The sequence below is a fragment of the bacterium genome (assembly GCA_023382385.1).
Lineage (GTDB): Bacteria > Electryoneota > RPQS01 > RPQS01 > RPQS01 > JABWCQ01.
Genome location: JAHDVH010000001.1, coordinates 115,344 through 173,014, shown reverse-complemented (window position 1 = coordinate 173,014; position 57,671 = coordinate 115,344). Strand labels below are relative to the sequence as shown.

General features: G+C 50.5%; 54 protein-coding genes, 1 tRNA gene and 1 pseudogene (2 of these 56 cut by a window edge). 15 read left to right on the top strand and 41 right to left on the bottom strand.

Annotated features, from left to right (window positions below):
• Positions 1–285 carry the start of a peptidylprolyl isomerase gene (locus KJZ99_00755; GenBank protein MCL4304427.1) on the bottom strand. It extends 1,545 nt beyond the left edge of the window, so the window shows 285 of its 1,830 coding nt (coding positions 1–285); it begins with the start codon at positions 283–285; the stop codon falls past the left edge of the window.
• Positions 286–491: 206 nt separating this feature from the next.
• On the opposite strand from KJZ99_00755, the gene uvrB reads away from it, so the two are divergent.
• The 11 genes from uvrB (at position 492) to KJZ99_00700 (ending at position 11,186) form a co-directional block, all read left to right on the top strand.
• Positions 492–2,477: an excinuclease ABC subunit UvrB gene (uvrB, locus tag KJZ99_00750; protein ID MCL4304426.1), complete on the top strand. Its 1,986-nt coding sequence runs from the start codon at positions 492–494 to the stop codon at positions 2,475–2,477.
• On the top strand, positions 2,474–3,196 hold the full coding sequence (locus KJZ99_00745) for a hypothetical protein (protein ID MCL4304425.1): 723 nt from the start codon (positions 2,474–2,476) through the stop codon (positions 3,194–3,196). Before uvrB ends, KJZ99_00745 begins: the two co-directional genes overlap by 4 nt.
• 1 nt (position 3,197) lies before the next feature.
• On the top strand, positions 3,198–4,463 hold the full coding sequence (purD, locus tag KJZ99_00740; GenBank protein MCL4304424.1) for a phosphoribosylamine--glycine ligase: 1,266 nt from the start codon (positions 3,198–3,200) through the stop codon (positions 4,461–4,463).
• Entirely contained in the window at positions 4,460–5,536 is a 1,077-nt protein-coding gene (locus KJZ99_00735; GenBank protein MCL4304423.1) for a sigma-54 dependent transcriptional regulator, read from the top strand. Before purD ends, KJZ99_00735 begins: the two co-directional genes overlap by 4 nt.
• Complete coding sequence (locus KJZ99_00730) at positions 5,529–6,011, top strand: hypothetical protein (protein MCL4304422.1); 483 nt, start codon at positions 5,529–5,531, stop codon at positions 6,009–6,011. Before KJZ99_00735 ends, KJZ99_00730 begins: the two co-directional genes overlap by 8 nt.
• Positions 6,011–6,646, top strand: coding sequence for a threonylcarbamoyl-AMP synthase (locus KJZ99_00725; GenBank protein ID MCL4304421.1), 636 nt, complete (start codon positions 6,011–6,013; stop codon positions 6,644–6,646). The genes KJZ99_00730 and KJZ99_00725 overlap by 1 nt, the downstream gene beginning before the upstream one ends.
• Positions 6,647–6,659: 13 nt before the next feature.
• On the top strand, positions 6,660–7,559 hold the full coding sequence (locus KJZ99_00720; protein ID MCL4304420.1) for a DUF3108 domain-containing protein: 900 nt from the start codon (positions 6,660–6,662) through the stop codon (positions 7,557–7,559).
• Between the two features lie 235 nt (positions 7,560–7,794).
• Positions 7,795–9,036 (top strand): fibronectin type III domain-containing protein, encoded by a 1,242-nt coding sequence (locus tag KJZ99_00715; GenBank protein ID MCL4304419.1) that lies wholly within the window; start codon positions 7,795–7,797, stop codon positions 9,034–9,036.
• 17 nt (positions 9,037–9,053) lie between these two features.
• A complete protein-coding gene (locus tag KJZ99_00710) occupies positions 9,054–9,677 on the top strand; it encodes a hypothetical protein (GenBank protein MCL4304418.1) in 624 nt (207 codons plus the stop codon).
• Between the two features lie 9 nt (positions 9,678–9,686).
• Positions 9,687–10,526, top strand: coding sequence for a hypothetical protein (locus KJZ99_00705; GenBank protein MCL4304417.1), 840 nt, complete (start codon positions 9,687–9,689; stop codon positions 10,524–10,526).
• A 3-nt stretch (positions 10,527–10,529) separates the two neighbouring features.
• Positions 10,530–11,186, top strand: a complete 657-nt coding sequence (locus KJZ99_00700; GenBank protein MCL4304416.1) for a hypothetical protein — start codon at positions 10,530–10,532, stop codon at positions 11,184–11,186.
• Between the two features lie 85 nt (positions 11,187–11,271).
• Here KJZ99_00700 and lepB read toward each other — a convergent pair whose 3' ends face one another.
• The 32 genes and pseudogenes from lepB to KJZ99_00540 form a co-directional block, all read right to left on the bottom strand.
• A complete protein-coding gene (gene lepB / locus KJZ99_00695; GenBank protein MCL4304415.1) occupies positions 11,272–12,024 on the bottom strand; it encodes a signal peptidase I in 753 nt (250 codons plus the stop codon).
• A 57-nt stretch (positions 12,025–12,081) separates the two neighbouring features.
• Positions 12,082–13,878, bottom strand: coding sequence for a translation elongation factor 4 (gene lepA, locus KJZ99_00690; GenBank protein MCL4304414.1), 1,797 nt, complete (start codon positions 13,876–13,878; stop codon positions 12,082–12,084).
• A gap of 11 nt (positions 13,879–13,889) precedes the next feature.
• The gene (locus KJZ99_00685; GenBank protein MCL4304413.1) at positions 13,890–14,120 is read right to left on the bottom strand and encodes a PspC domain-containing protein; all 231 of its coding nucleotides are present in this window, start codon (positions 14,118–14,120) and stop codon (positions 13,890–13,892) included.
• A gap of 237 nt (positions 14,121–14,357) precedes the next feature.
• Positions 14,358–14,555 (bottom strand): annotated as a pseudogene (locus KJZ99_00680) (PspC domain-containing protein).
• 19 nt (positions 14,556–14,574) lie between these two features.
• Complete coding sequence (gene greA, locus KJZ99_00675; protein ID MCL4304412.1) at positions 14,575–15,051, bottom strand: transcription elongation factor GreA; 477 nt, start codon at positions 15,049–15,051, stop codon at positions 14,575–14,577.
• A gap of 3 nt (positions 15,052–15,054) precedes the next feature.
• Positions 15,055–16,476: an N-acetylmuramoyl-L-alanine amidase gene (locus KJZ99_00670; GenBank protein ID MCL4304411.1), complete on the bottom strand. Its 1,422-nt coding sequence runs from the start codon at positions 16,474–16,476 to the stop codon at positions 15,055–15,057.
• Between the two features lie 41 nt (positions 16,477–16,517).
• The gene (locus KJZ99_00665) at positions 16,518–17,285 is read right to left on the bottom strand and encodes a type III pantothenate kinase (GenBank protein MCL4304410.1); all 768 of its coding nucleotides are present in this window, start codon (positions 17,283–17,285) and stop codon (positions 16,518–16,520) included.
• The gene (locus KJZ99_00660; GenBank protein ID MCL4304409.1) at positions 17,282–18,064 is read right to left on the bottom strand and encodes a biotin--[acetyl-CoA-carboxylase] ligase; all 783 of its coding nucleotides are present in this window, start codon (positions 18,062–18,064) and stop codon (positions 17,282–17,284) included. Before KJZ99_00660 ends, KJZ99_00665 begins: the two co-directional genes overlap by 4 nt.
• The gene (locus tag KJZ99_00655) at positions 18,064–19,710 is read right to left on the bottom strand and encodes a methylmalonyl-CoA mutase (GenBank protein ID MCL4304408.1); all 1,647 of its coding nucleotides are present in this window, start codon (positions 19,708–19,710) and stop codon (positions 18,064–18,066) included. The genes KJZ99_00660 and KJZ99_00655 overlap by 1 nt, the downstream gene beginning before the upstream one ends.
• A gap of 8 nt (positions 19,711–19,718) precedes the next feature.
• Positions 19,719–20,132: an acetyl-CoA carboxylase biotin carboxyl carrier protein subunit gene (locus tag KJZ99_00650; protein MCL4304407.1), complete on the bottom strand. Its 414-nt coding sequence runs from the start codon at positions 20,130–20,132 to the stop codon at positions 19,719–19,721.
• An 86-nt stretch (positions 20,133–20,218) separates the two neighbouring features.
• Entirely contained in the window at positions 20,219–21,736 is a 1,518-nt protein-coding gene (locus KJZ99_00645; protein MCL4304406.1) for an acetyl-CoA carboxylase biotin carboxylase subunit, read from the bottom strand.
• A complete protein-coding gene (locus KJZ99_00640) occupies positions 21,733–24,660 on the bottom strand; it encodes a DEAD/DEAH box helicase (protein ID MCL4304405.1) in 2,928 nt (975 codons plus the stop codon). The genes KJZ99_00645 and KJZ99_00640 overlap by 4 nt, the downstream gene beginning before the upstream one ends.
• Positions 24,661–24,807: 147 nt before the next feature.
• The gene (locus KJZ99_00635; GenBank protein MCL4304404.1) at positions 24,808–25,791 is read right to left on the bottom strand and encodes an NAD-dependent epimerase/dehydratase family protein; all 984 of its coding nucleotides are present in this window, start codon (positions 25,789–25,791) and stop codon (positions 24,808–24,810) included.
• Positions 25,788–26,159, bottom strand: coding sequence for an acyl-CoA thioesterase (locus KJZ99_00630; GenBank protein MCL4304403.1), 372 nt, complete (start codon positions 26,157–26,159; stop codon positions 25,788–25,790). The genes KJZ99_00635 and KJZ99_00630 overlap by 4 nt, the downstream gene beginning before the upstream one ends.
• 34 nt (positions 26,160–26,193) lie before the next feature.
• On the bottom strand, positions 26,194–27,192 hold the full coding sequence (locus tag KJZ99_00625) for an acetyl-CoA carboxylase carboxyltransferase subunit alpha (protein MCL4304402.1): 999 nt from the start codon (positions 27,190–27,192) through the stop codon (positions 26,194–26,196).
• 87 nt (positions 27,193–27,279) lie between these two features.
• A complete protein-coding gene (locus tag KJZ99_00620) occupies positions 27,280–28,140 on the bottom strand; it encodes a glycosyltransferase family 2 protein (protein ID MCL4304401.1) in 861 nt (286 codons plus the stop codon).
• A complete protein-coding gene (locus KJZ99_00615; protein ID MCL4304400.1) occupies positions 28,141–28,854 on the bottom strand; it encodes a polyprenol monophosphomannose synthase in 714 nt (237 codons plus the stop codon).
• Entirely contained in the window at positions 28,851–29,315 is a 465-nt protein-coding gene (purE, locus tag KJZ99_00610) for a 5-(carboxyamino)imidazole ribonucleotide mutase (GenBank protein MCL4304399.1), read from the bottom strand. Before purE ends, KJZ99_00615 begins: the two co-directional genes overlap by 4 nt.
• A gap of 88 nt (positions 29,316–29,403) precedes the next feature.
• On the bottom strand, positions 29,404–30,153 hold the full coding sequence (locus tag KJZ99_00605) for a hypothetical protein (GenBank protein MCL4304398.1): 750 nt from the start codon (positions 30,151–30,153) through the stop codon (positions 29,404–29,406).
• A gap of 29 nt (positions 30,154–30,182) precedes the next feature.
• Positions 30,183–33,110, bottom strand: a complete 2,928-nt coding sequence (locus KJZ99_00600; GenBank protein MCL4304397.1) for a DUF2723 domain-containing protein — start codon at positions 33,108–33,110, stop codon at positions 30,183–30,185.
• Entirely contained in the window at positions 33,107–34,150 is a 1,044-nt protein-coding gene (locus KJZ99_00595; GenBank protein ID MCL4304396.1) for a glycosyltransferase family 2 protein, read from the bottom strand. The genes KJZ99_00600 and KJZ99_00595 overlap by 4 nt, the downstream gene beginning before the upstream one ends.
• An 84-nt stretch (positions 34,151–34,234) precedes the next feature.
• A complete protein-coding gene (locus KJZ99_00590; GenBank protein ID MCL4304395.1) occupies positions 34,235–34,765 on the bottom strand; it encodes an SPOR domain-containing protein in 531 nt (176 codons plus the stop codon).
• A gap of 22 nt (positions 34,766–34,787) precedes the next feature.
• A complete protein-coding gene (locus KJZ99_00585) occupies positions 34,788–35,531 on the bottom strand; it encodes a tetratricopeptide repeat protein (GenBank protein ID MCL4304394.1) in 744 nt (247 codons plus the stop codon).
• Positions 35,528–37,294, bottom strand: coding sequence for a BatD family protein (locus KJZ99_00580; GenBank protein ID MCL4304393.1), 1,767 nt, complete (start codon positions 37,292–37,294; stop codon positions 35,528–35,530). Before KJZ99_00580 ends, KJZ99_00585 begins: the two co-directional genes overlap by 4 nt.
• Complete coding sequence (locus KJZ99_00575; protein ID MCL4304392.1) at positions 37,294–38,052, bottom strand: hypothetical protein; 759 nt, start codon at positions 38,050–38,052, stop codon at positions 37,294–37,296. Before KJZ99_00575 ends, KJZ99_00580 begins: the two co-directional genes overlap by 1 nt.
• Positions 38,049–39,092, bottom strand: a complete 1,044-nt coding sequence (locus tag KJZ99_00570) for a VWA domain-containing protein (GenBank protein ID MCL4304391.1) — start codon at positions 39,090–39,092, stop codon at positions 38,049–38,051. Before KJZ99_00570 ends, KJZ99_00575 begins: the two co-directional genes overlap by 4 nt.
• Positions 39,089–40,072, bottom strand: coding sequence for a VWA domain-containing protein (locus tag KJZ99_00565; protein ID MCL4304390.1), 984 nt, complete (start codon positions 40,070–40,072; stop codon positions 39,089–39,091). Before KJZ99_00565 ends, KJZ99_00570 begins: the two co-directional genes overlap by 4 nt.
• Positions 40,069–40,971, bottom strand: coding sequence for a hypothetical protein (locus KJZ99_00560; protein MCL4304389.1), 903 nt, complete (start codon positions 40,969–40,971; stop codon positions 40,069–40,071). The genes KJZ99_00565 and KJZ99_00560 overlap by 4 nt, the downstream gene beginning before the upstream one ends.
• The gene (locus KJZ99_00555) at positions 40,968–41,771 is read right to left on the bottom strand and encodes a DUF58 domain-containing protein (GenBank protein MCL4304388.1); all 804 of its coding nucleotides are present in this window, start codon (positions 41,769–41,771) and stop codon (positions 40,968–40,970) included. The genes KJZ99_00560 and KJZ99_00555 overlap by 4 nt, the downstream gene beginning before the upstream one ends.
• Before the next feature lie 78 nt (positions 41,772–41,849).
• Positions 41,850–42,839, bottom strand: coding sequence for a MoxR family ATPase (locus KJZ99_00550; protein MCL4304387.1), 990 nt, complete (start codon positions 42,837–42,839; stop codon positions 41,850–41,852).
• A gap of 150 nt (positions 42,840–42,989) precedes the next feature.
• The gene (locus KJZ99_00545) at positions 42,990–43,406 is read right to left on the bottom strand and encodes a tetratricopeptide repeat protein (GenBank protein MCL4304386.1); all 417 of its coding nucleotides are present in this window, start codon (positions 43,404–43,406) and stop codon (positions 42,990–42,992) included.
• 34 nt (positions 43,407–43,440) lie between these two features.
• Positions 43,441–43,785, bottom strand: coding sequence for a histidine triad nucleotide-binding protein (locus KJZ99_00540; protein ID MCL4304385.1), 345 nt, complete (start codon positions 43,783–43,785; stop codon positions 43,441–43,443).
• Positions 43,786–44,035: 250 nt separating this feature from the next.
• Between KJZ99_00540 and KJZ99_00535 the strand changes: the two genes are divergently transcribed.
• The 4 genes from KJZ99_00535 (at position 44,036) to KJZ99_00520 (ending at position 49,204) form a co-directional block, all read left to right on the top strand.
• Positions 44,036–44,107 (top strand) — tRNA-Asn (locus tag KJZ99_00535).
• 294 nt (positions 44,108–44,401) lie between these two features.
• On the top strand, positions 44,402–46,300 hold the full coding sequence (glgB, locus tag KJZ99_00530) for a 1,4-alpha-glucan branching protein GlgB (protein ID MCL4304384.1): 1,899 nt from the start codon (positions 44,402–44,404) through the stop codon (positions 46,298–46,300).
• A gap of 12 nt (positions 46,301–46,312) precedes the next feature.
• On the top strand, positions 46,313–47,971 hold the full coding sequence (locus KJZ99_00525; GenBank protein MCL4304383.1) for an MFS transporter: 1,659 nt from the start codon (positions 46,313–46,315) through the stop codon (positions 47,969–47,971).
• Between the two features lie 30 nt (positions 47,972–48,001).
• Entirely contained in the window at positions 48,002–49,204 is a 1,203-nt protein-coding gene (locus KJZ99_00520; GenBank protein MCL4304382.1) for an aminotransferase class I/II-fold pyridoxal phosphate-dependent enzyme, read from the top strand.
• Positions 49,205–49,275: 71 nt separating this feature from the next.
• Here the strand turns inward: KJZ99_00520 and KJZ99_00515 are convergent, their stop codons facing one another.
• From KJZ99_00515 to KJZ99_00480, 8 genes are all read right to left on the bottom strand, one after another.
• On the bottom strand, positions 49,276–50,697 hold the full coding sequence (locus KJZ99_00515; GenBank protein MCL4304381.1) for an NADH-quinone oxidoreductase subunit N: 1,422 nt from the start codon (positions 50,695–50,697) through the stop codon (positions 49,276–49,278).
• A gap of 5 nt (positions 50,698–50,702) precedes the next feature.
• A complete protein-coding gene (locus KJZ99_00510) occupies positions 50,703–52,214 on the bottom strand; it encodes an NADH-quinone oxidoreductase subunit M (GenBank protein ID MCL4304380.1) in 1,512 nt (503 codons plus the stop codon).
• A 7-nt stretch (positions 52,215–52,221) separates the two neighbouring features.
• Positions 52,222–54,141, bottom strand: a complete 1,920-nt coding sequence (gene nuoL / locus KJZ99_00505; GenBank protein ID MCL4304379.1) for an NADH-quinone oxidoreductase subunit L — start codon at positions 54,139–54,141, stop codon at positions 52,222–52,224.
• Positions 54,142–54,447 (bottom strand): NADH-quinone oxidoreductase subunit NuoK, encoded by a 306-nt coding sequence (gene nuoK, locus KJZ99_00500; protein ID MCL4304378.1) that lies wholly within the window; start codon positions 54,445–54,447, stop codon positions 54,142–54,144.
• Positions 54,437–54,958 carry an NADH-quinone oxidoreductase subunit J gene (locus tag KJZ99_00495; GenBank protein ID MCL4304377.1) on the bottom strand — a complete coding sequence of 174 codons (522 nt, stop codon included), beginning with the start codon at positions 54,956–54,958 and terminating at the stop codon, positions 54,437–54,439. The genes nuoK and KJZ99_00495 overlap by 11 nt, the downstream gene beginning before the upstream one ends.
• 159 nt (positions 54,959–55,117) lie before the next feature.
• Positions 55,118–56,119 carry a tetraacyldisaccharide 4'-kinase gene (gene lpxK / locus KJZ99_00490; GenBank protein MCL4304376.1) on the bottom strand — a complete coding sequence of 334 codons (1,002 nt, stop codon included), beginning with the start codon at positions 56,117–56,119 and terminating at the stop codon, positions 55,118–55,120.
• Between the two features lie 112 nt (positions 56,120–56,231).
• Complete coding sequence (gene nrdR, locus KJZ99_00485) at positions 56,232–56,690, bottom strand: transcriptional regulator NrdR (GenBank protein ID MCL4304375.1); 459 nt, start codon at positions 56,688–56,690, stop codon at positions 56,232–56,234.
• Between the two features lie 8 nt (positions 56,691–56,698).
• On the bottom strand, positions 56,699–57,671 hold the 3' portion of the coding sequence (locus KJZ99_00480; protein ID MCL4304374.1) for a serine hydroxymethyltransferase. It continues 341 nt past the right edge of the window; only the last 973 of its 1,314 coding nucleotides appear in the window; its start codon lies beyond the right edge, outside the window — the gene reads right to left on this strand; it ends in the stop codon at positions 56,699–56,701.

Sequence of the window (57,671 nt, the reverse complement as noted above, 5' to 3'; positions counted from 1 at the left end):
CCGTACGATGTCATCCCACACCTGCTGGCGAGCCTGCTTAATCTGCGCCTCGGTAATCTCTTGATCCGGTCGATCACCTCGCTGCTGTGCCAAGCGATCCTGAACCGCTCTGTTATAACGATCATACAGGATCTCTGTGCTGCCAACTTTTCCAACGACGCCATCCAAAGCGCCTGAAGTACCCTCAAATCCTCCCATACCCCAGCTAAAGATAATGGTGGCCACGAACGCGCCGACCAAAATCCACATTACCAGGGGCATGTTATCACGCATCGACTGAAGCATTGACTCGCCTTACCGTTTCATCATGTTGGTTTTTAGAAACTAAAATATACGAAGCTCTCCTTTTATTCGCAAGTCCTGCACCTGCAACCCGAATGAGGCAATAGAATTTCGGACTTTTTAATAAGATGCATATAAACAATAATTTATCATCGCAAAACTCTGCCATTCCTATTGCAATTTTGGCAGATTGTCCATATCTTCCAACCATGCGGCCGTTTGAAATCATATCAGACCTCAGACCTCAAGGTGATCAGGGCGAAGCCATTCGTCAGCTTGTTGACGGACTTCGTCGAGGGGAGAAGTACCAGACTCTACTGGGTGTAACAGGCTCGGGCAAGACATTCACCATGGCGAATGTGATACAAGCTGCCCAGCGTCCAACTCTGATCATGAGTCACAACAAGACATTGGCAGCCCAGCTTTACGGTGAATTCAAGTCGTTCTTCCCAAATAACGCAGTTGAGTTCTTCATTTCCTACTACGACTACTATCAACCGGAAGCCTATATTCCCAGCTCTGACACGTACATCGAAAAAGATACACAGATAAACGAGGAGATCGACCGCCTGCGCCTGCGTGCAACGTCCTCCCTGCTCGAACGCCGTGACGTCATTATTGTCGCATCTGTCTCAAGTATTTATGGGCTTGGCTCGCCGAAGGATTACAAAGACCTTTTGCTGCTTCTCAAGATTGGCACGGACTATGACCGTCGAAGCATTCTTGCGCACTTGGTAGAAATGCACTACACACGTAATGACGTGGAGTTTCCACGAGGTACTTTTCGCGTCAAAGGTGACGTGATTGAGATTCATCCAGCCTATGAGGAGACTGCATTCCGTCTGGACTTTTTCGGGGATACGCTGGAATCCATCACTCATTTCAAGATACTGACCGGCGAGAAGTTAGGTCAGCAGGAAGCTCTTGCAATTTACCCGGCCAAGCACTTCGTCACTTCCTCCCCGAACCTCGCCCGCGCGATGAAAAGCATTCAGCAAGAGCTTGAAGAGCGAATTGAAGAGCTGCGGAGCATGAATAAGCTGATTGAAGCCCAGCGAATTGAACAGCGGACGCGCTATGACCTCGAGATGCTTCGTGAAGTCGGTTTCTGTTCCGGTATCGAGAACTACTCTCGGCATCTTTCAGACCGAAAACCGGGAGAGCGTCCCGATACGCTGTTTGACTATTTCCCGAGCGACTTCCTGTTGTTTGTCGATGAATCGCATGTCACAGTCCCCCAAATCAGAGGCATGTATCGGGGAGACCGAGCGCGAAAAGTGAACCTCGTCGAGTTCGGATTTCGCCTGCCTTCCGCATTTGACAACCGGCCAATGTATTTTGAAGAATGGGAGTCTACGATTGACCAGTGTATCTTCGTGAGCGCTACACCCAGCGATTACGAAATCGAGCGCAGCAAGGGTGTGCTCGTGGAGCAGATTATCAGACCCACCGGTCTGCTGGATCCCGAGATCGAAGTACGTGCTTCAAAGGGCCAAGTCGATGATTTGCTCGGCGAAATCAGGGAGACGGTGGCTCGCGGCGAACGAGTTCTCGTGCTCACATTGACGAAGCGGATGTCAGAGCACCTTGCGGAGTACCTCGAACAAATGTCGTTGCGAGTCAAATACCTGCACAGCGAAATCGAGTCCCTCGAGCGTGTAGAAATTCTTCGCGATCTTCGGCTAAAGCGTTTCGATGTGCTCGTCGGAATCAACCTCTTGCGCGAAGGCCTTGATCTCCCCGAAGTTTCTTTAGTGGCCATACTTGATGCTGACAAGGAGGGTTTCTTGCGGAGCGAGAGGAGTCTTCTGCAAATTGCGGGTCGAGCAGCCCGGAATGTCAACGGGCGGGTACTCTTTTACGCTGACAAGATCACTGAATCCATGAAGAAGGTCATTGACGAGACTGAGCGTAGACGCACTCTGCAGCGCGAGTTTAACGAAGCTCATGGAATAACACCTGCGTCAATCGTGAAGTCCATTGAGGAAGTCCTGATTTCGACAACTGTCGCTGATGCAAAGATTCATGAAATTGTCAGCCACGCGAAGGATGACTTTCTTTCGACTTTTGATCTGGAAGACCTTATCGCTCGGCTGGAAAAAGAAATGAAGAGGTTTGCGCGCGAACAGAATTACGAAAAGGCAGCTGAATTGCGCGATGAGATAATGAGACTCAGAGAGCAGATTAGGGGATGAAAAAGTCGACAGTTCTCATCTTATCTGTTTTGCTGATTACAACCGTCAGTTGCAAGAAGTCGCCGACCAATTCTACTCCTATTGCGATCGCTGAAGTTGAAGGCACGTATGTCGGCTGGGGGAGGCCTGAAAGCATCGGACAAAACGTGCGATTGACATTCATAGAAAGTGACTCGGGATTGTGGCAGGGAAGCATTCGATATGACGGCACCACCCTTCCAGTCACCGTGACTTATGTCTCTATGGAAAGTGACAGTGTGATGTTCGAGTTTTCGAGGTTTAACACTTATAGGATGCTTGGCCTGGTGGCCGATGTAGCAATCAGGTTGAATGTGCTTGAACCTCAGGGACAACCCACTTATACCTTGAATCGCGTAATTAACGGATTCAATCTGAGCGGTGAGTGGAGAGGTATGTTATTCAGTGACCTGCTTCAGGATGATGCCGAGTCAATGCTTTACTTGGATCAGCAAGGGGTGTTGTTCGACGGCGACATTCGAGCCACCTTCCCATTCAGCACCTTGTCAGGCAGAATCGATGAGGGAGGCATTCTGGGATCAAGTTTCTTTTTTGGTGGCAATACAGACGGGTCGCAGAGTGGATTCCCCTTTCGATTTGACGGGCAATTTGTGAATCCTGATAGCATGGCAGGGTCGTGGCAAGTATCGGGTAATAATATCTTTGGTTCGGGAACTTTTCTGTTCCGGCGGAGATTCTAAAATGAGAATTGTCGTCATTGGAAGTGGTGGTCGCGAGCACGCATTGCTTTGGAAGTTTCAACAGAGCCCGATTGCTCCAAAATTGTTTGCTTTACCCGGGAACGCAGGAATGGCAGGGCTCTGCGAGCTTGTTCCTACAAGCATGGAGGTTGACGATCTGATCTCCCGAATTGCCGAAATAGGTCCAGATCTCGTGGTAGTTGGCCCCGAACAGCCGCTTGCTATGGGGCTTACGGATCGGGTTGAGAGCCTCGGTTTCCGTTGTTTTGGACCCTCTGCAAGTGCTGCACGGCTGGAGTCGTCGAAGATCTTTGCCAAGCGCCTGATGCGTTCTCAGAACATTCCTACCGCCGACTTTGAGGTTTTTGACGACTTTTATGAACTTTCAGATTACATTCAAGCGCATCCGAAGTCGGATGGCCGCGTCGTCAAAGCGGACGGACTTGCGGCAGGCAAAGGTGCCTTCGTTTGCGCTTCCGATCAAGAAGCTTTGGAGATCGCCCACCAGCTTTTGGTTGACAAAGTGCTTGGGGAGCCGGGGTTAAGGGTTGTTGTAGAGGAGAAACTGTACGGGCGCGAGGCATCTCTTCAGTTCCTATGCGACGGCGAAAGGTTTGTTGCCCTACCTCCTGTGCAGGATTACAAGCGCGCCTTCGACAATGATGAAGGTCCCAATACCGGTGGAATGGGAACGTTCTGCCCTGCGACACACATAACAGAGGAGATCCTTTATGATGTAGAACGGCGTGTTGTCAGTCCTGTTCTCCGTGCGATGGCCGCTCAGGGAACGCCGTATCGGGGCCTCTTGTACGTTGGACTTATGCTTACGGAACTTGGTGCCCAGGTGATAGAGTTCAATTGCAGGTTCGGCGATCCTGAAACTCAAGTTCTATTACCCTGCTTGGAGTTTGACCTCGTTAGCGCGATTGTGTCATGTGTTGATGGAACCTTGCGGCCGCAGGATTATACACACGTGGCAAAGAATGCGGCTGTATGTGTTGTGATTTGCGCGAATGGTTATCCGGGCGAGTACTCGCGGAAAATACCTTTGAAGAGACCCGTACTGAACGAAGGTCAAGTCTTACTTTCTGCAGGTACGGCATTGGACGATGGGCGTTGGATTTCCAGCGGCGGCCGTGTTTTAAATGCCTTAGGAACGGGCGCAACAATAGCGGACGCGCGGTTTAATGCTTATGAGCTTGCCGAGCGTGCCTGCGTTCCCGGACTTCGCTATAGGCGCGACATCGCACTTGTGGAGGCAGTATGAGTGCACTCGACCAGCTCGTTGGGCAAAGTGCCTCTTTACGCGCCGTGAAGTCACTTGTGCTACAGGCTGCACCAACTGATATTTCTGTGCTCATAATTGGCGAAAGCGGAACTGGCAAGGAGCTTGTTGCGCGATCAATTCATGAGAATTCTCCTCGACGTGCTAAACCTCTCCTGTTTGTCAATTGCGGCGCGATCCCACAAGGCATCTTTGAAAGTGAAGTATTTGGGCACGAACGAGGCAGTTTTACTGGCGCCGAAAAGCAACGAATGGGATACTTTGAGCAGGCCCAAGGAGGCACGCTCGTCCTGGATGAGATTGTCGAAATGCCGTTTGAATCTCAGGTCAAGCTCCTTCGAATTCTCGAGTCTCGCGAAGTCATGCGAGTCGGTTCAAGCAAAGCATTCACGGTAGACGTGCGTGTGTTGGCCGCAACTAATGTTGACCTTGCTGATGCAGTCGCGCGAGGTGAGTTTCGTCACGACCTATACTTCAGACTAAAAGCAGTCACCATTCACATTCCGCCCCTGCGCGAGCGGTCTGGCGATATTCCTCTTCTTGCAGAACAGTTCGCAAAGGAGTTTTCGGTGCGTAACCGTTTAACAATGCCCGTCATCTCTGAAGACGCACTACAGCTCTTATCGAGGCAGTACTGGCCCGGAAATGTTCGCGAGCTGAAGAATACCGTTGAGTCGGTTCTGACCTTGAATCGTGGCGTGCGCGTCCTTCAAGACGAACATTTTCGTCCGCATCTCAGTTCGCCGCGAGCGCTCTTACCGGTTCTTGCATCGCGTGATGCGCAGGCTTCGGTAAGTCAGGAAATGTTGCTTGCAACGATGCTTGAAGTTCGAAGGGAAGTCAAAGAGATGCGAGAGGTTCTCGAGGCTGCAATTGCTGCCTCCCAGACTGTGACGCAGGAGCCGTTGCCATCAAATCGTTTAACAGATGTCGAGCGTGAGCAAATAGAGCGCATTCTCGCCCGCAACGGTGGGAATCGCCGTAAGACAGCGCAAGAGCTTGGAATCGGGGAACGAACACTCTATCGAAAGCTGAAGGAGTATAACCTTGGTTAAGCTTGCGCTGGGTCTGTTGGTCATCTTTTCCGGGTGCTATTCATTCAGGGGGCAGGTTGCGGGCGACATTCGCACCTTAGCGATCCCGACATTCGAGAATGAATCCGCAGAGTTCGGCTTGTCAGAAACCGTCACGGATGAGCTCATACGCGGTTTTCAACGTGACGGCACTCTCCGAATCCTGCCGGAGAGTCAGGCGGACGCTCTGCTGGTGGGGGCTCTTGTTGAAGTGCGAGATGACCCCAATACAGCCCGCAGCAACGAGGGGATAGTAGTAGATGAGTATCGATTCTCCATGACTTGCCGAGTCGAATTGATTCTTCGAGACACGGGTGAATCCAAGTGGGTCCAAAACTTTGCGGTCTATTCAATCTATCCCTATACAGGCGACTTCTCCAACCGTGAACGGGCGGTGTCCGAAGCAACGGCGAAACTGGTGGAAGACCTATTGAACAAGATTGTGGGTAATTGGTGATGGAACTCCTTGAGCTGACAGACATGACAATTGACCGTTGTGCCGATCGCATGGAAAAAGCTCTTCTGGACGGCGAGCTCATTGCTTTTCCGACCGACACGGTCTATGGACTTGGTGGCGCGGCTTTCAGCCGCAAGGTCCTTGAGAAACTGCTTGTGGTAAAGCCGGAGAGAAACTCCAAACCGACAGCGATATTGATTGACTGTTTGATTCGATTAAGCCAGTTCGGTGGTGAGGTTCCAGGACCCCGGATCGTGAAACTTGCGGAAGCATACTGGCCTGGCGCATTGACCATGGTGTGGCATGCGGCGCCTTCCATTGCCGAAGAGTTCCTGGGCAAAGACAGGACGTTGGGCTATAGGATTCCCAGTTCAGACTTTCTGTTGGAAGTGATGCGCAGGACCGAGCGTCCGCTTTGGGCGACGAGCGCCAACTTGCCGGGGCATCTTGCTCCAAGACTCTACTCAGAGATTGACTCAAGGGTACTTGAATCATGCGACTTAGTGTTTAAATCCAGTGGTTTGTTAACCGGGAGGGCATCAACCGTGGTTGATGTGCGACAAAGGAATCCCATCGTGCTGCGTGAAGGTTCCATTAGCTTCGAGGATATCATGAAGGTATGGAAGAAAGGCTAAGGACAAATTTCTCTTGAAAGTTTCTCAGTTTCAGCTGATACTACTATTGTTCCTCTGCGTGAGCATGGTGCCGCTCGCAGGAGCTTCGGATGAATTGCACGGCGCGCCCGCTTTGTCTATACGAGTTGACTCAATAGGACAACCGCCACTTCCGCTGCCATTCGCGCTGGGCGAAGAGATGATCTATCATGTCTCTTTTGGAGCTGTACCTGCCGGGAAAGCACAGCTTCGAGTCATTGACACTGCGATGGTAAACGACCAATGGTCGTGGGTGGTGCAATCCAGTGCGAGGTCTGCCAAGGCCTTTGATTGGGTCTTCAAAGTGCGCGATACTATTACCACCTGGGTGGATATGGACTCAGTGTATAGTCATCGTTTCCACAAAAAGCTGATGGAAGGATTCTACCAGGACGAGAAGCTCGTGAAGTTCTCACCACATGATAGTTCTGTGCGATGGTGGGATGAGGGCAAGGAGAAGGATATGCAGAAGGTCGATCCTTATGTTCAAGATGTCCTTTCGGCGGGCTATCGAACACGATGTCTCGATTTTGATGTTGGTGATACCGTGTCAATCAGGACTCATGATGTGAATAAGACTTACGATCTGTTCGTGATCGTACACGCACGTGACACAGTTCAGACATTGGCGGGAGAATTTGATTGTTTTGTCTGCGAGCCTGTGCTGAAGAGCGGCGGATTGTTTAAAAAGGAGGGCAAGGCGCGTGTCTTCGTCTGGGTGACAGCTGATGCGAGGCGGATCCCTGTCGTGATGAGTTCCAGAGTCTCATTCGGATCCTTCACAGTTGAACTTGAAGAGTTCCGACCGGGGATTGGCAAGCTTGGCATTAGCGAGATTGAAAGCATGAAGGCGCGAACAAGTGGTCGTCCAGATCTCGGCATCTATGCGCCTTAAATATATCATTAATATATATTTACACTTGTAAATATGATATCGAAGAGGTGGCCTGAAAATTTGAACTTTTTGAAAAATCTGAGCATGGCTCCTTGACTAACTGCTCCCAAATGGTTAATTTCCCGTCATATTTCGCGTCAGGGTTTGCTCGCGGAATTGGGATTCCTCAGACTGTCCCTCCCTTTTACTTCCACTAAGATTCAACGTGACCTTTTCACTCTTTGGATGGAGGAGTATGCTCCTTAAGTCCGGTTTGATTTGCCTAACAGCTTTGTTCTCGTGCCTGACAGCCCTTGCACAAGCTGACTCCGCTATTATTGTGCTGGGTCAGGGCGCAGCACCGACCAATGTTGTGATAGAGGATCCTCCCAATGATGGCGGTGAGAAACTGCGCGTTCTCTGGGCACCGACATCACAGATTGGCTTTGAGATTCTAAAGTATGAGGTCCTCGCAGCCGAGACCGCGAATGGTCCCTTTAAGGTCCTGGCCGAGACCGATGCCAAAAAGACTGAAGCCATCATTACGTCGGGCGAAGGGCTACGTCTTGAACATAGCCGCGGTTACTATGTAAAGGTCGTTGCACTTGACTCGACCACGATTGCTGTTCCAGACTCGTCCAATCCCGATTCAGTGGTTGTCAAGTTCGAAAAGCGTTTGAGGCGCAGCGAATCGTCTATTTTTGGGCCAGTAGTGCCCCATGCAGCATGGTTCAACTGGAATCGCGTGAATATTCTCCTAATGGTGTTTGCATTTTACGTTGCCGTGATGGTCATGGTGCGGCGCGCCAAAGGAGGTGCGTCTTTGCATTTCAGGAGAATCGCGGGGATCGACGCGATTGATGAGGCCATTGGTCGTGCCACTGAACTTGGGAAACCTGTTCTGTATGTTCCCGGTACACAGAATATTGAGAATATCCAAACCATAGCGTCCATTCAGCTTCTAACATCTGTTGCTTCAAAAGCTGCTAATTACGACATACCAATCATCGTGCCGCTCAACCGTGCATTCATGGTAACAGTTGCCGAAGAAGCAGTAAAACAGGGATTCCTGAATGCGGGACGACCTGATGCCTATGTTCGGGACAACATCCGTTATCTTTCAGACGAGCAGTTTGCCTTCACAAGCGGCACTACTGGAATCATGATGCGTGAGAAAACTGCAGCCCATTTCTATCTTGGTGCCTTCTTCGCGGAGTCTCTGATACTTTCCGAGACCGGATTTGTTGCTGGCGCTATTCAGATTGCCGGCACTGCGAATACGCATCAGCTGCCTTTCTTCGTGGTCGCATGCGACTATACGCTGATTGGTGAAGAATATTTCGCGACCAGCGCACTTGTAACCCACGATGTCGAAATGATGGGCACTCTGAAGGCGACGGACTATATGAAGGCATTCATCATAGTCTGTCTCACGGCTTCCCTTGTTCTTGAGATGTTCGGCGTGCAGTTCCTTCGGTCGTGGTTCCAAGTCATCTAAACAGGAATACCACTACAATGAAACGCGAAATTCCAATTCTGATCACGCTGGTATTCGGCGTGTTCATGATCATACAATTCTTCATTCCGCATCCTACCGTCAACGATATCGCGAACAGGCTGCAGAATTGGGCGATTATTGTCATTGCCTTCTCTTACGTGCTAGGTTCCGCGAACATTCTGCGCATAAACGGCGAACTCGTCTATAGGCGTGTGCCTGGCTGGCCCTACAAGCTCGTGCTGGTCATAGCGTTCTTTATCATGTTGATTCCTGGCATGACGCTAGGAATTGCAGAAGGCAGCTGGACGAACGACAGACTGTTCACTTTTTCTTATGTGCCACTGGCTTCAACAATGTATGCCTCGTTGGCATTCTACATCGCGTCAGCTGCGTTTCGCGCCTTCCGTGTACGCACTTGGCAAGCTTCGGTACTCGCAATCACGGCTCTGATCGTGATGCTGGGCCGCATTCCAATAAGCCACTATATCTGGTATGATCTCCCTGCATTAGTGGATTGGATTATGGGTGTTCCAAATGCAGTTGCTCAGCGGGGCATAATGATCGGTGCGGCTCTCGGTGCGATCGCGACCGGTCTAAAGGTAATCCTTGGCATCGAACGAAGCTACCTTGGCCGGGAGTAATCTTAGAGAATGGCATCTACAACTTTGCAGAAACTTGAGAAGCTTGACCGTCGCTGGGTGTTCCTGGCAATGGCCATCGCCGTTGCCGCACCTTTGTTCTTTAAACTGGGTCTCGCTCCCAAGACAACCCCGCCAATCAAGGCGTTTTATGACTACATTGAGAAGCTGCCTCCCGGCTCTCGAGTTTTGTGCTCATTTGACTACGACCCCGGTTCAAAGGCCGAGCTTAACCCAATGTGCGTGGCGATACTCCGTCACCTAATGGAAAAAGGACACAGGCCGGTTATCATGACGCTTTGGGCAACCGCTCCTGCTTTGATTGAACGCAACATGAACCAAGTCTGCCGCGATGAATTTGGCAAGCAATATGGCGTGGACTATGTCTACCTCGGACTAAAAGAGGGTCGAGAAGCCGTGATGGTTGCGATGGGCAAGTCAATTCGTGCAACGTTTCCAAATGACTTCTATGGAACTCCTGTCGATCAGATACCTTTATTGAACGGCGTCGAAAACTATGCAAGCTTTGCCTTGCTGGTAAACGTCTCGGCCGGATATCCGGGAACCAAAGAGTACGTGCAATATGTGACGTCAAGGTTTGCAATTCCAATGCTCAGTGGTTCTTCTGCAGTGTCTGTCCCAGAGTACTCAGCATATTTCCAGAGCGGACAGCTGAAGGGATTATTGACAGGAATAACAGGGGCCGCAGAGTATGAAACGTTGATCAACAAGCCCGGTCTTGCACTCACATCAATGGATGGTCAGACAATGGGCCACTTCGTCATAATCTTCTTTATCCTCTTCGGGAATTTGCTGTTCTTTATTAACCGCCGCGGCAAGTTGAGGGCATAGACTATGGAATTCTTTTGGCTTTCAATTGCCGGTCTCTGCACGATCGCCATTTTGAGCTTCCTGTATAGTGATAATCCACTATACAAAGTTGCTGAGCATTTCTTTGTGGGAATCGCCGCAGGCTATGTCGTGTGCGCAGAGTTTTACAACGTGTTCCTGCCGAACCTTTGGCGCCCCCTTACCTCGGGGACGGACTATTGGCTGATCATTCCTTTGATACTTGGTATTGCACTTTTCACTCGATTCTCTGACAATCTCGGTTGGATTTCGAGGTGGCCCATGTCCGTGATTATTGGCACCTATGCTGGGCTTGCGGTTATTGGATTTGCCTCAGGAGACATGGTGCTGCAGGTTCAAGCCAGTCTGATTCCCGTTTTCGAGCCCGTAACCGTGTCAAAGTTTTCGGGTCAACCGTCACTGCTGAACTTCTTGCAGATCTTCCGGAATCCGCTCTTTACTTTGGGCCTTATATCGGTTCTTTTCTACTTCTTCTTTTCGATTGAACAGAAGGGTGCCCTCAAACACGTTGCCACGACCGGCACAACATTGCTGATGATTGGATTTGGCGCCGGATATGGCTATACTGTCATGACGCGCATCGCGCTTCTCTTCGACCGCTTCTATTTCCTGTTTGTAGAATGGCTTAAAGTCGCCGCGTAACCCCGCGTACTTGCTCGAACCAATAATGAGATAAGGCCGACTTGAATGAGTCGGCCTTCTTGTAAATCTGAATTAGGATGCTGGCTTAGTGAATCCAGTCACCGATTCTTGAGTATCTAATGGACCTGTAGAATTCCGAAAGTGATCTATTCTTGTCCCAACTGAAGTAAATTATCAGCGCCTTCCCGACGATGTCATTCTCTGGCAAGAATCCCCAGTACCTTGAATCCGCCGAATTGTCTCGATTGTCCCCCATCACAAAATAATGGCCATCCGGAACGGTGAGTGGTCCGAAATTGTCATGATTCCAGGGTTCACCACGCGGGTTAAAAATTCCCCGTTCAGCAAGCCCTGCCCGCAGAGGCGACGGACTCGTGAACTTCGAGTGAGGAGGATTCTCAAACACCGTTCCATCCACGTAGACTTGACGATCGCGAATTTCAATTGTTTGGCCGGGACCGGCGATACAGCGCTTGATGTAGTTCAAAGAACGATCCAGAGGATACTTGAAGACAACAATATCCCCAGACTCCACCTTACCTGGCGCAGGTAGACGAGTTGAAGGAAGACTGAAACCGATGTCCGTAAAAGGGATACCAACCCAGTCTGGAGTCCTAATCCCGTATACGAATTTATTAACCAGCAAGAAGTCTCCGACCAATAACGTATTCTCCATTGAGCCCGTTGGAATTCTGAAAGCTTCTACTGTAGTAACTCGGATGAAAAACACCATGAGAACCAAAGTAAAAAGAAACTCCGTCCATTCGCGAACGGTACTCTTAGGTTTTCGTGGCCTACTTACGGGGGACTTCTGTGACGACTCTAACGTAGAAACCATTAGTGCTGCCTTGCTTTCTTCATTACCAAGTGATACTCCGATCTGATAGTCTCCTCGTCACTCTCCAGCCTTTAGAATGGCAAGAAAAGCTTCCTGCGGAATCTCCACATTGCCTACCGCCTTCATTCTCTTTTTCCCAGCTTTCTGCTTTTCGAGCAGTTTTCGCTTTCGCGTAATGTCCCCACCGTAACATTTCGCAAGAACGTTCTTACGCATTGCGCGCACTGTTGAACGGGCAATCACTCTTGAACCGATTGCAGCCTGAATCGCAACTTCAAACATCTGTCTCGGTATAAGGTCTACGAGCCGGTCACAGACGCGTCTTCCCCAGTCATAAGCCTTATCCTTATGAACTATAACGGACAGCGCATCAACAATTTCTCCATTCACCAGGATGTCGAGTCTGGTGAGTTCGCTTCGACGATAGTCAAGAATCTCGTAATCAAATGACGCATATCCCCGCGAAATACTCTTCAATCTGTCATAAAAATCGAAAATTATCTCTGCCAGTGGTAATTCGTAGTGAAGGTTCACTCTTGTACCGTCGAGATACTCTGTATTAATGTACGTCCCGCGAGCTTCAATGCAAAGCTGCATTATGGAGCCAATGTACTCCTCAGGTGTGATAATCGACGACCGGACAAACGGTTCCTCCATATAGTCCAAGTCACCAGCAGAAGGTAACTGCACAGGATTGTCAACTAAAAGAACCGATTTGTCCAACATAAGTGCACGGTACTCCACAGAGGGAACCGTGCAGACTAAGTCCAAATTGTATTCTCGTTCAAGTCGCTCCTGGACTACTTCAAAATGGAGAAGTCCGAGAAACCCAACTCTAAAGCCGAATCCTAATGCGACTGAAGTTTCCGGCTCATAGATTAATGCTGAATCATTCAAGCTCAGTTTTCCAAGCGAATCGCGCAAAAGCTCATAGTCGGCATTATCAGCAGGATAAATTCCCGCGAACACCATAGGTTTTACATCGCGATATCCCTCAAGTGCCGATGTAGCCACGCTATCCGCATCGAATATTGTATCGCCAACGCGAATGTCGCGAACATCTCGGCAGCCGCTTACTATATAGCCCACGTCACCTGCTATCAGCTCCGCCTTTTGAATTTGCGCCATGCGCAAAATTCCCACCTCTTGGACATCGAATTGCTTCTGCGTTGCGGCGAAGAGAATTCTTTGACCCGGACGCATAACTCCGTCCACAACTCTGATATGTGCAATTGCACCACGATATGTATCGTACTGTGAGTCAAATATCAGGGCACGCAAAGGTTCTGTCGATTTTCCCCTCGGTGCCGGTATTCGATCGACGATTGCTTCAAGCAGTGCGGGGACCCCAAGGCCTGTTTTGCCGCTTACTCTAAGCACTGAATCCGGATCAACTCCAAGCAAATCACCAATCTGATGGGCAACTTCGTCTGGCCTCGCAACAGCTAAATCCACTTTATTGAGCACGGGAAGAATCTCGAGATCTGAATCCAGTGCAAGATAGAGATTCGAAAGAGTTTGAGCTTCAATTCCTTGTGTCGCATCGACGACCAAAACCGCGCCTTCGCAGGCTTTCAAACTTCGAGAAACTTCATACGTAAAGTCGACATGTCCCGGCGTGTCAATCAGATTTAATGTGTAAGTCTTACCGTCGCGGTGCACGTACTGCATCGTTATTGGATGCATCTTGATGGTTATGCCGCGTTCCTTCTCCAGGTCCATGTTATCCAGGACCTGTGTCGTCATCTTTCGTTGATCAAGGGTATGTGTTTCCTCGAGCAATCGATCCGCCAAAGTGGACTTGCCGTGGTCAATGTGTGCGATTATGCAGAAGTTCCGAACGTCAGGTTGCATGAAATTATATGTTAGCTTCGCGTACTCAACAAGTCAGGATCACCATCAAGTGGCACTACGATCCAGAGGATTAAGTACAGCAACAGGCCCGTCCCGAAAAATAGTACTGCCAGTATCCACAACACTCGAATCAGAGTAGAATCCACCTTGAAGTAATCCCCGAAGCCGCCGCAGATTCCTGCGATTTTCTTGTCGCTCGAAGACCTTCTCAATCGTTTGACCGTCCCACTTTGTTCGCCCATTGAACCTCCTTCGACTAAATACGTATCTGCATTTGCGGCCGCGTCTCTATCCTTTAACAATAGGTAGATTGCGAGACCTAAGACAATTACAGGGCCTGCATAGGTCATTCCATTAACTTCACCTTCGCTCATAATCAATCCAATTCCTAAGCCGAGGAAGGCTATTGCAAGCAACATTAGGCCGACTATCCGTCGGTTTCCTGTACTTGATCCGGGCATCGGTGGCGTCGAGGAACGGTCTGAAACGGGAACAAGGAGCCAAGTAGCAAGATACAGGACAATGCCCGGTCCTACGCCTGTTATCAAAGTCACAGCAACGTAGAGGATTCGGGCAAGAGCAGGATCAATGCCCAAGTACTCTGCCATGCCTCCGCAAACACCGCCGAAAATTCTTTCCCGGGCAGATCGTGTCAGGCGTTTGACTGTGGATTCCATGATCAACTACCTTTCTCTCTTAGTCGAGTGGGAAGATGTCCAATATAGTCCATTCCACGACACCAGCTGGAATCGAAATCTCAACTTTGTCTCCAACCTTCCCTCCCATCAGGCCCTGGCCGATCGGCGATTGATGGCTGATTCTGCCCTCGGCGGGATTAGCCTCTGCAGGGGAAACGATTGTGAATTCACGCTCAGTATTCTTCTTTTCGTCGCGGACTCTAACACGCGTCAGCAAGCGAACTTGGTCAGTGACTACCATACTCGAGTCTATCATCACGGCGGAATGCATCGTTGCCTCAAGCCGGTGAATCTTTGCATCAATTCTTGCGAGCTCTTCCTTTGCCGCATGATACTCAGCATTCTCGGACAGGTCACCATGCTCGCGAGCAGTTTGAAGCTGCTTGACCATTGCTGGCCGTTTTACGTATTTCCAATCATTGAGCTCGGCCTGCAATTTTTCCATTCCCGGTTTTGACAGATAGTGCTTCTCCAATCTTTACCTCGCGTCTGCTTCGCTGAAGAACTCTTCAAGGCCGTGCATTATGCCGGCGGAAATACGTTTCAAAAACTTCTCGTCGAGAAGCAGAAGCTCCTCTTCTGGATGTATCAAGTAGGCGGATTCTATCAAAACCGCAGGAAAGTCAGTTGGTCTAATAACCGCGAAATTTGCATCAAAAATGCCATCGTCATTCAGACCTGTTTGTTCCAGTATTCCATCCTGGATGAATTCTGCAAGTGGCCGAGACATGCTCTGATAGTAGTAAGTTCCACAGCCTCGACGCAGCGCAGGATTCTCGCCATCTGGTAGTGCGTTCGCATGGAGGCTTAGAAACGCATCGCACTCAAATTCTCGTGCAACAGCAATGCGTTCATAAAGTCCCAAATCGATGTCACTTATTCGAGTGTAGGCGACCTTCGCACCCCTCCGACGTAGCTCTTCACCAAGAATGCGTGACCATTGCAAAACCACGTCCTTTTCTTTAGTCCCGCGCGGCCCAATCGCTCCGTCTGCACTTCCTCCGTGACCAGGATCAATCATGATGCGCTTCCCACGCAAACCGGGATCTGTGTTTCGCGATCGCATCAACTCAAGGCTAAGGGTTGTGTCGGTGGCCGTAATACTGATTCCCCGCCAACCTTTTGTCGATGTGCTGATTCTCAGCTCCACGCTTCCGGGGCCTTGCGTCCACGATACGTCTTCAATGAACTCCCGCGACCTGCCCCAAAAGTGAAAGCGGTCTATGCAAGCTACTGTATTGTGAAGGGTTACACAATAAGCTTGTGGAGACGGCATGCTGACTTCCCAGAGCGGAAGTCGGCTGATGCCAAATGACAGCTTAACATTCAAATCCTCTGTTACTGCAGTACCGTTCTGGAGACGCGTTTGCCCACTTGTATTCTCCTGGGTTGTAGACTCTTGCTTTAGGAATCTTTTTTCAACAACGCCATGGAAACCGGGGCGTATTTCGAACAAGGCCCAATCGCCAGAAGTGCCAAGAATTTTCAATTCTGTACCTGCGAAAGGAAAGAGGTGATAGCTCCCGCCTACGGTAGTACGTGTATGAGCGTTTCGATCCGCAATGGTATACCACGATGGGGCGTCGAACAACTCCCAATCCGAAACAGCGCGTGCTTCTGCCCAGCCATAGGGGAACTCCAATTTCAAAGTATCTGTTCCCCCTTGTATTAGAGCGAAGTTCCAGCTGGATGTTTCAGGTGCCTTTTGCAGTGGCAAAAAGGCCAAAAACGCGCCATCTTGCGTCAAACTGACCGGATTCCCATTGCAAAGGAATGCATCGCCCGGACTTGCCCCATCTACCCGTCCAAGCACAAAAGTTGAGTCCAGGGAAGGCGAATAGCGAAAAGTGTCCTGACCCAGTTCAAGACGAGGATAAACCAGAACTACTTCGACCGCCATTGCAAATTCTGCAACAAGGAGAAATGCGGCAAAAAAGAGCCTCATCTAAACTCACCGGAACAAAGTAGACGAATACCCTCCAAGACTAAGTGTCGGTCAACTGTGGTTATTGTAAGGCTCTTACTTTGAATAAGCTCAGCGAAACCACCAGTTGCGATGACCGGCGATTCGCCAATCTCTTCTTGAATCCTGCGCACAAGGCCATCGATCATCGCAAGTGTCCCATAGAGGACTCCACTCTGAATAGCATGAATTGAAGTCTCGCCAATAACCTTTGGAGGGAAAGCGAGTTCGACGCTTGGGAGCAGGGCTGCCTTATGCCCCAAACTCTCCGCCGCAGTTGCAACACCAGGGGCTATCAAACCACCAAGGTAAACTCGCTCACGGCTGACCACATCCAGGACCGTCGCCGTCCCCAAGTCAACTACGACCACAGGCGGACCGAACTTATGCAGAGCCGCGGCCACACCACAAACTCTGTCTGCACCGACGGCTTCCGGGGGATCATAGGCTATCCGTACACCGCCCAAGAATCTGTGCGTTACCAGTGTGGGCGCCAAGCCAACGTTTTGTAATGCGCCTGTAATCACTCCGGTCAATGCAGGGACGACTGACGCGATGCCGCAGCTCTCGATTCTTCTATCAGGGAAGCCCGCACGCGAAAGCGTGTTACTCAGAAAGACAGTCCACTCGTCTTGGGTCCGAATTGCTCGAGATGAAAAACGCCACTCGTGCATCCATTCGCCACTCTCCCACAACCCGACTGTGGTATGGGTATTGCCAATATCGATGGCAAGAAAGCTATTCATGCGTACGAAACGTCTCCGCTATGAATCTCACGTAGTACCCCATTCCCATCGCGAAGCAACAGCTGTCCGCACTCCCCAAGTCCAGCAAATGTACCCTCAATAATTGAATTGGACTCGATTCTTTTCATCCGAGTGCCTTGGATTGGACCGAATTCGCCCCAAGCGGCTTGAATCAACTCATACTCCTTGCCGAGCAGCATATCGAAAAGCAGCTCCCACTCCGACAGAATGCTGGCCAGTAGGAGTTCTCGTTGCGGGCGCCACATAGTAGAATCGAAGATGCATGTTGGTGCGGTTGACCCATCAACACTCATGCGAGGCACAAGCTGGACATTGACACCCAAACCCACGATCGCCGCCAATTGCCTGTCACGTTCCACCATTTCCGCGAGAACGCCTGCAACTTTGCGGCCACCGATTAAGACGTCATTGGGCCACTTGAGAGAGACTTCTGCAAGCTGATCATGCTTTCTAAGGACTCTTGCCAGTGCAATTGCTGGAAGCAATGTTAAGTATCCAGTACGTATTGCACTATCCGCAAGCCTCAAAAACACTGAGCAAAGCAGAGAAGATCCCGGGCTGTCGTACCATTTCCGATCGTGTCTACCTCTCCCCATCGTCTGATGGCCGGCTACCACGACAGCCCCGCTTAGCCTTATGGATTCCAACTTTCCGCGCATCCAACGATTCGTCGAGTCAGTTACCTCAACATAGTAAACTTCCCTGCCAAAGCGACGAGTAACTAAGTTCCAACAAAAAACTCTGTTGTCCCATTCCATTATGACTCTCGGTACACTCCCCACGTTTCTCGAAGACAGTCTGTGATTTCTCCGAGCGTAGCTCGCTGCTCCACGGCATCAATCAAGACTGGCATCAAATTCTTCTCTGAGCGTGCGCACATCCTAACTGATTCTAATACGCTTCCTACTCTGGTATTGTCTCTTGACGAACGCAGATTCGCCACCCTTTGCCGCTGCTTCTCCTCCAATACTGGGTCAATATGAACGGTAGTCATTTCCGAGTCAGCCTCCGCTACGAACTTGTTCACGCCAACAATGGTCCTCTCGCCCTGCTCCACTTCCTTCTGATACTTATACGCCTCCCTCGCGATGGCGTCCTGGAAGTACTGCGCCTCGATAGCTTTAACTGCTCCACCCATCCGATCAATATGATCAATTTCCTTCCAAACAGACCTCTCGATCTCGTTTGTTAGCGATTCGACAAAGTAGCTTCCACCCAGCGGGTCCACCGTATCTGTAACACCTGACTCGTATGCAATGATCTGCTGTGTCCTCAGTGCAAGCTGCGCCGTTCGCTCTGTGGGCAGCCCTAAGGCTTCGTCAAGAGCATTTGTGTGCAGGCTTTGGGTGCCTCCCAGCACTGCCGCGAGTGCCTGAATAGTCACACGCACCGAGTTGTTGTCTGGCTGCTGCGCGGTAAGCGTACAGCCTGCTGTCTGCGTATGGAATCGAAGTTTCCATGAGTCAACCTCTGTCGCGCCGAATCTTTCGCGCATGATACGTGCCCAGATCTTGCGCGCGGCACGAAACTTCGCGACTTCCTCAAAGAAATTGTTGTGACATCCCCAGAAGAATGCCAGTCGCTTTCCAAAGTCGTCTACTGCCAAACCCCTTGCAAGCGCGGAATCCACGTACGCTATTGCATTGGCAAACGTGAAGGCAAGCTCTTGAATTGCAGTTGATCCTGCCTCCCGAATATGATAGCCAGAAATCGAAATCGTGTTCCATTTCGGCAAATGGCTCCGGCAATACTCAATGACATCTGTCACTAGTCTCAAGGATTGTTCAGGTGGGAATATGTATGTTCCACGTGCGATGAACTCCTTTAGGATGTCATTCTGCACAGTGCCCGAAAGATTTGACTCGGGGATACCGCGCGAGCGTGCCTCTGCGATATATAATGCCATCAATACTGCAGCCGTAGAGTTGATCGTCATGGACGTGCTGATCTCATCGAGTGGAATACCCTCGAACAAGATGTGCATGTCTTCAAGGCTACATACTGCTACGCCGACCCGCCCGACCTCACCTACTGCATGCGGCGAATCGCTGTCGTACCCGATTTGCGTTGGAAGGTCAAAGGCAACTGAAATGCCAGTTGTACCTTGTCCAAGCAAATACCGATAACGAACATTGGACTCTTCCGCTGTTCCAAAACCTGCGTATTGTCGCATAGTCCATAGTCGTCCTCGATACATGTTGGGCTGGACGCCACGCGTAAAGGGATATTGACCAGGATAACCGAGTTCCTTAGATGCGTCGAACTTCGGATTCAGCTCATACAGGGTGTCGACTTCAAGTCCACTTTCAGTGACAAATCTCTTACGTCGCTCCGGACTCTTACTTGTCAACTCTTGCAGGGCTTTCAGCCACGATTCTCGATTTGATAAGGAATCGTCATGCACGACTTAAATTACTCCAGAACAAGCAATACGGCTCCCTTTTCCACAGAGTCGCGCTCTTTTACGCGTATCTCTTTGACAACTCCATCAACAGGTACACGAATCTCATTCTCCATTTTCATCGCTTCCAGGACTACCACTGGATCGCTACGCTTGACCTTATCCCCAACCGATACCGAAACACGTGCAACCAAGCCCGGCATTTGCGCCTTGACTAACGCGCCGCTATGCCCGACATCAGTGTGCGAGGAAGCCACTTTTAGTAACCTCTCCCGTTCAGTCTCGATTTCTAAAGGGAAAGTGCGTCCGCGATAATGGAGCCACAGTTCATCACCATTTCGGTTGACAACAAACTCCTCGTAGCGATCGTTAATTCTCACGCGTACAAGGCGGTCAATGAGCGTGAATTCTGGTATTATAAACATGTCACCATCCACAACGAGTTCCGACTCGGTCTGTTGGACGCTGTATGTTGTACTTCCAATCTTGATAAGTGATCGGTCAAACACGATTAACTCTTCCGTCCATTCATCGCCATGCCACGCCCTATGGTCTTCCACTTGCTTGGAACTGTCTGACTTCTGGCTTCGCTGAAGTTCAACTCCATCTTAAACTCCCTGTTCGCAGCTGCAATGACCCCGGGCAGCCACGTTGGCACAGCTTCCTCCTGCGAAATGTAGTCTCGATATGCTGGCAGCAATACACGCTCGACAGTTCCTGTGTCAAAGTTTCCGGATCGAAACTCGTCACGGTTGAGTACAAACCTGCAGAAACCGATATTGGTCATTACTCCTGCAATGCGATAGTCCGAGAGCGCACGTGACATCCGTTCGATTGCCGCCTCTCGGTTCTCACCATATGCTATCAACTTCGAGATCATCGGGTCATAGAATCTGCTGATCTCTGCTCCCTCGTACATGCATGTATCCTCACGAAGACCCGGGCCCACAGGTGGACGCCACAGGGACAGCGTGCCTGTTGAGGGCAAGAAGCCCTCAAGAACCTCCTCGGCATACACTCGGACTTCTATAGCGTGCCCACGAGCCTGAATCTCATTCTGGGTGAAAGGAATCTTCTTGCCTCGCGCAATCTCGATCTGCAATCGAACGAGATCAAGGCCAGTTACAGCTTCAGTAACAGGGTGCTCTACCTGAAGTCGTGTGTTCATTTCCAAGAAATAGAAGTCTCCACCCTTGTCAAGAAGAAACTCGCAGGTACCTGCGTTTATGTAGCCACAAGCCTTAGCGGCAAGTACTGCGGTTTCCCCAATTCTTGCTCTTAATTCCGGCGATACAGCAGGAGAAGGAGCCTCTTCAATTATCTTTTGATGACGTCTCTGCATCGAACACTCGCGCTCGCCAAGATACACAACATTCCCAAAACTGTCAGCAAAAATCTGAACCTCTATATGCTTTGGCGCTTCAAGATACTTTTCTATGTATACTGCTGCGTCTCCGAATGCAGCTTGCGCTTCCCTTTGTGCAGCAGCAAGAGCACCTTCCAATTCATGATCCTCGCGAACCACACGCATTCCCTTGCCCCCGCCTCCAGCGGCAGCCTTTAGCAGTAACGGATAGCCAACTGAACGAGCGAACTGGATCGCTTCGCCGGCATCCGAAACCGCTCCCCTCGTGCCCGGAACGACGGGAACGCCTGCGTTCAGCATCAATGCACGAGCCTCTGTCTTTGATCCCATTGCGCGTATCGCAGCAGGTGGAGGTCCAATCCATGTAAGATTCGCTCTCTCGACTTTCTCTGCAAATACGGAGTTCTCTGAAAGGAATCCATAGCCCGGGTGAATTGCATCGGCCCCCGACTCAAGTGCCGCGCAAATGATCTTATCCTGCGCGAGGTAGCTCTCCGCGGGAGTTGATCCACCGAGTGAGACAAATTGATCTGCTTCTCGTACATGCAAAGCTTCACGGTCTGCATCCGAGTACACAGCAATTGTGTTGAGTCCCATTTCACGGCAAGTGCGCGCGATACGTACCGCGATTTCGCCTCTGTTAGCGATCAAGACTGACTTCATGAAACTGCTGAACTATTTTGTCCCAAGTATCTTTCGATACTTATGTTTATCGGAAGTCTAATTGATTCTCCCGACTTATCATGAAAAAAGACGCATCCATGCGCAAGAATGTAGCGGAGAATGTCACGCGTCAGCTCCACATCCTTTTTACAATAATCGGATACGCGCTCAATCTCGCCACTCTTAAACCACGTCAAGGACTGTAGACCATCCGCGCTCTTTCTGACACCAAGCGTCGCGTTTGCGATGGAATCCAGCTTCAGACGGCCACCACGATGCATAACAATCACCTCAAGCAAATCCAGTGTTGGCAACAGGTGGAGAGATTCAAAAGTGTACCCTCGCAAAACCTCATAGTCAAACTTCTTGACATTGTAACCACAGACAAGGTCAGCTCGTTTCAAGTGTGCCAGCAGTTCCTCCACTTCGTGCTCCAGATAAGCCGTCGTTTCGCCAGTCACGCTGTCCCACACTGCAGCAACGGCAAGACGCATCTGCCTGGCCTGCTTCCATCCCCCGACATCGTCTGCAGAAAGTTGTGTTTCAAGGTCAAACACTAGAACGCGTTTGTCTGCAGGAATGTCTTGAGGTGCCCAGACAGGAGAATCTGTGACTCTGTCTCTCGTGTGATTCAGGTCGAGCTGAACAGGCTCTGCGGCATTCTGCGTTTCACACAACAGCATTTGGATTGCTCGTGTTGCACCTACCTTGTCAAGCGGACGATTTCCCGAACCGCACTTCGGCGACTGCACGCATGACGGACAGCCCTCCAAACATGTGCAACGGGAAATTAGATCACCTGTCTTTGCAAGAAGATCTTCAAGCGCATCATACATGCATTCCGATATACCGACGCCGCCCGGATAACCATCGTAAAAGAACACTGCACCGTTTGGAAGCTGAGGATGCTTCGTGAAGCTAATTCCGCCAAGGTCGTTTCGATCGCACAACGCAAGAAGGGGCGTCAAGGAAATTGCGGCATGCTCAATAGCATGGATGGAACCCATGAAGTGATTTTCAGTTTCTGCAAGCACTTCCTGCATGGAAGCAGGCAGCTCTATCCAACAGCCAATAGTCGTAAAGCTCTGTGGCGGCAAAGTCAGCGGTTCGACGGATAACAGTTCCTGGGAATAGAGTCTTCGACGCTCGTATGCAACATAGTGCTCAGTTACCTTAAGCACACCAAGACGAGCGACAAAAGAGCCAAGTGTCCGCGTTTCACGCACATCAAGAATTTCAGTTTCCTTTTGAGTCCTGACCATTGTGTACGTTGGACTTTGGTGAGGCGTTACATGCACCTCTCTCCTGACAATGTCCAAAGATGTAACGCAATAGGGTTCACCTCGATGCAGATATACCGCGCCGTCATGACACTCCCTGAATACGGAATTACCGGAAATGGTGCCGATCTGAGCATGCTTTAAAATACTCGTGTCAATAATTCCGAAAACCCCACCAACATTTCGCAAGTCCACAGCTGCGTGCGGTCTCGGCCGCCCAGGGAACCATTGCTTTCCGGAAGCGCTCTTGAGTAACGCTCGTTCATGCTCAAGCTCAGCAAGAATTGTTGAATACTCAGCGACTTCGATGTAAGGATCATCAGCCATTAAAGGGATCTCAGCAGCAGCCGCAGGCAAATGCTGACGTAAAATGTGCTCATTGTCGCGATTGATAAGAGCCCGCTCCAACGGACGAGTGAGAAGGCTTTCAGCTTTACGGGCGAAGTACTGGTCGAGTTGGTCGCTTCCCGCGACAAGAATAACTGCTGCTCGATTTTCTCTCCTCCCAACTCGACCAGCACGCTGCCATAATGACATCATGCTGCCGGGAAATCCCGCGAGAATACACACATCCAGGCCGCCGATATCGATCCCTAACTCCAATGCACTTGTCGAGACAACACCATCAAGGTCGCCTGACGCGAGACCTTTTTCAATCCTTCTACGCTCCTCCGGAAGAAATCCAGCTCTGTAGGAACTCACACGCTTGGCGAGCTCAGGTCTTGACTCTTTTAGTGATCTATATATGATCTCTGTTGCCACTCTCGATTTCGTGAATGCAATAGTCTTCAATCCCGCGTCTAACGAGTGTGTCAGCAACTTTGTAACTGCATTTGTGAGCGAGGTATCCGTAGCATTCACCAACCAGAACTCACGGGGAGGGCTTGGGGCACCTGAATCCTCAATGATGTCCATCTGCTTTCCAGTCAGAATACTTGCAAACTCCAAAGGATTCGCGATGGTTGCCGAAAGGCAAATGAACTGAGGCTTTGCACCATAATAGTGCAAAAGACGTCGAAGTCTTCTTAGCACTTGAAGAATGTGTGATCCGAAGACGCCTCGATAGGCATGCAGTTCGTCGATCACAATATACTTCAGTTGTCGAAGATACTTCTCCCAACTATGATGGTAAGCCAGAATGCCCTGATGCAGCATGTCTGGATTCGTGATCAAGATGTTCGGCGGATGCTTCTTGATTCGTTGCCGTTCAACGGGCGAAGTGTCCCCGTCGAAGACTCCGAGGGAAAAGTCTATCTTGCCCCGAAGCTCTTCCTGCCACTTACGGAGCTTTGCTGCTTGATCCTGTTCAAGCGCTTTTAATGGAAACAAAAGCAACGTAGTTGCATGGGGGTCGGCTGTCAAGTGGTCAAGGATCGGCAGAATGTATGTCAGCGACTTGCCACTTGCGGTTGGTGTTACCACCACAAAGTCTTTGCCGTGGCGCGCAATGTCGATAGCGACCGCCTGGTGAGCATACAACTGCGAAACGTCGAACGCTTTGAGTGCCTTTTCTATTGGTTCTGCTAAACGCTCTTTTGGTTTCTGATAGACAGCAGCACGTCCGGGCAGCACCTGAGTGTGAACGATTGCTGTCCTTAGCAGTGAGTCGTGCTCAAGTCTTGTCGTCAACCGCTCTAGTTGCATCGTCTGGATCCAGCCATTTTCCGGGATGCTTGACCTTACGCTTGTACGCGTTTGGCTTCGGTTCCACTTTGGGCGGTTTCGTAGGCAGAGGAATTCTCTTCTTGGGAACCTGGTTCTTCTTAGCGGAAGCTGCGCCCACTAACACCCTTAAATCCACTTATTGTCAATATAAAACCTGTATGTCTTGTCCACGACAGTCTCAATGTCATCCCTGCAACGCATACCCCACGTGCGAAACATCTTCTCGTCACTGCATGTCCAGCCGTCGGCGACTATCTCACGTACTTTGTCCGCACCCAAGAGAACGGGTTTGCCGCTCACTTTCATTTGAATTTCACCCAAGCATCCAATCGCTCTTGCTATCATTTCAGGCACGATCACACGAGTGCACTTCCTGCCCGTATTAGCATGAAAAGCGCGAGCCACTTCACACCACGCAACGGGTTCAGGCATCGTTGCGAAATAGGTTTCGCGAACGCCTACCATTGTTGTGGACGCTGTGACGATGAACTGCGCGAGGTCCTCAACACCTATAAGGCTATACTGTCTTGAACGAAAACCAGCTTGTGTATATAGGTGCCACGAATGCATCATCTTGAATAGCGGAACAAATTGTTCATCGCGAGGTCCCATGACAGCCGGGGGTCTAATAATGATCCACTCTGCTGCCGACAATTCCTCGCGAACTGCTATTTCACCAGCAAGTTTGCTCCGCCCGTACGCAGTAATCGGCTGCGGCGGATCAAGTTCTGTTAGTGCACGGCCCTCTTTTGACGGTCCACACGCGGCAAGCGAAGAGCAATAGACGAAGCGACGTACACCTGCACTTTCGCTGGCGCGGGCAATTGTTGCTGTTGCCTCGCCATTCGCGGCATGGTAATCGCTCTCTCTTACAGCTTTCGTCAGTCCCGCACAGTGAATTACACAGTCGACCGAGTGAACGGCACTGCGTACTGAGTCACTATCCGTGATGTCCCCAACGCAAATCTCGAATTGCGCCGACTTCAGCCAGCGAATTCGACTCGGGTCTCTAACAAGTAAGCGGACTTGGAAGTCCGCCTGAAGCATTTGCTCTGCAACATGGCTGCCTACGAAACCTGTTGCTCCCGTGATTAATGCTCTTGGCTTCAAGTGAGAAAGAGTCTCAGAAATGCCGGTGGCATGCGTTTGGGTCTTCCGTTATGATCGGCAAAGCAATGTTCGGTATATCCTCGTGCAACAAGCGCATTGTTCGAGGACTGTCGGACAAGATAGTCAAAGCGAACCCTTGCACCGTAGGTTCGTAACTCCGTGTCAATTTCCAGTTCATCTTCATACTTCGCGCCACTTACATAGGAACAACCCGTCTCTATTACAGGTAGCCTCATGCCCTCTTCGTCCTCGATCCGCCTGTAAGATTTCCAGACTTCACGGATCAGTTCTGATCTTGCCACCTCAAAGTAATGGAAATAGCACGCATAGTAAACCCATCCCATCGCGTCGGTTTCCGCGTATCGCACGCGAACTCTGCTGACAAACCGCAGCACATTCGAATTATGACTCGAGGAAGTATCCGATTCGCTCATACTTTCGGTGTCGGGCTTCAAGCAGTTTTTGCCGGGATTCGCCAATCAGTTCTGGCAACGTGCTCAATATTCTATCCTTGATCCTCTTCGCGATCTCATCATAGTTTTCGTGTGCACCGCCGGCAGGTTCAGGTATAATGCCATCAATGATGCCAAGCTCAAGCAAATCGTCTGCAGTAAGCTTAAGCGCTTCTGCCGCCTGTGCAGCCTGACCTGCATCACGATAGAGGATAGACGCGCAACCCTCTGGGGAGATGACCGAGTAAATAGAGTACTCCAGCATGAAAATGCGGTCGGCAACAGAAATTGCGAGTGCACCCCCTGATCCCCCTTCACCAATTACAAAAGTCATAATCGGAACTTCAAGACGTGCCATCTCATATAGACTACGGGCAATGGCTTCTGCCTGGCCACGCTCCTCAGCACCTAATCCGGGATACGCACCAGGAGTATCTATGAACGTCACGACTGGGAGGCGAAACTTTTGAGCCAGCGATAGAAGGCGAATTGCCTTGCGGTAGCCTTCCGGATTCGCCATACCAAAATTTCGATAAATGTTCTCTTTAGTGCCTCGTCCCTTTTGATGACCCATAATGACGAGTTGAAAGCCTTCCATTTCGGCAATTCCGGATACAATCGCATGATCGTCAGCAAAACATCGATCGCCGTGAAGTTCGAGAAAACTTGAACAAATGCGTTCGATGTAGTCCAAAGTATATGGTCTCCGAGGGTGGCGGGCAAGCTGGACCTTCTGCCAGCGCGTGAGCTTTGAAAAGACCTCTTCGCGCATGCGAGTAGCCTTCTTCTGCATGCGCTCAATTTCAACTGCGAAATTTGACATGCCAGAGCTAGCAGCAAGAGCACGCATTTCTTCGATCTTATGCTCCAGCTCGACAATCGGCTTCTCAAACTCAAGTACGAAAGTACTGGCAAAGGACTTCGCCGCCCCTGATGTGCCGTTCGGCATCACGGTGCCCGTTACCTTGGCTTTATCTTGAACGTTTGTGCTGCTCATAAAATACCCTCATCCAAAGAGGACTTGGCCGTCCCTAACTTAATGTCCAACAAATTTCTCCAGCCACTCGCGAAAGCGAATCCCCATGTGAACTACTCCGAACATCCATCGCGGTAGCGTCGTCAAATGCTTATTCATGTAAAGATGCATCGCGTGATAAAATTCTCGATTCGCACGCGACGTGTCTTGCTTCATGCTGTGGCCACCGATGTGGCGCACTCGCGAGGAGGGCACAAACCAAGTTTCGCGTCCAAGATTGGCCAGCCTTTTGCAGAGGTCGATATCTTCACCAAAGAGAAAGAAGTCTTCGTCGAAACCTCGAAGTGCCTCAAAGTCATCTTTTCGAATACAAAGGCAAGCGCCTGAGACACAATCCACTATCGCTTCCCGGTCAAATCCCAGCCAATGCAATGAGTAACTCGAGAAAGTGCGGCTTGCTGGAAACAGGCGATCGAGATAGAACAGCCGACCAAGTGCATTCCATGGCGTAGGAAAACCCCTTCTGCACGCAGGGTCTGGAGTGTCACTCTTATTGTAGATTACCGGCCCACAACAACCGGCACTGGAGCGCGCATCAAGAATACTGATGAGTTCGGGAATGGTTCCACAGTCGACAAAAGCGTCGGGATTCAAAAAAAGAAGGTACGATCCACGCGCAAGTGATGCCCCGATGTTGCAGGCTTTGCCAAATCCAAGGTTTGCTGGATTCTGAACAAGGCATACATCCGGATGGTGTTCTTCAAGCAGCCTAATTGAGCCGTCTGATGAGAGGTTGTCGACTACGACAACGTTTTCAATCCATCGAGCTGAAGTCTCGTTAAGTGCAGCAAGGCAATATCCTATCGTCTCTGAGGAATTGTAGCTGACAATAACAACAGATACGCACGGTCGCGCATCCATCTACAGCTTGCCAAGAATTGACTTCATTCTAAGTTTCCAGACCATCCAAACCGCTTCTCGAATAATTGCCTTAGACATTTTCGATTTGCCGTAACGCCGATCCACAAATATTATCGGAATCTCAATGTATCGAAATCGCTTCTTCCACGCCTTGAAGTTCATTTCTATTTGGAAACTGTACCCATTCGATCTGATGTTGTCAAGATCAATCGACTTCAGAACACTCGTTCGAAAGCACTTAAAGCCTCCTGTCGGATCTTTGATCGGCATGCCTGTTATGATCCTGGTGTAGTAAGAGGCGAAGTAGCTTAGCATCAGGCGTGACAGAGGCCAATTCACGACCGAAATACCATTCACGTATCGAGACCCCAACACAAAGTCAAATTCCTGAATCTTCTCAAGAAACTGCGGAATCATGGCTGGATCATGCGAGAAATCGGCATCCATTTCAAACACTGCTTCGTATCCGAGATCAATTGCATACTTGAAGCCAGCGACATAGGCCGTCCCCAGGCCAAGTTTGCCTGATCTTGTGAGCAAATGCAACCTCGGTTCATCGGCCTGCAAAGACTTGACAATACTTGCCGTCCCATCCGGCGAGTTGTCATCAACGACCAATATGTCAACGCCACCTTCTTGCGCAAGGACGGCTCGGATGATCGCTTCGATACCTTCCCGCTCATTGTAAGTCGGGATGATCACCAGCGACTTCAAATCTTAGAGCCCGCCAGCTTGAAAGCACGCAGCTTGTCTCTAATCTCCTGCCTCTTAATCGAAATCATCTGAGCTGCAAGTATAACGGCATTGCGGGCCCCCGCCTTGCCTATTGCCACAGTCGCAACGGGAACACCCGTTGGCATCTGCACGGTCGAAAGCAGGGCATCTAGTCCTCCAAGTGTCGAACCTGCGCCGGGCACTCCGATTACGGGAAGCACGGAGTGAGCCGCACACGCGCCTGCCAAGTGCGCTGCCATTCCAGCGCACGCTATAAGCACGTCTGTTCCCTCTTGCTCTGCCTGGTGAAGGCGGCTTCGCAAGCGTTCAGGATCTCGGTGCGCAGAAATCACCTCTATGGACCACGATATTCCGAAATAGTCCGCATACTTTGCGGTTTCAGCAAACTGATCTCGGTCACTCTCTGAACCAAGTAAGATTAGGATATTTGTCCCAGACATGAATAATCCTCTGGCAAGTCTACTTAGGAAATGACCATCCTGACGAAACAGTCAAGATGGTCACTCGTATCCAAGAAAAAGCTTAAAGCTATCGTGAGAAATCGATTGGCGGCGTCACCTTATCGAAATAGAAGCGGAGGCCGAGTTGTCCGTATCCGCCTGAGAGATTCACCTCCCAGGGGCGACTGCCGCCCAGAACGGGTACGCTGCTTCGGACTCCTGCGGAAGACTCATGCGAGAAGTTTGTCACGTTGGCCCAACGTCCGCCAGCACCAAGATAGAGACCGACTCGCTCTGCCAACCCAAGCTCTAAGCCGACTGATCCGATCAGCCCGAATGCGCGTCCAACGGCATCATAGTAGAATCTGCTCGAGAATTCGTCTTGCACCTGCATCTCACAATTATAGTAGGCAAGTCCGACTCCAAAGTTCAAATTCAGGCGCTCTGAAGGATAAGTGACAACTGTGGCTTTCGCATAGAACTCGTTTGCGTGCATGAGGATTTGCCCAGTTGTAAGCGAATCACCTGCACTATTCTCGACAAGATTCTCAACATCGAACAGTGGGTTGAATCCAATCTCCCACATTTGGTGTCTTGCCGGTCGATAAATGAGCGCCAAGTTGCCCATAAACCCTGCATCGGCAGTTGTAGTCGTATTGCCCGCTCGACGGGCAGAAAGATAGTCCGTTGCCAGGGTAATGTCCCCCATGTCATAGATTCCGAAACCACCGCCCATCTGAATGCCATACTTGCGCGGGCTTTCATAGGCAAAACTGGTCGTTGTCACCGACAGTGTCAGCAAGGATGCAATACAAAGGGTTCCCAGAAGTCGGTACATACTCTGCCTCCGAAGTTCGAAAGATTGCGTTAATTTTGCGTTTCTGCCGCTTCTGCGGCTTTGCTATCTCGAGCGGCTAACTTGCCGCGCAAGTCTTCCAATCTGCGACGTGCGCCCGCGTCGTTCGGGGTTGTGACTAACCAGCTCTCCAGCAGCTTCACAGCATCCTCAAGCCTTCCCAAGCGGTCGTATGCCTGAAGCAAGCCGCCGATGGCCTGGCCGTTCCGAGGATCAAGCTGTAACATCCGCTCGAAAAACTCAACCGCCATTCCAGGTGCATCTGACGTATAGAGTGTCGTGCCCGCCTGATACAGCTGTTCCGAAGTCGGGGTTTCCCCAAGTGCTGCGCGGGCAATTTGAGCGGCCCTTGCCGTATCTCCGATCGCGCCAGCGTACATTCCAGCGATCCGCATGCGCGATTCAAAATCAAGGTCTCGGCGTTCTTCAGCCCAATCGAGGCGAAGTCGCAATTCATTGTCATCGCCAACCTCGCTGAACATTCTCCCAATCTGCAGCGACAATTCAATATTGCTGATCGGACGAACTTCCTCCGGGATCTCACGATCCATATACTTCATAATCGCGAGTGCCTTATCACGATTTGACATCTGGTCGAAGTTGGCTATCTGCTCATCCAACGTCCCAAACTTCCTCGGTTCAAAACCTACCGGGTCCGGCTGAGAACGATAGTAATATGCAAGCTGCAGGAAGGCAGAACGGTAATTCTGAAGCAGTTTTGAGACATTGTCATCAAAATGAACGCCAGGATCCGCAATACCCCTGAAACGCCCCTTGAAGGTTTCCAGAAGATGTGTTTTTATCCGCTCTGCATCAATGCCTCGAGTCCCGGCCGGAGTAACTCTGAAGACGAGACCCTCCATCGTCAGAAAATCCCGCAAGCCGATCATATTCGAATTTGCCACTGTGACGGCAAAGTAGATCGACTTGGGGGTTGGAGTCTTGGACGGGTCATAGTTCGTGCGCATGATATCCAGAATCATCTGATCCTGTACACGCAAGAAATTTGGGTCGCGAGGTTCCCCTTGCTTATAGGGAATGTACATCGCGCCCGGTACATCCCAGCTCATGCGCCCCTGTGGGGTATTCAGCTCGACGCGGCGCTTATCTGTCGGCCAATAGCGAGAAAGCAGTGCCTGCGCATCCGTCCCATCAATGTAGCGGTCAATATATGCGTTGTTAAACGAGATCGGGACCTTTGGCTCCCTGTCCCGCAACTGCTTAATGTACCACCCTGTATTCAACAAACTTAAGTTGACCAGCCGGACATCCTTGCGAATTCCCTCTACTTCCTGAAGATACCATACGGGAAATGTGTCGTTGTCACCGTTCGTGAATATAATGCCATTCGGTTCGCACGACATAAGCATGTTATAGCTGTAGTCGAAAGCGACATAACTACCGCTGCGGTCATTCATGGAATAGTTGCGTGCGAGCAAAATGCCCGGAGCGAGGACAATAAGGAGAGCGACCACGCCGGCAAGAGCCTGCTTAGAATTTTTCAACCTCTTCGCCACCCAGTCCAATGCCGCCATAGCACCCACGCCAATCCAAATCGAGAACGCAAAGAACGCACCGACGTATGAATAGTCACGTTCACGCGGTTGCGGGTCATCCTGATTCAGGTAAAGAATCACGGCATATCCCGTCATAAAGAAGAGAGTTGCTACTACCAGCCAACCGGACTTGTCACGAGCATACTGATGGAAAAAGCCTAAGAGTCCCAACAACAGTGGTGCACAAGTCAGTATGGCTAGCCAACGAACCATCCCGCTGGACTGGCCGAACAAGACTGTCAGCGGAGAGTAGACTGGTTCAACACCAGCATCCTGAAACTCGTGTTTCGGCGCACCTTCCCTGCCAACGAACTGCCACAGTAAATAGCGGTTGAACATCTTATTGATCTGATAGTCCCAGAAGAAGTTCCACTCGCTCTTGTAATTCGGGTTACCCTTCCACACTCGAGGAAACATTGCCCTGTCACCGTACTGCTCACGGTTTAGGTAGCTCAGGAAGGCTGCAGGAGTCTCAGGATCGTTCTCATCAATCGGTGGATTAAGTCCCGAGCGAATGTAGATCATGGCATAGCTCGAGTATCCTATAATCACAAGCAGTAGGCCTGCGACGGCAGTGCCGATGATGCCATGTCTATTCTTTGCAGCCCACCAGAAAGCTCCTGCAAGCAAAACAAAGACCGCAAAAGGCGCTAAGAGGCTCTCAAACTTGCTTGCAAGAGTTGGCAGCCACTTCACCACGCCCGGATACACCAAGATAAACAATACGCCCGTCGAGGCAATCATGCCGACGAAGCTCTTCATCTCAAAAGTCCGGCGACGGAAGTAGATGACCAAGGCAATCGCAGGAATGGCCAGAATCATCAACAAGTGCACGCCGGTCGCCAATCCGATAACATACGCAATGAGAAGCAGCCAGCGTTCGTTACCTGGCTCATCAGCCTTTTCGTGCCAGACCAGTATTAGCCATACAACCAAATGTGTCAGAAGCTGGCTCATAGCATAAACTTCCGACTCGACGGCGTTAAACCACATCGAATACGAAAAAGACAGAGTGAGCGCACCTACTGCAGCCGAACCGTAAACTATTATCTTGTCGGTTACAGTCTCTTCCATCCCGCGCAAATGGCGCAGAAGTCGAACAATGATCAAGAAGAGCAAGAGCACAGCGATCGCGCTCGATAGCACCGACATCCACGTCACTCGGACAGCTATGTCAGGCGATACAGGAAGAATTGAAAAGACGCGGCCGACGAGCAAGAATAGCGGCGAGCCTGGCGGGTGGGGGACTGAAAGTGTATACGAACAGGCAGCAAACTCACCACAATCCCAAAATGATACGGTATCTGCCATCGTCAAAGAGTAGACAATGAGGGAAACCGAGAAAACCGCGGCAGCACACCACCATTTAATGCTAAATTTCACAGGCTCAGGTTCAGTTTACTGTAGGTCGTTTGTTTCTTAACAAAGTAACGATATACTATGCTAATCGGAATAATCACGTGGTCAAGCTGTGCGTCACGGAGTCGCCGCATTCGCTGCACTGCGCGACGCTTTGACCAAATCGCCGGCGTATTCACAAGGATGTAGGCGTGCGCCCACAAAACCGCGACTGCCCTTTTTGCCTCGCCCTGGAAGGGGGAAGTCAATACTGCAAGCCAGTCGAGCAGGATCCGAACAGGCAGGCGTTTCAGCAATCGGGCGGTCCCATAATTCTTTATCATCATCGCAAGGCTATTGCGGTGGTTCAAATACATCTTCCGAATTCTATTCGCTGACAAGGCAGCACCCGCCCAATGATAGACAGTCCCTGCCGGAGCCACTGCAACTTTGAATCCGGTCAACCACAATCGCCAACAAAAGTCCAACTCCTCCATGTGCATGAAGAAGTCCTCGTCCAATCCTCCTGCTTCAACGAAGCAATCTCGCCGAACGATAAGGGCAGCTCCAGTGGCCCAGAAGACTTCATGGATATCGTCGTACTGGCCATGGTCTTCCTCGGTCGTGTGGAACAAACGTCCTCGAACGAAAGGAAAACCGTACGCGTCAATGAATCCACCCGAGCCGCCTGAATACTCGAACTTTGAGTGATCTTGATAGGCCTTCAGTTTCGGCTGAACAGCTCCAATGCGCGGATCAGACTCCATGAGGTCGACTGCTGGACTCAGCCAATCTGGCTCGACCTCAACATCAAAGTTCAAAAGAACACAATACTTACCATTAGACTGCGGGACTGTTCGATTATACGCCCCACTATAACCCCAATTCTCTTCCAACTCTAGGATCTGAACATCTGGATAGCTGCCGCGCAAGAGGTCAAGGCTTCCATCAGTAGAGCCGTTGTCGGCCACAATAATCTCAAAAGGGTGGTATTCCGTGCGCGACAGAGAGTCCAAGCACCTTGGAAGAAACTCTAAACCATTGTAATTTAGAATAATGATGCTGACCAGTGGGCGAGGCGGCATCGGCCCCCGTTAGGCGGGAAATATAAGAAAATAAGGAATATCCGAGGAATTGTCAAGCTTATCCCCGAATGTCAATCACGTGATCTATCGTAATTCAATCACCACTATGGACGCATCGTGGTAGCCTCTCGTCATAGCGACTCGATAGAGAGAATCTGCTTCGGCGCGGGTTGCCACTTCCCCCAAACGTACTCTATAATAAGGGTTCTCAAATTTTAGTGTGCCGGGCAAGCCTATTGACGTAGAGGCTCGCGCTGCCGTAGTCGTTGCTTTGGCTCGATCAAGGTACGCACCAATCTCGAGTGCATAGCCGAAGACAACAGCGGATTGAACTGGCTGCACCAGTAGCTCAATCTCCGGCGTCTCTTGAAACGCTGAAAGTGAGTCGTTGACCGACAATGGAGCTTGGCCATTCGGATCCATGACTTCGGCTTTTGTAGGGAGCGATTCGTTCACCTCCGCCGAGTCCGCATTTGATTTGAATACGTCGGGACCAAGTGACCATGGGTCAACCAGCAATGAGTCTTTAGCAACACTGTCTGTGTCCTGTTCTGCAACTCCCTTTCGGGAAGCGAAAGGACTGAATCCAGCACACGAAGACAAGACTCCAGGCATGATTGCGAGAACTATTGCGTATCTAAATCTTTTCTGCATATTCGCGAGGCATCCAGCCTTTGCGGCCGTCAGCAAGGACGACTTCAACCCAACTCGAAAGTTCTTCGCCAAGTGTAACTTTTGTGCCCTCGTGCAACGCAAACAATGGCGTCGACACTTCCGAAGGGCTAGAATAGATATCGACTTTCTCGGCCATCACTATCGCCTGCGCAACCGTCACTGCGCTACTCCTCCACACGTACCATGCGCCACCTACTCCAAGCAAAACCAGCACCGTAATCGCTCCACGCAGAGACCACGCGCGCAAGGATCCAGACCCCAGTAAGTAGCCACCAAACAAGACCGCAGTTACCAGATTCAGAATCAACAACGCGTTTAGCAGCCAACCCGGTGATAGTGCATCACGGATGCGGTCCGCATAGTGCCAAATTCCGAGGCGAGGCAAGGGCGTGATCTGATCGATTATCCCACGGTTGGCGAGTATTAGGTTATGTTGCGTGTCGCGATCGAACGGTTGATATCTCAATGCGCGTTCGTAATGCAATATTGCCTGTGGCAAGTTCCCCAATCGAAAGTGGGCGTTCCCCAAATTGTATTCGAGCGCACCGCTGCTCTCACCACTATCCACAATTCTCTGCCAATGCTGAATGGCTGCTTCCCACTTGCCGTCTTGGTACGCGGCAAGTCCCGCATCGAAAGACGCATTTCCAAGCGCCACACCGAATGCCGTGAACAGATTGAATAGAAGTACAATGACACTCCTCACGACCTGACCTCGACTTCGTTGCCAAGTTGAGCAATAACACTCTCCACACTCTTAAGCGACGCAGAAACATCTGCTGTGGAAGGCCTCCCTCCTGCATAACGCGCACGCTCGCTGATATCCAAAGCGCTACGCAAGGATTGCCATTGATCGAAGCTCTGCCCTTTCGACAACCACTGCTCTTCCCAGTCGCTTGTAGTGTGAGTCGACGCAGCAAGACCAGTCCATTCCGTGAGGATTATCTGCACACTCTGAATCAACAGACGAGTCGCATCTTCAACATTGCCGGCACCCACCAGCTTTTCAGCCTGGTCTATCATGCGTCTTGAGTTACGAAGCACGCGTCTGCGGCGAACAGGAATGGTCCGACTTAGCACAGCACTACGGCGCGTAAATACGGCAAATCCGGCCAAAGCGAACCACGGAATGGAAATCGCAATCCAAAATCCCGCACTCTGATGCGGAAGTGCTCCAGTCTTAACAAGCTTCCCCTGATCAGACTTCGCAAAGGCAATATCCTGCCCAATGGAACGCACTTCACGCTTCGTCTCGAATGGCATTGAGCCATCACTACTGCGACCTCGCTCAACTTCGATAGACAGTGGTTCAGTTTCGGCTATCTCAAACTGTTTGGTCTGCGGATCAAAGAAAGTATAACTTAAAGACGGAATTGTTTGCACACCGGCAGCCCTTGGGATCAGTACGTACTCCAGAGTCTTGGTTCCGGAGATCCGGTCCGGACCACGCTTTATCTGGTCCGTTGATCTGGGTTCAAATGTTTCAAAATCAGGCGGGAAACTGATCTTAGGCACTGGAAGTGTTCGGATATTGCCAGTTCCGCGTATCTGCACGGTCAGCGTTATTGCATCATTTGACGCGACTCGTTGTTTGTCGACCCGTGCCGTCGCAGTGAACCTGCCTACTGCGACTTCGCCGAGCGGCCTTCCATCCGGCAGTGGCTTGATATTGAGCTTCAAAGCACGTGATGAGACTTGCACTGATTCTCGTCGTCGCCCAAGGCTAAAGAATGGATCATCCATAAAGGGATCGCGCCCTCGTCGTGATGCCTGTCGCCTCTCTACCTGTACGACTGCGGTGAGCGGATCAACCGTCAACTCACCGGCCGTTGTTGCAAACAATGCGACTTTGCGAAAGACGATCGACTTGTAACTCATACCATCCACAATTTCATCTCGAGGAACGAGTTGATTAGGCAACTCAAACTCCTCGGTCCAGAAGCCAGTGGCTTTGGGCAGCTCTTTGATCTCGGGCGCAAAGATGCTTGTAGAGAAGTACATCTTGTAAGTCAGGACGATCTGTTCCCCTATGTAAGCATCTCTCTTGTCTGGTATCACTTGAATGAACACCTCCTGGCGCTCATTTCCCGTGCGCTCCCCAGCTGCCACTATCGATATGGTCAACGGCGAGGTGGAATACCTCTTGCCCTGGTAGACGATTTCTACAGCTCCAAGAACCGCAGGACCAGGTGCAGTTCCTTGCAATATATAGGTGAAACTCTTTGACGATGACACACGGCCGTTGATTATGCTCGTTTGGGTTGATGTGGACGGCCCCCCAATAAGACTTAAGTTTGTCAATTGTTTGGGCTGAGGTGTCGGCAGACCAGATGCTGCGCCTTCGAAGGTGAATGTCACTTCAAATGGTTCATTAACGGGCACAGACGTTCGACTCGGTTTTGCCTGGAAGCTGTACTGAGCCATGGCAGACTGTGAAGCCAAAAGCACAAAGATAAGAAATCGGATCATCACCAATCTCGCTCTTTCTTCTTCTTCGAGACAGCTTTCGCCTTGCGAACCTCTTCCAACGTCTTTTGTTCGCTCTGCAGCAGCGCATTGAGAAGCTGCTCGGCCTCTTCCTTAGTCATCTGCTGTGGCTGTGGCCGGCTTTGCTGTGCTTCTGTTGAATCGCCTTGCTGGTTCTCTTGCGAACCTGGTTGTTGCTGCTGCTGTTCTTGTTGACTATCCTCTTGCTTTTCGGACTGCTCTTGTTGCTGCCCATTCTGGTCTTGTTTCTGCTCCTGATTTTTGTCCTGACTCTGATCTCGTTGTTGATTCTCTTCCTGCTGGTTCTGGTCTTGCTGCTGCTCTTGTTCTCGTTTCAAACGTAGTGCAAGTTCGAGATTTACCTTCGCGTCCTGATCGGCCGGATTCTGACGAAGTGTTTCAACTAAAGCGCCTATCGCCTTATCATAGTCTTGTGCAAGAATACTCGCGGTTCCCATGTTATAAAGGGTGCTCGAGAGCATGCTGCGCCCTTTAATTGTATCAATTGCGGCGCTGTAGAGTTGTTGCGCGCGCTCGAATTCGCCTGCATCAAACAATGCGTTACCAAGATTGTACATGACCACGGCGGTGTCGGCCTCGTTCTCAAGCGCTTTCACATAGTGATACTGCGCCTCATCCAACATTCTAGCCTTCGCCGCATCATTTCCTTTTTTGACCTCTGTTGACGGTAGCGCCCCGAACGCAGTAGCAGCCCATATCAAGACGATGAGTGCTTTCACGATCTTGCCCTCCTTAGACTGCCAAAACCTGCAAACTGACCCGCGCGCTCACCAATCAGGAGTTCAAGCAGCAATAAGAGAAATGCAGGAAACACGAAGAATGCATAACGATCCTCATAAGCTGTGAACTGCATTTGGCCAAACTCAGTCTTCTCCATCCTGCTAAGATCATCCCAAATCCGATCAAGCTCCTTCCCGCCAGGAGTGGCCCTCACATACTCTCCGCCACCAATGTCGGTTAGCTCCATCAAATGCTGTTCATTCAGACGGGTTATAATCACTTGCCCTTGTGCGTCTTTCTTATAGCCGGCATTTCGGCCAGTGGTGTCTTTCAAGGGGATTGGCGCTCCCTGCGGAGTTCCCATTCCAATTGCGTATAGAATGATGCCTTGATTGCGAGCCTCCTGCGCAGCTTCAATCGCTGCAGGTTCATGGTCTTCACCGTCGGTTATGATCACAAGAACCCTGCTCTTCGACTTCTCGTCATTCTGGAACGACTGAATTGCCATTTGAATAGCTTCTGCAAGTGCAGTTCCCTGCTCGGGAACGATTGCTGTGTTCAGAATCCGAGTCAGGAGTTTAGCAGCTCCATAGTCCGTCGTTAGTGGGCAATGATAGATTGCAGCCCCTGCGAACGCAATTAAGCCGACGCGGTCGCCTTTCAGACCGTTAATGAACTTCTGGATTGAGTACTTTGCACTCTCTAACCTCGATGGAGCATAATCCTCGCAGAGCATGCTGTTGGAAAGGTCAATAGCAATCATGACATCCACGCCCTCGCGTTTTACTTCCTCGAGTTTTGTTCCGATTTGCGGGCGTGCAAGAGCCAGCAAGAGTAGAATCGCTGCAGTCAACCATAGGCCCATTCTCATCCACTTTCGCGCGCTACTCCGGCCATATGCTACTCGGGAAAGCAGGGGTTCAGGGATGATTGAATGCATCTTTGATCGAGCGCGAAGAAGTACGAAGGACCAGAAAGCGCCAAGAACCGGAACAAACAATAGCAGCCAGAGAAAGTGCGGTGCAGCGAAGCGTATCATGGCAGTTTTCGGAACCACGTCAGGCCAAGAAGAGCTTCTAACGCAAGACAAAGTATGGCCGACGTCAACCATGGCCCAAATAGCTCGGCGACTTCCTTATACTCTTCAACCTGAATCTTTGTGCGCTCGAGTTGATCGATCACTTCATAGATCTCTGCCAGACTTTTGTCATCCGTCGCTCGATAATAGCGTCCACCAGTCTGATTCGCGATCTCCGTTAACATCTCTTCATCAATGTTAACCTGCACATTCTGGTAGCGCTTCCCGAAAACCGTTTCGACCGGATAAGGCGCCACACCGCGCGTGCCGACACCTATTGTATAGATACGAACGCCCAAAGCTCGTGCAGCCTGAGCAGCGGTCAACGGGTCAATTTCGCCACGGTTATTCTGCCCGTCTGTCAATAATATGATCACTTTCGACTTTGCATCTGAGTCGCGGAGTCTGTTGATTGAGGTCGCCAAAGCCGTACCGATCGCAGTGCCATCCTCGACCATTCGCATTTGAATCTGCCCTAAAAGGCTGAGCAAGACCTTGTGGTCCGTCGTGAGGGGCACTTGCGTGAAACTTTCAGCAGCAAATGGGACTACTCCGATACGATCGTGAGTCCGTAGCTGAACAAAGCTTGCCGCGACACGTTTAGCCGCCTCGAGACGATCGGGCTTCAGATCCTCGGCGGCCATCGAAGTCGAAATATCGATACACAGGACAATATCAATTCCCTCGATCGAGCGTTTGCTCTCCGTATCGAACGCCTGTGGCCTAGCAAGTGCAACAATAAGCAGTGACATGCCTGCAACTCGTAAGACAAACGGAGCGTGCCTTAACCGGACGCGCACCGTGCGCGACATTCCCCCAATGTGCGAAAGTGTCGGAAACCTAATGTCAGTGCGAAGATACTGTTCCCGAAAGAGATACACATACGTAACCAAGGGAATCAGCAGAAACAGCCAGAAGAATTCGGGATTCGCGAATTTCATGCTGCTTGTTTCTCCGTCGCATCTTCTTCGTGTGGACGAGTGAGTTCTACAAGACGAAATCCTGTGTCCAAAATCTTCGCACAATCAGAAAGTGAAGGCACTTCCTTTGCGAATTTTACCAAGTCCGCCTCAAAAAGGATTGGCAAGAGTTCCTGCCGCCAGCACGTGGGCAATTCTTCCCGCTTGAATTCAAGGGATAATTCATGAGTAGTCATCTCAAGTGCGGGAAATGAATAGTTGCCTTCTAAGTATCGCCGCATGATTTCAGAGAATTCACTGTAATGCTCTTTGACCATTCCTCTATCCGGATACTTCTTGTCCCGCAACGAAATTAGCTCCCTCAAAGCAAGTTCCGCAGGAGGTAGCTGCGGAAGGACTTGCTCCTTGATTCCTTGCTTAGTCCGCCTACGCCACCAAATGAAGGCAAACAGTAAGGCAGCCGCTCCGAGCGCGATGGCCACCCAATGTGCGTATTCCCGCCATAAATCGGCAAATCGAAGTGGATGCTCAACATACGGCTTTATTGGCCTGGGTGTAGCCGCAGTGTCGTCAAGGAGTGACACAACTTGAATGTGCCTCTCATCCGAGAGAAATGTGTCCAGCGGCTGTCCTGAGCCATATGCTACCACACGCAGTGCCGGCACATCGAACGCACCTGTATCAAAGAGTGCTGCGTGAAACACAATTTCACCGCCGCTTTCTGGCGCGATCTGACGCTTGCCGGGAAGGACGCGCAACGGGACGCCCTTCGGTTCAAGGATTTCCACGCTGTCACATGGGGTGATCTTCACTCTATACTCAATTGGATCGCCAACATGGATTTGAGCGGAGGCGATTGCTGCACCCAAAAACATGAATTCCAGAACCAACAATGTTCGCTCGATACCATGCAGCTTCATCTTCGCTGCTCGCGCCTCTTAAACATTGTGACAAGGCTCCGCACGTAGTCCTCAGCAACATTTAGACTTGCATAGTCCGCACCGGACCGTTGCATCAACTGCTTTACACTTTCCTGCCAGAGTCTGAATTCCGTTTGTAAGATCTTTCGTCCACTTGTCGACGACGTATCTATCCACAGAGAAGCCCCTGACTCTGCATCATGAAGTTTCACTAATCCTGATTTGGGCCATGAGGTTTCGCGAGGATCTGTGAGGTGCAAAGCCATTAAGTCATGTTTACGCGCACAGACTCTCAAGGGCCGGACATAATCCTGATCAATGAAGTCAGATATCAGAAAGACGATCGCTCGCTTCTTCAGAACGTTCAGCATGTACTCAAGAGCGACGTTGAGGCTTGTGCCGCTCCGCTTCGGTTCAAAAGTTATGAGTTCGCGAAGAATTCGCAATATATGCGAACGACCTTTGCGTGGCGCAATGAACTTCTCAACATGATCTGTGAACAGCAGTAATCCAACCTTGTCATTGTTCTTAATTGCGGAGAAAGCGAGCACGGCTGCGAGTTCGGCCGCGATGTCCATTTTCAGCGCACGCCCCGAACCAAAGAGTGAAGAGCTTGACACGTCACAAAGAAGCATCACGACAAGTTCTCTCTCTTCTTCAAAAAGCTTGACGTGGGGCCTTCCCGTTCGCGCAGAGACGTTCCAATCAATCGTTCGGACATCGTCACCGATTTGATACTCTCTTACCTCAGAGAAATTCATGCCGCGCCCTTTGAACACGGCATGGTACTCTCCAGACATGACTTCATTCACCAAGCCTCGAGTCTTAATCTCGATCTGGCGGACTTTGCGTACTATCTCACGAGTCTCAAGCACGGGTTACGGGACCTCTACAGCGCCAAAAATCTTTTCAACAATGGCCTCGCTCGAGACTTCCTCCGCCTCCGCTTCATACGTAACCCCAATCCTGTGGCGCAGAACGTCCATGCCGATCGCCCTAATATCTTCAGGCACTACATAGCCGCGATGCCTTAAGAAAGCGTGCGCTCGCGCAGCTTTCAAAAGAAAGATTGAGGCACGCGGAGAGGCTCCGTACTGGATCAGCGGTTTGAGCTCAGGCAACTTGTGGTGCTCCGGTTGCCGACTCGTGAAAACTATGTCAAGCACGTAGTCTTCTATCTTAGGATCCACGTAAATTGACTCTACAAGTCCACGTATGCGAAGCAGTTCTTCTGGCGTGGCGACTGGGTTGATGGCCTGCAGCTCACTGCGCGAGAATGTGCGCATGATGCGCGCTTCTTCATCACGGCGTGGATAGTCAACTTTTACCTTCAGCATGAATCGATCGACCTGCGCCTCAGGCAAGGGGTAGGTACCTTCCTGCTCAATCGGGTTCTGTGTCGCGAGAACCAGAAATGGCTGTGGAAGCGGATATGTGTGTTCGCCGATGGTAACCTGTTGCTCTTGCATTGCCTCTAAGAGAGCGGACTGCACTTTTGCAGGTGCACGGTTAATTTCATCTGCGAGCACGAAATTCGAGAATACCGGCCCCTTCTTGGTCGTAAAGTTCCCATCTTTCTGATTGTAGACAAGCGTGCCAACAAGGTCTGCAGGAAGCAAGTCTGGAGTGAACTGAATCCGCTGGAAGTGTGCAGAAACGGTAGACGCAAGCGTCTTGATAGTCAGTGTCTTTGCCAACCCGGGTACACCTTCCAACAGGACGTGGCCATTGCTGAACAATCCAATCAGAAGCCGTTCGAGCATTGGTTTCTGACCGACTACTAACTTCCCTGCCTCTGTGAGAATGCGATCCGCGAGTTCTGCTTCCCGCTCAATCCGGAGGGTGAGTTCTCGAATATCCGCGTCCATACAAGTTGCTACTTTCCAATTTGTTACAATTCAAAATACCTGTTCTCTGAAAGTAACTCGCAAACCGCTCTACGAGTTCCGGCAATCCGACAAAAAATTAGACCCCCTCTCGGGGATCTAAGTGGCATGATCAGCAAGAAATCTTCTTGACTAACCTTGAGGTGCTGATGCCGAATCCGGCGCAGCAAGGATCTTGTTGAGCTCGTCTATCTCATTCACATCCATTCCCAGGTGGTCCAATTCCCACTGAGCGTCCTTTACCAATTGATCGTTTGGATAGCTCTTGATGAAGGACTGATAGGCTTCTTTCGCCATGGCCACATTCTTTATGTGGTTGGCGTACAAATAGCCAATCATAAACTGGCATTTAGGTGCATACGATGACTTTGGGTACTTTTGGACAAGTTCCTCGTATGCCTTGATCGCAGTGGGGAAGTCGCTTTGTTCCTGAGCCGCAGTAGCTTTGTCGAACAATTCTTGCTCAGTAGGTCCGGATTGGCAGCCTGAAAACGAACCAACGGCCAGCAAACCTGCAACTAGGCAAAGCGCAAGCGTTACTTGTCTCATCTCAATTAACCTCTTTATTTCTAAAATCTTAAGACTATCCAGGTGGCCAGCGAAAGTCCCTTCCCCCAAGTAAATGCAGATGGAGATGCGGGACCGACTGCCCTGCGGACTCTCCGTCATTTATCACAACTCTATAGCCTCGTTCCGATAACCCTTGCATCGCTGCAACATCACGTGCCGCACTTAGAAGTCTGCCTAACAACTCACTGTCGTTTGTTGTAGAATCTGAAAGCGCTGCCAACGGTTTCTTTGGAATGATCAGGACGTGTACTGGTGCCTGCGGGTTAATATCTCTAATAGCTATTAAGTCTTCTGTTTCCAGAATCTTATCCACAGGAATCTCGCCCGAAATCATTCGGCCAAAAACGGTCTGTCCCATTTGCCTCAGGCCTTCGCATCCCTCATGGCTCTGACTTTCAACTTCTTTCGACGGAGTTTCCGACGGTGCACCATCTTCATGATCGTCTTGTTGCGGCTCATGTTGTCCTCTTTTAGCCTTGATTTTGCCTTAAATAGTTCAATATATATCTTGCGAGCCACATTTTCAAGCTTTGCGTCAGTTTTTTGCACTCTTCCATGTTCCTAATCCCTTGACAAGTTCAAGGATTTTCTGTAGATTCCGGCTTATTTCCGGAGTAGCTCAGCGGTAGAGCGGGTGGCTGTTAACCACTAGGTCGGGGGTTCGAATCCCTCCTCCGGAGCATTTAGGTCACCGTCATGCGGTGACCTTTTTTGATTCTCCGCAGGCTGGACTCTGGGAGATAGTTCATTCGCCGTGACCTGACTCCTGGATGGCAGAACGAGCCTTCTATTGCGCCGAAGTGCCTTCCCCCATACCACGGATTTTCGAGCTTCGCGCCAAAGATGAAGGCTTTGCGTCACCGCTCGTCCCCACTTGGAACAAGGTGAGGATCAGCTGACTTAGCGGGTGTTCGCTTGAAGTTCCCGATGATAAGCTCTATATTGTACGTGATTTCATAATTTCCAAGTACCGAATGTCTATTCGCATAACCCCTGAGGACCGCTTTCTTTTTAATGAAGGAAGCCACTTTCGCCTGTATCACAAGCTCGGCGCACATCGGGATTTGCGGGACGGTCGTGAAGGTGTTGCTTTTGCTGTTTGGGCGCCCGATGCTCGAGATGTCTCCGTCATAGGTGACTTTAATGACTGGCAGGCTGATAAGCACCCCCTTTCTGTCATTGATAACAGCGGCATTTGGGAAGGATTCATTCCGGGCGCTGTGCTTGGTCAAGCTTATAAGTACCACATCCGCTCGCGTCTCTCACGCTATGAAGTGGACAAGGCCGATCCTTTCGCGTTCAGGACCGAAATGCCGCCGAAGTCTGCTTCCATAATTCATGACCCTTCTTACGTGTGGCACGACGACAAGTGGATGATAGAGCGCAAAGAGAAAAACTCAGATCAGGCGCCAATTTCCATTTATGAAATGCACCTCGGGAGTTGGGATCGCGTCCGTGAGGACAACAATCGCTCGCTGCACTATCGTGAGCTGGCTCCACGATTGATTCGTTACTTGAAGGAAAACGGTTTCACACACGTCGAATTCTTACCGGTTATGGAGCACCCATATTATGGGTCGTGGGGCTACCAGATGAGTGCCTTCTTTGCTCCAACTGCACGGTACGGATCACCGCAAGATCTCATGTATTTGATTGATCAATTGCATGTACACGGGCTTGGTGTGATTCTGGATTGGGTACCTTCGCATTTCGCTACCGATGAGTTTGCGCTTGGATTCTTTGACGGAACCTACCTCTATGAGCATGCTGATCGCCGTCAAGGTTTTCATCCCGACTGGGGAAGTTTCATCTTCAACTACGGTCGCTCCGAAGTTCAGTCGTTTCTGATTAGTTCCGCATTCTTCTGGATGGACGTGTACCATGCCGATGGTCTTCGGGTGGATGGTGTTGCCTCGATGCTCTATTTGGACTACTCCCGCAAGGAAGGAGAGTGGATACCCAACAAGTATGGCGGGAAAGAGAACATCGAGGCGATTGAGTTTCTGAAGCGATTGAATCATGAGGTTTGTGTCGCGTTCCCCGGAACTCTTCCCATTGCAGAAGAAAGCACATCATGGGCAATGGTTACAAGGCCGCCTTACATCGGCGGTCTGGGGTTTCGAATGAAGTGGGACATGGGCTGGATGCATGATACGCTGGAGTATATGAAGCTCGATCCGGTTTTTCGAAAGTATCAACACCATCTGCTAACGTTTCGCATGCTCTATGCTTATACCGAGAACTTCGTGCTGCCGTTGTCACACGATGAAGTTGTTCACGGCAAGGGTTCCCTCTTAGGTCGAATGAGCGGCGACATGTGGCAGAAGTTTGCGAACTTAAGGTCGCTGTTTGGCTATATGTGGAGCATGCCGGGAAAGAAATTGCTCTTTATGGGCGGGGAAATCGCCCAATGGCGAGAGTGGAGTCACGACGAGTCGGTGGATTGGAATCTGCTGGAGTTCCAATCTCATTCTGGAATGCAGCGCTGGGTCCGCGACCTCAATCAGCTCTATTTCGAGGAAGCAGCACTTCACAAATACGACTTTCAGCACGAAGGCTTCGAGTGGATTGAATGCCATGATGCCGACCAATCTGTCTTCGTATTTCTTCGAAAGGGTGATTCAAACGACCCGATGATCTTAGTGGCGATGAATTTTACCCCGGTCCCACGGTACAACTATCGAGTTGGAGTTCCACTTGCCGGCACGTGGTCAGAGCGGCTTAACAGTGATGCAGAAAGCTATTGGGGTTCAGGTGTCGGGAATTTGGGTACAGTAGAGACAGTTGCTACTCCGTCTCACGGACATTTTCAATCCTTGAGTCTAACTTTACCTCCGCTCGGTGTGGTCTTTCTAAAGAGTCCCCTTCCCTAACTCAGTATCAATTTGAGTATTCCGCGACAAAACCTGTTTGGGCAACTTGCCCAGTTCGGACGTCCATTCTGGATGCTGAACATCATGGAGATGATTGAGCGACTCGCCTATTATGGCGTTCGCGTAGTTATTCCAATCTACATTGCTCAGGCAGATGAAGTTGCAGGTCTTCATTTTACGCAGACCCAGAAGGGGATCATTTTTTTCTACTGGGCTCTTGTCCAGTCGCTTGTACCTATGTTTTCAGGCGGATTTGCCGATCGTTACGGGTACAAACGAACAATCGCGTGGAGCATTGCGCTAAAGGTTGCGGGCTATCTCTTGATGGCAACGCAGCGCGAGTTCTATCCTTTCTTGTTCGGTTGCTGCGTCCTTGCGTTTGGAACAGCGGTCTTTAAGCCAGGAATACAAGGAACTCTTGTTCAAACTATCACGCGAGCGACATCGTCAGTCGGTTGGGGCACTTTCTACATGGTGGTCAACATTGGAGGATTCCTTGGACCGCCTCTGGCTCACTTCCTTTACGGATTCTCATGGCCGACTGTGTTCTACGGTTGTGCGGTGATTGTCAGTTTGAACTTCGTGATGCTATTGACTTACAAGGAAGTCCCCGCAGGCGGTGACCAGACAGGCACTCCGTGGACAATCTTCAAGACAACATGTGTCAACATGGCCCGTCCTTGGTGGTTAGTTCCTGCCGGCATGCTGGTTATTCTCATTGTCTTTTTGATTCCGTTTCCGAAAGAAGTGCGGATGGTAGCCGTCGCAGTGTCGCTTGGACTTCTGATCATCCGCACAACACGTGTCGGCGCCTTTATCTGGTTGATGTCCGGATTCTGGCTGATGTTTATGCAGCTCTTTGATATGCTGCCGAACTTCATTGTCGATTGGGTTGACAGCTCGATGATTGTCAAGGCACTTGGATTGCCCTCCTGGATGACTACTGAAACCGCACGCGGAACGATGATCACTCAGGAGTGGATGATTAATGCTAATGCCGGACTCATCGTCGTTTGCGTTGTGTTTGTATCGTACCTTGTGGCAAGAATGCGTCGCTTGACATCGATTCTCCTGGGGATGACGATTTCCGCGATCGGTCTGGTAGCAGCGGGCTTTACGATGTCGGGTTATCTTTGCATTCTGGGTATACTCTGTTTCAGCGTTGGCGAGATGCTCGCAAGTCCTAAGATGAACGACTATCTCGGAGTTATCGCGCCTGAAGGCCAGAAGGCCCTTTACATGGGCTATGCAAACATTCCGCTTGCAATTGGCTGGAGCTACGGATCGCTGATGGGTGGCCAAGTCTATGATCGAATGGGTGACAAGGCAAACTTGTCGCTAAACTATCTTGCAACGAAGTTCGGCATAACAAATGGTCAATCGCCAGAAGATATTGTTGCTAAGGTGCAGGCCGCAGGTGTAGATTCCTCAAGAGCCGTCAGGCTTGTGTCGGAAGCTTTCGTCGAAGGCGAGGGAATTGCCCGAACTAAGGCCACTGAGTTTCTGCAGTCCGTCTCAGGTATGGATGCAATGCAGGTCATGCAAACACTATGGAATGCATATCACCCGTACAAACTATGGTACCAGTTTGCTGCAATCGGCATTTTCTCCGCAATCGGTGTTGCAATTTACGCTCACTTTGCAAATAAGTGGAACGCCAAGGATGTTTGAAAGTTATCATCAGACTAATGAGTTTAGAATATGCTTACTCACGTAATACCGGCGAAACGTACAGAGCAAGTAACATATGCCGTTCGTGACGTTGTCGTTGTAGCACAGCAGGTTGCCGCAAGTGGGCGCGAGATGCTCTATTTGAACATTGGCGATCCGAACCTCTTTGATTTTGTTACACCACCACATATCATTGAGGCGACACTTCGCGCGATGCGAGACAATCACAATGGATATGCACCTTCAAGCGGAATTAGAGAAGCTACGGAGTCCATCCGCCGTCAGGCTGACCGCAATGGTATAAAAAATATTCGCGATGTTTTTGTGACGACTGGTGCAAGCGAGGCAATTGAAGTCTGCTTTTCGGCACTGGTAAATGCGGGTGAACATGTCTTGACACCAACTCCCGGCTATCCGCTTTACACTGCAGTTCTCGCCAAGCTCGAAGCAAAGGAAATTCCCTACTATCTTGACGAAGAGAACAGTTGGCAGCCGGATCTCGAAGACATCGCTGCGAAGATTACTCCCAAGACTCGTGCTATTGTCCTAATCAACCCGAACAACCCGACAGGATCGGTATGTGAGCGCAGGACTCTGGAAGGGATTCTCGAACTCGCACGACGTCATAATCTTGTCATTTTCGCAGATGAAATTTACGATAAGCTGATTCTCGATGGCGGTGAGCATATCTCCATCGCATCTTTGGATCATGAGCATCCTATCGTCACGTTCAATGGGATGTCAAAAGCATATGTTGCGCCGGGCTTTCGCATTGGTTGGGGTGTTGTATCTGGCAGTTCCTCAGTCTTGAATGACTATGTAGAGGCACTTAATAAACTTCTTCGTGCCAGACTTTCCGCTAATCATCCTGAACAGTATGCCATTGCGCCAGCACTCGACGGTGACCAGTCGCATTTGTCTGAGATCAAGGCAAAGCTGTCGCGCCGGCGAGATCTCACGGTTAAGATGTTAAATGATATTCCCGGGATTTCATGCGTGACTCCGCGCGGTGCCTTTTATGCCTTTCCAAAACTCAGTATTGAACAGACTGATGAAGACTTTGTTCGTGAGTTGATTAAGGCAACAGGCGTGGTCACTGTACATGGCTCCGGTTTTGGTCAACGTCCAGGTACAAAGCACTTCCGCGTCGTGTTTCTGCCTCCCGAGGAAACACTGAGGAAAGCTTTTGGGCACATTGCGGAGTTTCTCGCAGTATTTAAACCTGCGTCGTAACACTTCATCTCGCATGCACAAAAAAGAGCCCTCGTAGAAGCGAGGGCTTTTTATACTCGTGCGATAATGAGCTATGGGACAGCTTTCAGCATCGCCGTTACAAGTTGCTCGGGGAACATGCCGAGGATAATGATCAGTAGCGATGAGATTGCCAGTGCAGCTTTGTACGCAACAGGTTGTCCAAACTGAACCTCTCCCTCTGCCTTTGACATGAACATTGTCGAAATGACTTTCAGGTAATAATATGCTCCCACAGCGCTGTTCAGCAGTCCAATGATCACCAACCACAGGTATCCTTGCTTGATGGCCGCCGAAAAAACGTACAACTTGCCGAAGAACCCGGCCGTCGGCGGAATGCCGATTAGTGACAACATAAAAACCGTCATGGTCAAACCGAGCAATGGATGGACAGTTCCCATTCCCCGAAGAGATTCGAATGAATAATCACCCTTGCCGCGCTGGTTAATCAGCATCAGCACTCCAAAGGCACCGAGATTCATAAATGCGTAACCAACCAGATAGAATCCCGCAGCCGCATACGCTTCCCGCGAACCAGCAATAACGGCAACCAGCATGTACCCCGCATGCGCAATAGAAGAATACGCGAGCATCCGCTTCACGCTTGTTTGCCGGATGGCTACCACGTTACCAAGAGTCATCGTCAGGACTGAAATCACGGCAAGTGCGAAAGTCCAATGCTCACTGGTTTCGGCAAGAGCAACGCCAAATACTCGAATCAATCCAACAAAAGCTGCGGCTTTCGCTCCCGTTGACATGAATGCAGTAATTGTGGTCGGTGCGCCCTCGTAGACGTCGGGTGACCAGAAGTGGAACGGGACGGCAGAAACCTTAAAAGCAAATCCTACCAACAATAGTCCGATTCCGGTTAGAGTCATCGGTCCGACACCATGGCTCTGCCGAAGGTACTCACCAATCACGGCGTAGTCCAGTGATCCTATTCCGCCAAAGATAAGGGCCATGCCATACAACAAGAAAGCCGATGAAAAAGCACCGAGGACCAAGTACTTCAATCCACCTTCCACTGAGGTCGCATCGTCTCTTCGCAGGGAGACCAACACGTATAGGGAGATGGACATCGTTTCCAGTCCGACGAAGAACAAGAGCAGATTCGCCGACGACGACATAACCATCATGCCAAATACTGACATAGCTAACAGCGAATAATACTCGCCAAGCCTGATGTTACGGTGCCTGAGATAAAGTGGCGAGAAGATTGCAGTAATGACGCCAACGACACAGAAAAGAGCACGAAACCAAGCAGAGAAACCGTCGCTAAAAAGCTGGTCGGACATCAGCATGCCGTTGCTAGTTGGCAGACTGAGGGCCAAAGCTGCAGCAACGGTCAATCCAACGGCAGTGACACCTTGAGACGCGGATGGATTTTTCTCCCTTGCCGCGATATCCACTAAAATGGCCAAGAGCGCCGTCAGTACAACCGCAAGCTCTGGCAGAACCCCAAGGAAGTCACGCATACCCATTAGTGAAGAACCCCTTGAAGCTGCGATAACTGTACCTGCTGAAACTTCTCAAGGACTAACTGCAACGACGGTTCCATCCGAACAAGGAGCGGATCCGGGTAGATACCAATCCAAAGTGCCAGCACAATGAGGACTACTATTGGCGTCGCTTCGAACAAAGTGATGTCCTTGAGTTTCTGATTTGCCTCGTGGATCAGTTTTCCGTAGAATACCCTCTGATACATCCAGAGCAGGTAAACTGCTGCAAGGATTACACCTGACGTAGCAATGACACCATACAAAGTATTGGATGCAAAAGTTCCCACCAGAATCAAGAACTCCCCTACAAATCCGTTCGTGATCGGCAAGCCTATTGACGAGAGCGCCACAATCATGAATAGGGCTGCGTAAACCGGCATCACTTTCGCGATACCGCCGTAATCCGCAATCAATCGCGTGTGTCGTCGCTCATAGACCACACCAACCAGCAAGAACAACGCACCCGTCGAGATTCCGTGATTTATCTGCTGCAATAAAGACCCCGCAAGTCCTTGCTGATTCAGTGCAAACATGCCGATCATCACAAACCCCAAGTGGGCGACAGATGAGTAGGCCACCAGCTTCTTCATGTCCTTCTGCACCATGGCTACCATCGCTCCGTACGTGATACCGATGATTGATAGCCAGCTTACCCACGGAACAAACTCCAGGGTTGCCTCGGGGAAAATTGGCAGACAGAATCTGAGAAAACCGTACGTCCCCATCTTTAGCAATACGCCCGCAAGGATAACAGAACCTGCAGTCGGAGCCTCGGTATGGGCATCAGGCAGCCACGTATGGAGTGGGAAGAGTGGTACTTTAATTGCGAAGGCCAAGCCGAATGCCAAGAACAGCCAAGTTTGAGTTCCTATAGAGTAACTCGACTGGGCCGTGACATGGAGCAAATTGAAGGTATTGCGTTGTGTTTCCGGATCTATTGTGTGGAAGTACAGGTAAAGCACACCTGCAAGCATCAAGACTGAACCTGCCATCGTGAACAGAAAGAACTTGATCGTTGCATATAACCTGCGCTGTCCGCCCCAAACACCGATTAGGAAGAACATCGGCACCAGCATCACTTCCCACATAACGTAGAACACAAATAGGTCAAGCGCGGCAAAGACGCCGATCATACCTGCTTCCAAGAGCATGAAGAAGAAGTGATATTCGTGAACTCGGTCCTGAATGCTATGCCAACTGGCGAGAATACACAAAACGGTCAATAGAGTCGTTAAGACAATCAGAAATAGGCTGATGCCGTCAACTCCAAGATGCCAGTCGGCGCCAATTGAGGGTACCCAAGGCACCTTTTCGATCATCTGAAAACTCGCCTCGCCAACTTTGAAGATAGAGAGTACGGACAGCGAGACGAGAAACGTAACGAGCGATCCAGCCAAGGCCAAGACGCGGACAAGCCCAGGCGAAGTGCGAGGAACGAGCAACACCAGCAAACTGGTTAAGGCGGGGATGGCTATGCAGAGTGTCAACAGCATAAGCAGCCTATCCCAAAACTGTCCACAATATTGCGCTCAAAAGCAACACTACGCCCAAGCTCATCATCACAGCGTAGTTCTGCGTAACACCCGTCTGGATCTTACGAACTACTCCACCAAGGCCGCTCAAAGTCGAGCCGACTCCATTGACTGCGCCATCGACCGTTCCAATGTCAATGTACTTTGCAAAGAGTTCAGACAATTTCACCAGTGGCTGGGAAATCATCGTATCATAGATCTGATCAACCCAATACTTGTTGTAGAGTAACCGTTGGGCACTCGACTTGCCTAATGCTTCCACAGTCGGTGACTTGCCGAGGTACCAAGATCTTGCGAGCAGAATTCCCAAGAGTGCTATCACTACGGAAACAACCATCAAGACATACTCTGCTGTAGGTACGCCGTGATGAGTGCCTCCGTGTGCGCCCGTTGTTTCGGAAATCAGGGGCAGAAGCCACGTGTGGAAGGGGTTACTGCCTCCTAGTGCATGAGGGACGCCGACATATCCGCCAATGATCGAGAAGACGGCAAGCACTATCAGTGGGATTGTCATTAGCTTAGGCGACTCATGAACGTGGTGCTCTTGAGACTTCGATCCTCTGAACTTGCCGAAGAATGTAAGATACAGTAACCGAAACATGTAGAATGCAGTACAGAAAGCGGCTGTCGCGCCTATGGCCCAGAGAACATAATTATGGGACTCAAAAGTCTTCCAAAGAATCTCGTCCTTTGAAAAGAAGCCAGCAAGTCCAGGGATTCCAGCAATTGCAAGCGTACCCACCAGAAACGTCCAATATGTAGTCGGCATCTTGCTCTTTAGTCCACCCATTAGACGAATATCTTGTTCGTCGGACATACCGTGAATTACCGATCCCGAACCAAGGAACAACAGCCCTTTGAAGAATGCGTGGGTCATCAAATGGAAGATGGCCGCCGTGTAAGCGCCAACGCCACAAGCCAAGAACATGAAACCAAGCTGACTGACCGTGGAATAGGCAAGCACTTTCTTTATGTCGGTCTGGACAAGGCCAATGGTTGCCGCGAATAGTGCGGTTAACGCGCCGACCCACGCGACAACATCCATTGCGATAGGCGAAAGCGTAAATAGGAAATTAGAGCGTACAACCATGTACACTCCGGCCGTGACCATCGTTGCGGCGTGAATCAGCGCAGACACTGGCGTCGGGCCAGCCATTGCGTCCGGCAACCAGGTGTAGAGTGGCAGTTGTGCAGATTTGCCCGTCGCACCCATAAACAATAGCAGGCAGATTGCCGTAATGACGCCGGCACCGATCGGGTATGCTTGCGCCATCGGCGCAATCTCACGGAAGTTGATAGTCCCGAATGTCGTCCAAATCAGGAAGATCGCGAGCAGGAAGCCGAAGTCGCCAATCCTATTCATGATGAAGGCCTTCTTCCCTGCCGAAGCCTTCAGCTCGTCAGTATACCAGAATCCAATCAACAAATACGAGCAAAGCCCCACACCTTCCCAACCCACGAACATGACCAAATAGTTGCTCCCCATGACCAAAAGGAGCATGAAAAATACAAACAGGTTAAGATAGATAAAGAACTTCCTGAAGCCCTCATCACCATGCATGTAGCCGATCGAGTAAACATGTATCAGGAATGACACGCCTGTGACGACCAGCATCATAATCATGGACAGCTGGTCAGCCAAAAAACTCGCTTGCGCGGCAAAATTCCCGACCACAATCCAGCGGAACAACTCTTGCTCGAAGTGCCGTGACTCAGCGGGCATGCCGAGCAATTGAATGAAACCACCAATAGCTACGACGAAGCTGGCGCCAACCATCGCAGCCGCGACACTCCCGACCAATTTCTCCGGCTGGCCGCGCAACACAAAAGTGTTCAGCACAACACCAAGCAGAGGGAAAAGCGGGATTAGATAAAGCAGGTCGAGCATTTATCCTCGCAGCGCACTCAGCGCGTCGATATTCATAGTTCCGCGTTTCCTCCACACGGAAATCAATATGGCAAGCCCCACCGCAACTTCTGCGGCCGCGACACATAGCACAAAGAACACAATTACCTGAGCTTCTTGATTCAAGGCGTGGCGCGCCAAAGCGACAAAACTCAGGTTAACCGCATTCAGCATCAATTCTACACACATTAAGATGATGATAAGATTCTTCCGTGTCAGGACGCCCATCACCCCGATACCAAAGAGAACAGCTGAGAGCAGAAGATAGTGGGCCAATTCAACGGCCATCTTTGCCCTCCCCGTCGGACTTCCTTACCAGTGCCACCGCTCCGATCATAGCTGTTAGCAGCAGCACCGAGGTTGCTTCAAAAGCAAACAAGTACTTACTGAACAAAAGAGCGCCAAGAGGCTTCACCTCACCGAATTCATCAGGAACTGCAAGCATGTCCGGAAGAACCGCACTGCCGCGCACAATTGCCATAAAGAGAATCAGCAGCGTCAGACCTGCCACAGCAAGACCGGCTATGCGCCATCCCTTCGGGAGTCTCTCTTCTATTTGACGCAAATTCAGTAACATAATAACAAAAAGCAGGAGCACAATGATGGCTCCTGCATAAACGATGATCTGAATTGCTGCGAGAAATGGGGCGGCCAGCAAGACATAGAGGCCAGCCAGACAAAACATTGTAACAATCAAGTAGAGCGCGCTGCCAATCGGCGACGGAGAAGTCACGACCAGCAGGGCCGACAAAATTGACCCGAGCGCGAGTAACAAAAATAGTACTGTTTCGAGGCCCATTTTCGGTCAAAATCTTCGCGGGAACTCTATAACATCCACAGATTGCTGAATATAGCGGTTTCTCCAGAAAAAGTCAATCATTTTGTGAAGGATTGCACATGTATTGGGAAAGCTTCTATATTGTTTTTGTTTGGCTTGCAGGCTCGCTAAGAGAACGGACTAAGAGATTGAACCGCTGCTGGAGGCCGCTTGCGCGGTTCTTAAACGCAAGACATCGGCAATCAACTCTTGCGCCAGAGTGATCTTCAATTCATGTGGGATTTCTATGACAGGTAAACCGCCTTGAATCGGTGACATGCGAACTTTGTCTTTACCTGTCATAAGAATCGAACTTGCACCACGCTTCTGTGCATCAATCTGGACGCTCCTTAACTCCCGCGCCGAAAACGCGTGGTGATCACGATACGCGCGATGTCCCACCAAGCGGATGCCAGCATCTTCCAGCGACTGACGCACTCTCTCTGGCCTTGCAATTCCGGTAAGGAGAAACGCTGGCTGAGTTACGGAGGAACTCCAGGCTTCGGACAGCGGAACAGACGCAACGTGAATAATGGTTTTCCCGAATCGATCCGCCAGCTGCTCTGCCGTGCTTCCTTCACCATTTACTACAAACGCAGAGGCACGTGCCAAGGCAGAAACCGGCTCTCTTAAAGGACCCGCGGGCAACAATCTACCATTTCCCAGAGGATTCAATGCGTCCAAAACTACCATGTCAATATCCCTGGCCAAAGCACGATGCTGGAAGCCGTCGTCCAGGATAATCAGCTTGGTACCATACTTCTTGACCGCGAAGCGAGCGCTTTCGACTCGCTTGGCGCAAGAAATCACAAGCAAACCTGGGCAACTACGCTTGATGAGAAGTGGTTCGTCTCCTGCTTCCCGCCAGTCTGAGAACTCTGTCACTACCACGAGTTCTCTGGACTTCCGGCCATATCCACGCGAGAGTACTGCGATTCGATCTTGATCCGCAAGGTCTGGGAACTGCAGGGAAAGAAGTCTCGCCAGAGCTATCACGAAGGGAGTCTTCCCTGTACCTCCCACTGTAATATTGCCAACGGAAAGAACTGGTACCGGGGCCTTCCACCCACCCTGTCTATCCCAGTAGCGGTGAAATAATCTTGCACCGACTCCATAGAAGTATTCAGGTAACCTGAGAATCATGCGAAGCAGACTTTGCCAACATGCGTGGACTGAGATTGCCGGTAAATCGGGCTCTGAGTTGCCCCGAAGTAGTGAACAGCGTCACGTCGTCCATCGGGTACAATCACGGTGTCTACTTTATGACAGCTTTCATTCGATCCAATTCGCTTAAGAACTCTGAAACAGACTTATAACGCTTGTACACTGAAGCAAATCTCACATAAGCAACTTCGTCTACCCTGGAAAGTTCCTCGAGTATCCACTGGCCAATTTGAGAGGAAGTCACTTCGCGGCTCATGTCCGCGAGCACACGCGCTTCAATTGCTGCTGTCATCGTCTCAATTGAGTTCGCCGTTACGGGACGTTTCGTGCAGGCAATTGAAAGTCCGCGGTAGACCTTTTCTCGATCAAATGGCTCGCGAGCTCCGTCAGACTTGATAACTTGCACAACACGGTCTTCGACGGACTCGTATGTCGTGAATCTGTGACCGCATTTCAAACACTCGCGGCGTCGGCGAATGGCACGACCCTCCTTTGCAGGTCGCGAATCAATCACGCGGTCGTCGTCAGTGCTGCAAAACGGGCAGCGCAAGGTTGGTACTAAGTCCTGTACTGTAGAGGCGAGGAGTAAAGCGGAAAACCTGAGGCAAGATCCTGAACATCCGTTCGAACTTCAGATATTACATCGTCAGAATCAAGATTCTGGATCACACGATCAATAAGGCGGGCGATCCGTTTCATCTCATCGGGTCCCATCCCTCTTGAAGTTACGGCCGGCGAACCAATTCGCACTCCGGAAGTTACAAGTGGTTTCTGCGGATCGAACGGAACCATGTTCTTATTGACCGTAATGTCCGCAGCTTCAAGTGCCCTTTCTGCAGCCTTTCCAGTTTTGCCCATCGGCGAGAGGTCGAGCAATATAAGATGTGTGTCGGTGCCACCAGACACAACTTTGTAGCCACGTGCCATAAACTCGTCAGCGAGAACTTTGGCATTCTCGACTACGCGTTTTGCGTATTCTCGAAAAGCCGGGGTCAATGCCTCACCAAAAGCAACAGCCTTCGCCGCGATCACATGCATGAGCGGGCCGCCTTGTACCCCGGGAAAAACCCACGAATCAAGTGCGTCCCAGAAGCTCTTTGGCTTCGGCATCCCGCCCAGGAGTAGCTCACCGCCTTCCTGCGATGACAGAATGATTCCGCCGCGCGGGCCGCGCAACGTCTTATGAGTTGTCGAAGTAACAGCATGACAGAACGGAACGACGTCGGGATGAACTTTGCCCGCGACGAGTCCGGAAAAGTGCGACATGTCGCAAATCAAATAAGCATCTATTTCATCGGCGATTTCGCGAAACTTGGCAAGCTCCCATTTGCGGGGATAGGCCGACGATCCGGTCATAATCAGTTTCGGCTTGTGCTCACGTGCTTTGCGTGCTACATCATCCATGTCTACAAGATTCGAGTCACGGGTCACACCGTAACTCACCACTTCGAACATTCTCCCCGAGAAGTTAACAGGCGAACCATGGGTCAGGTGGCCGCCATGCGCCAAATCCATTCCGAGAATCTTGTCG

Bases quoted from the DNA above. Each gene is read 5' to 3' on its own strand.
- uvrB (MCL4304426.1), top strand. From the start codon at position 492: ATGCGGCCGTTTGAAATCATATCAGACCTCAGACCTCAAGGTGATCAG.
- KJZ99_00745 (MCL4304425.1), top strand. From the start codon at position 2,474: ATGAAAAAGTCGACAGTTCTCATCTTATCTGTTTTGCTGATTACAACC.
- purD (MCL4304424.1), top strand. From the start codon at position 3,198: ATGAGAATTGTCGTCATTGGAAGTGGTGGTCGCGAGCACGCATTGCTT.
- KJZ99_00735 (MCL4304423.1), top strand. From the start codon at position 4,460: ATGAGTGCACTCGACCAGCTCGTTGGGCAAAGTGCCTCTTTACGCGCC.
- KJZ99_00725 (MCL4304421.1), top strand. From the start codon at position 6,011: ATGGAACTCCTTGAGCTGACAGACATGACAATTGACCGTTGTGCCGAT.
- KJZ99_00715 (MCL4304419.1), top strand. From the start codon at position 7,795: ATGCTCCTTAAGTCCGGTTTGATTTGCCTAACAGCTTTGTTCTCGTGC.
- KJZ99_00710 (MCL4304418.1), top strand. From the start codon at position 9,054: ATGAAACGCGAAATTCCAATTCTGATCACGCTGGTATTCGGCGTGTTC.
- KJZ99_00705 (MCL4304417.1), top strand. From the start codon at position 9,687: ATGGCATCTACAACTTTGCAGAAACTTGAGAAGCTTGACCGTCGCTGG.
- KJZ99_00700 (MCL4304416.1), top strand. From the start codon at position 10,530: ATGGAATTCTTTTGGCTTTCAATTGCCGGTCTCTGCACGATCGCCATT.
- lepB (MCL4304415.1), bottom strand. From the start codon at position 12,024: ATGGTTTCTACGTTAGAGTCGTCACAGAAGTCCCCCGTAAGTAGGCCA.
- lepA (MCL4304414.1), bottom strand. From the start codon at position 13,878: ATGCAACCTGACGTTCGGAACTTCTGCATAATCGCACACATTGACCAC.
- KJZ99_00685 (MCL4304413.1), bottom strand. From the start codon at position 14,120: ATGGGCGAACAAAGTGGGACGGTCAAACGATTGAGAAGGTCTTCGAGC.
- KJZ99_00670 (MCL4304411.1), bottom strand. From the start codon at position 16,476: ATGGCGGTCGAAGTAGTTCTGGTTTATCCTCGTCTTGAACTGGGTCAG.
- KJZ99_00665 (MCL4304410.1), bottom strand. From the start codon at position 17,285: ATGAATAGCTTTCTTGCCATCGATATTGGCAATACCCATACCACAGTC.
- KJZ99_00660 (MCL4304409.1), bottom strand. From the start codon at position 18,064: ATGGAATGGGACAACAGAGTTTTTTGTTGGAACTTAGTTACTCGTCGC.
- KJZ99_00650 (MCL4304407.1), bottom strand. From the start codon at position 20,132: ATGTTTATAATACCAGAATTCACGCTCATTGACCGCCTTGTACGCGTG.
- KJZ99_00645 (MCL4304406.1), bottom strand. From the start codon at position 21,736: ATGAAGTCAGTCTTGATCGCTAACAGAGGCGAAATCGCGGTACGTATC.
- KJZ99_00640 (MCL4304405.1), bottom strand. From the start codon at position 24,660: ATGCAACTAGAGCGGTTGACGACAAGACTTGAGCACGACTCACTGCTA.
- KJZ99_00625 (MCL4304402.1), bottom strand. From the start codon at position 27,192: ATGCCGAACGGCACATCAGGGGCGGCGAAGTCCTTTGCCAGTACTTTC.
- KJZ99_00620 (MCL4304401.1), bottom strand. From the start codon at position 28,140: ATGGATGCGCGACCGTGCGTATCTGTTGTTATTGTCAGCTACAATTCC.
- purE (MCL4304399.1), bottom strand. From the start codon at position 29,315: ATGTCTGGGACAAATATCCTAATCTTACTTGGTTCAGAGAGTGACCGA.
- KJZ99_00605 (MCL4304398.1), bottom strand. From the start codon at position 30,153: ATGTACCGACTTCTGGGAACCCTTTGTATTGCATCCTTGCTGACACTG.
- KJZ99_00595 (MCL4304396.1), bottom strand. From the start codon at position 34,150: ATGCCGCCTCGCCCACTGGTCAGCATCATTATTCTAAATTACAATGGT.
- KJZ99_00590 (MCL4304395.1), bottom strand. From the start codon at position 34,765: ATGCCTGGAGTCTTGTCTTCGTGTGCTGGATTCAGTCCTTTCGCTTCC.
- KJZ99_00580 (MCL4304393.1), bottom strand. From the start codon at position 37,294: ATGATCCGATTTCTTATCTTTGTGCTTTTGGCTTCACAGTCTGCCATG.
- KJZ99_00570 (MCL4304391.1), bottom strand. From the start codon at position 39,092: ATGATACGCTTCGCTGCACCGCACTTTCTCTGGCTGCTATTGTTTGTT.
- KJZ99_00565 (MCL4304390.1), bottom strand. From the start codon at position 40,072: ATGAAATTCGCGAATCCCGAATTCTTCTGGCTGTTTCTGCTGATTCCC.
- KJZ99_00560 (MCL4304389.1), bottom strand. From the start codon at position 40,971: ATGAAGCTGCATGGTATCGAGCGAACATTGTTGGTTCTGGAATTCATG.
- KJZ99_00555 (MCL4304388.1), bottom strand. From the start codon at position 41,771: ATGTCTGGAGAGTACCATGCCGTGTTCAAAGGGCGCGGCATGAATTTC.
- KJZ99_00550 (MCL4304387.1), bottom strand. From the start codon at position 42,839: ATGGACGCGGATATTCGAGAACTCACCCTCCGGATTGAGCGGGAAGCA.
- KJZ99_00545 (MCL4304386.1), bottom strand. From the start codon at position 43,406: ATGAGACAAGTAACGCTTGCGCTTTGCCTAGTTGCAGGTTTGCTGGCC.
- KJZ99_00540 (MCL4304385.1), bottom strand. From the start codon at position 43,785: ATGGGACAGACCGTTTTTGGCCGAATGATTTCGGGCGAGATTCCTGTG.
- glgB (MCL4304384.1), top strand. From the start codon at position 44,402: ATGTCTATTCGCATAACCCCTGAGGACCGCTTTCTTTTTAATGAAGGA.
- KJZ99_00520 (MCL4304382.1), top strand. From the start codon at position 48,002: ATGCTTACTCACGTAATACCGGCGAAACGTACAGAGCAAGTAACATAT.
- KJZ99_00515 (MCL4304381.1), bottom strand. From the start codon at position 50,697: ATGCGTGACTTCCTTGGGGTTCTGCCAGAGCTTGCGGTTGTACTGACG.
- KJZ99_00510 (MCL4304380.1), bottom strand. From the start codon at position 52,214: ATGCTGTTGACACTCTGCATAGCCATCCCCGCCTTAACCAGTTTGCTG.
- nuoL (MCL4304379.1), bottom strand. From the start codon at position 54,141: ATGCTCGACCTGCTTTATCTAATCCCGCTTTTCCCTCTGCTTGGTGTT.
- nuoK (MCL4304378.1), bottom strand. From the start codon at position 54,447: ATGGCCGTTGAATTGGCCCACTATCTTCTGCTCTCAGCTGTTCTCTTT.
- KJZ99_00495 (MCL4304377.1), bottom strand. From the start codon at position 54,958: ATGGGCCTCGAAACAGTACTATTTTTGTTACTCGCGCTCGGGTCAATT.
- lpxK (MCL4304376.1), bottom strand. From the start codon at position 56,119: ATGATTCTCAGGTTACCTGAATACTTCTATGGAGTCGGTGCAAGATTA.